64 protein-coding genes (1 of these 64 running past the window's edge) are annotated in these 56147 nt (G+C 57.6%); 38 read left to right on the top strand and 26 right to left on the bottom strand.

Going from position 1 to position 56147, the window contains the following annotated elements; translation table 11 throughout:
* The 12 genes from ABF979_RS05770 to ABF979_RS05715 form a co-directional block, all read right to left on the bottom strand.
* Nucleotides 1-469, bottom strand: partial view of a sugar porter family MFS transporter gene (locus tag ABF979_RS05770; protein WP_099210947.1) — the 5' end (the start) only. Its footprint begins 932 nt before the window's first position; only the first 469 of its 1401 coding nucleotides appear in the window; its start codon is at nt 467-469; its stop codon lies beyond the left edge, outside the window.
* Nucleotides 470-591: 122 nt separating this feature from the next.
* A complete protein-coding gene (locus ABF979_RS05765; protein WP_415558455.1) occupies nt 592-2244 on the bottom strand; it encodes a 4Fe-4S dicluster domain-containing protein in 1653 nt (550 codons plus the stop codon).
* A 34-nt stretch (nt 2245-2278) separates the two neighbouring features.
* Nucleotides 2279-3205 carry an electron transfer flavoprotein subunit alpha/FixB family protein gene (locus tag ABF979_RS05760; RefSeq protein WP_415558453.1) on the bottom strand — a complete coding sequence of 309 codons (927 nt, stop codon included), beginning with the start codon at nt 3203-3205 and terminating at the stop codon, nt 2279-2281.
* Entirely contained in the window at nt 3205-3966 is a 762-nt protein-coding gene (locus ABF979_RS05755; protein ID WP_415558452.1) for an electron transfer flavoprotein subunit beta/FixA family protein, read from the bottom strand. The genes ABF979_RS05760 and ABF979_RS05755 overlap by 1 nt, the downstream gene beginning before the upstream one ends.
* Nucleotides 3967-3982: 16 nt before the next feature.
* Entirely contained in the window at nt 3983-4840 is an 858-nt protein-coding gene (locus ABF979_RS05750; RefSeq protein ID WP_415558450.1) for a sugar phosphate isomerase/epimerase family protein, read from the bottom strand.
* A gap of 2 nt (nt 4841-4842) precedes the next feature.
* The gene (locus tag ABF979_RS05745; protein WP_415558448.1) at nt 4843-5991 is read right to left on the bottom strand and encodes a dihydrodipicolinate synthase family protein; all 1149 of its coding nucleotides are present in this window, start codon (nt 5989-5991) and stop codon (nt 4843-4845) included.
* Between the two features lie 9 nt (nt 5992-6000).
* The gene (locus tag ABF979_RS05740) at nt 6001-6768 is read right to left on the bottom strand and encodes a 3-ketoacyl-ACP reductase (RefSeq protein ID WP_415558446.1); all 768 of its coding nucleotides are present in this window, start codon (nt 6766-6768) and stop codon (nt 6001-6003) included.
* Nucleotides 6765-7907 carry an acyl-CoA dehydrogenase family protein gene (locus tag ABF979_RS05735; protein ID WP_046900154.1) on the bottom strand — a complete coding sequence of 381 codons (1143 nt, stop codon included), beginning with the start codon at nt 7905-7907 and terminating at the stop codon, nt 6765-6767. Before ABF979_RS05735 ends, ABF979_RS05740 begins: the two co-directional genes overlap by 4 nt.
* 160 nt (nt 7908-8067) lie before the next feature.
* Entirely contained in the window at nt 8068-9327 is a 1260-nt protein-coding gene (locus tag ABF979_RS05730; RefSeq protein ID WP_415558445.1) for a glycerate kinase type-2 family protein, read from the bottom strand.
* A 44-nt stretch (nt 9328-9371) separates the two neighbouring features.
* Entirely contained in the window at nt 9372-10943 is a 1572-nt protein-coding gene (locus ABF979_RS05725) for an acyl CoA:acetate/3-ketoacid CoA transferase (RefSeq protein ID WP_415558444.1), read from the bottom strand.
* Nucleotides 10944-11034: 91 nt separating this feature from the next.
* Nucleotides 11035-12630, bottom strand: coding sequence for a GMC family oxidoreductase (locus ABF979_RS05720; RefSeq protein ID WP_415558442.1), 1596 nt, complete (start codon nt 12628-12630; stop codon nt 11035-11037).
* Complete coding sequence (locus ABF979_RS05715; protein ID WP_415558440.1) at nt 12630-14126, bottom strand: aldehyde dehydrogenase family protein; 1497 nt, start codon at nt 14124-14126, stop codon at nt 12630-12632. Before ABF979_RS05715 ends, ABF979_RS05720 begins: the two co-directional genes overlap by 1 nt.
* Nucleotides 14127-14162: 36 nt before the next feature.
* Here ABF979_RS05715 and ABF979_RS05710 point away from each other — a divergent pair, with 36 nt between their 5' ends.
* The 3 genes from ABF979_RS05710 (at nt 14163) to ABF979_RS05700 (ending at nt 17042) form a co-directional block, all read left to right on the top strand.
* A complete protein-coding gene (locus tag ABF979_RS05710) occupies nt 14163-14393 on the top strand; it encodes a hypothetical protein (RefSeq protein ID WP_415558438.1) in 231 nt (76 codons plus the stop codon).
* A 210-nt stretch (nt 14394-14603) separates the two neighbouring features.
* Nucleotides 14604-15257, top strand: a complete 654-nt coding sequence (locus ABF979_RS05705; RefSeq protein ID WP_215749299.1) for a TetR/AcrR family transcriptional regulator — start codon at nt 14604-14606, stop codon at nt 15255-15257.
* Between the two features lie 333 nt (nt 15258-15590).
* A complete protein-coding gene (locus ABF979_RS05700) occupies nt 15591-17042 on the top strand; it encodes a phosphomannomutase (RefSeq protein WP_415558475.1) in 1452 nt (483 codons plus the stop codon).
* A gap of 514 nt (nt 17043-17556) precedes the next feature.
* Here the strand turns inward: ABF979_RS05700 and xerC are convergent.
* The 14 genes from xerC to ABF979_RS05630 all read right to left on the bottom strand — a co-directional run bounded on the left by xerC (nt 17557) and on the right by ABF979_RS05630 (nt 25648).
* Nucleotides 17557-18666 (bottom strand): site-specific integrase, encoded by a 1110-nt coding sequence (gene xerC / locus ABF979_RS05695; RefSeq protein ID WP_415558436.1) that lies wholly within the window; start codon nt 18664-18666, stop codon nt 17557-17559.
* Nucleotides 18667-19062: 396 nt separating this feature from the next.
* Nucleotides 19063-19875 (bottom strand): hypothetical protein, encoded by an 813-nt coding sequence (locus ABF979_RS05690; protein WP_415558434.1) that lies wholly within the window; start codon nt 19873-19875, stop codon nt 19063-19065.
* Nucleotides 19872-20099, bottom strand: a complete 228-nt coding sequence (locus ABF979_RS05685; protein ID WP_415558432.1) for a hypothetical protein — start codon at nt 20097-20099, stop codon at nt 19872-19874. Before ABF979_RS05685 ends, ABF979_RS05690 begins: the two co-directional genes overlap by 4 nt.
* Nucleotides 20099-20641, bottom strand: coding sequence for a hypothetical protein (locus ABF979_RS05680; RefSeq protein ID WP_415558431.1), 543 nt, complete (start codon nt 20639-20641; stop codon nt 20099-20101). Before ABF979_RS05680 ends, ABF979_RS05685 begins: the two co-directional genes overlap by 1 nt.
* Nucleotides 20638-20874, bottom strand: coding sequence for a hypothetical protein (locus tag ABF979_RS05675; RefSeq protein WP_415558429.1), 237 nt, complete (start codon nt 20872-20874; stop codon nt 20638-20640). The genes ABF979_RS05680 and ABF979_RS05675 overlap by 4 nt, the downstream gene beginning before the upstream one ends.
* Nucleotides 20871-21101 carry a hypothetical protein gene (locus ABF979_RS05670; RefSeq protein ID WP_415558427.1) on the bottom strand — a complete coding sequence of 77 codons (231 nt, stop codon included), beginning with the start codon at nt 21099-21101 and terminating at the stop codon, nt 20871-20873. The genes ABF979_RS05675 and ABF979_RS05670 overlap by 4 nt, the downstream gene beginning before the upstream one ends.
* Complete coding sequence (locus tag ABF979_RS05665; protein WP_086632929.1) at nt 21088-21309, bottom strand: hypothetical protein; 222 nt, start codon at nt 21307-21309, stop codon at nt 21088-21090. Before ABF979_RS05665 ends, ABF979_RS05670 begins: the two co-directional genes overlap by 14 nt.
* Nucleotides 21306-21929: a hypothetical protein gene (locus tag ABF979_RS05660; RefSeq protein WP_415558425.1), complete on the bottom strand. Its 624-nt coding sequence runs from the start codon at nt 21927-21929 to the stop codon at nt 21306-21308. The genes ABF979_RS05665 and ABF979_RS05660 overlap by 4 nt, the downstream gene beginning before the upstream one ends.
* Nucleotides 21930-22198: 269 nt before the next feature.
* Nucleotides 22199-22447, bottom strand: a complete 249-nt coding sequence (locus tag ABF979_RS05655) for a hypothetical protein (RefSeq protein WP_415558424.1) — start codon at nt 22445-22447, stop codon at nt 22199-22201.
* The gene (locus ABF979_RS05650) at nt 22437-22823 is read right to left on the bottom strand and encodes a hypothetical protein (RefSeq protein WP_415558422.1); all 387 of its coding nucleotides are present in this window, start codon (nt 22821-22823) and stop codon (nt 22437-22439) included. Before ABF979_RS05650 ends, ABF979_RS05655 begins: the two co-directional genes overlap by 11 nt.
* Before the next feature lie 205 nt (nt 22824-23028).
* A complete protein-coding gene (locus ABF979_RS05645; protein ID WP_415558420.1) occupies nt 23029-23367 on the bottom strand; it encodes a hypothetical protein in 339 nt (112 codons plus the stop codon).
* Between the two features lie 89 nt (nt 23368-23456).
* Nucleotides 23457-24188 carry a LexA family protein gene (locus ABF979_RS05640; protein ID WP_415558419.1) on the bottom strand — a complete coding sequence of 244 codons (732 nt, stop codon included), beginning with the start codon at nt 24186-24188 and terminating at the stop codon, nt 23457-23459.
* Between the two features lie 403 nt (nt 24189-24591).
* Nucleotides 24592-25056, bottom strand: a complete 465-nt coding sequence (locus ABF979_RS05635; protein WP_415558417.1) for a hypothetical protein — start codon at nt 25054-25056, stop codon at nt 24592-24594.
* 352 nt (nt 25057-25408) lie between these two features.
* Entirely contained in the window at nt 25409-25648 is a 240-nt protein-coding gene (locus ABF979_RS05630; protein WP_415558416.1) for a hypothetical protein, read from the bottom strand.
* A gap of 97 nt (nt 25649-25745) precedes the next feature.
* On the opposite strand from ABF979_RS05630, the gene ABF979_RS05625 reads away from it, so the two are divergent.
* The 35 genes from ABF979_RS05625 (at nt 25746) to ABF979_RS05455 (ending at nt 55736) form a co-directional block, all read left to right on the top strand.
* Nucleotides 25746-26195 (top strand): hypothetical protein, encoded by a 450-nt coding sequence (locus tag ABF979_RS05625; protein ID WP_415558414.1) that lies wholly within the window; start codon nt 25746-25748, stop codon nt 26193-26195.
* Entirely contained in the window at nt 26192-27418 is a 1227-nt protein-coding gene (locus ABF979_RS05620; RefSeq protein ID WP_415558413.1) for a hypothetical protein, read from the top strand. The genes ABF979_RS05625 and ABF979_RS05620 overlap by 4 nt, the downstream gene beginning before the upstream one ends.
* Complete coding sequence (locus ABF979_RS05615; protein ID WP_415558411.1) at nt 27415-27975, top strand: hypothetical protein; 561 nt, start codon at nt 27415-27417, stop codon at nt 27973-27975. The genes ABF979_RS05620 and ABF979_RS05615 overlap by 4 nt, the downstream gene beginning before the upstream one ends.
* Before the next feature lie 3 nt (nt 27976-27978).
* Nucleotides 27979-28188 carry a hypothetical protein gene (locus ABF979_RS05610; RefSeq protein WP_415558409.1) on the top strand — a complete coding sequence of 70 codons (210 nt, stop codon included), beginning with the start codon at nt 27979-27981 and terminating at the stop codon, nt 28186-28188.
* Nucleotides 28189-28201: 13 nt separating this feature from the next.
* Entirely contained in the window at nt 28202-28705 is a 504-nt protein-coding gene (locus tag ABF979_RS05605) for a hypothetical protein (RefSeq protein ID WP_415558408.1), read from the top strand.
* A 121-nt stretch (nt 28706-28826) separates the two neighbouring features.
* A complete protein-coding gene (locus ABF979_RS05600; RefSeq protein WP_244974459.1) occupies nt 28827-29240 on the top strand; it encodes a hypothetical protein in 414 nt (137 codons plus the stop codon).
* 182 nt (nt 29241-29422) lie between these two features.
* Nucleotides 29423-30274, top strand: a complete 852-nt coding sequence (locus ABF979_RS05595; RefSeq protein WP_415558406.1) for a tyrosine-type recombinase/integrase — start codon at nt 29423-29425, stop codon at nt 30272-30274.
* A gap of 42 nt (nt 30275-30316) precedes the next feature.
* On the top strand, nt 30317-30514 hold the full coding sequence (locus tag ABF979_RS05590; RefSeq protein ID WP_415558404.1) for a hypothetical protein: 198 nt from the start codon (nt 30317-30319) through the stop codon (nt 30512-30514).
* Complete coding sequence (locus ABF979_RS05585) at nt 30511-31122, top strand: DUF3164 family protein (RefSeq protein WP_215750679.1); 612 nt, start codon at nt 30511-30513, stop codon at nt 31120-31122. The genes ABF979_RS05590 and ABF979_RS05585 overlap by 4 nt, the downstream gene beginning before the upstream one ends.
* Nucleotides 31119-31433: an HNH endonuclease gene (locus ABF979_RS05580; protein ID WP_415558402.1), complete on the top strand. Its 315-nt coding sequence runs from the start codon at nt 31119-31121 to the stop codon at nt 31431-31433. Before ABF979_RS05585 ends, ABF979_RS05580 begins: the two co-directional genes overlap by 4 nt.
* A 186-nt stretch (nt 31434-31619) precedes the next feature.
* Nucleotides 31620-32207, top strand: coding sequence for a terminase (locus tag ABF979_RS05575; protein ID WP_415558400.1), 588 nt, complete (start codon nt 31620-31622; stop codon nt 32205-32207).
* On the top strand, nt 32197-33990 hold the full coding sequence (locus ABF979_RS05570) for a terminase large subunit (RefSeq protein ID WP_415558398.1): 1794 nt from the start codon (nt 32197-32199) through the stop codon (nt 33988-33990). Before ABF979_RS05575 ends, ABF979_RS05570 begins: the two co-directional genes overlap by 11 nt.
* A complete protein-coding gene (locus tag ABF979_RS05565; RefSeq protein ID WP_415558396.1) occupies nt 33987-35309 on the top strand; it encodes a phage portal protein in 1323 nt (440 codons plus the stop codon). Before ABF979_RS05570 ends, ABF979_RS05565 begins: the two co-directional genes overlap by 4 nt.
* Nucleotides 35302-36387 carry an HK97 family phage prohead protease gene (locus ABF979_RS05560; RefSeq protein ID WP_415558394.1) on the top strand — a complete coding sequence of 362 codons (1086 nt, stop codon included), beginning with the start codon at nt 35302-35304 and terminating at the stop codon, nt 36385-36387. Before ABF979_RS05565 ends, ABF979_RS05560 begins: the two co-directional genes overlap by 8 nt.
* 67 nt (nt 36388-36454) lie before the next feature.
* A complete protein-coding gene (locus ABF979_RS05555; RefSeq protein ID WP_415558392.1) occupies nt 36455-37684 on the top strand; it encodes a phage major capsid protein in 1230 nt (409 codons plus the stop codon).
* Nucleotides 37685-37704: 20 nt separating this feature from the next.
* Nucleotides 37705-38361 (top strand): head-tail connector protein, encoded by a 657-nt coding sequence (locus ABF979_RS05550; RefSeq protein WP_415558390.1) that lies wholly within the window; start codon nt 37705-37707, stop codon nt 38359-38361.
* On the top strand, nt 38361-38687 hold the full coding sequence (locus ABF979_RS05545) for a hypothetical protein (protein WP_415558389.1): 327 nt from the start codon (nt 38361-38363) through the stop codon (nt 38685-38687). The genes ABF979_RS05550 and ABF979_RS05545 overlap by 1 nt, the downstream gene beginning before the upstream one ends.
* The gene (locus ABF979_RS05540; protein WP_415558387.1) at nt 38684-39106 is read left to right on the top strand and encodes a hypothetical protein; all 423 of its coding nucleotides are present in this window, start codon (nt 38684-38686) and stop codon (nt 39104-39106) included. The genes ABF979_RS05545 and ABF979_RS05540 overlap by 4 nt, the downstream gene beginning before the upstream one ends.
* 11 nt (nt 39107-39117) lie before the next feature.
* The gene (locus tag ABF979_RS05535; RefSeq protein ID WP_415558385.1) at nt 39118-39651 is read left to right on the top strand and encodes a hypothetical protein; all 534 of its coding nucleotides are present in this window, start codon (nt 39118-39120) and stop codon (nt 39649-39651) included.
* Between the two features lie 10 nt (nt 39652-39661).
* On the top strand, nt 39662-40876 hold the full coding sequence (locus ABF979_RS05530; protein ID WP_415558384.1) for a phage tail tube protein: 1215 nt from the start codon (nt 39662-39664) through the stop codon (nt 40874-40876).
* Complete coding sequence (locus ABF979_RS05525; protein WP_415558382.1) at nt 40873-41814, top strand: phage tail tube protein; 942 nt, start codon at nt 40873-40875, stop codon at nt 41812-41814. The genes ABF979_RS05530 and ABF979_RS05525 overlap by 4 nt, the downstream gene beginning before the upstream one ends.
* A gap of 99 nt (nt 41815-41913) precedes the next feature.
* Entirely contained in the window at nt 41914-42327 is a 414-nt protein-coding gene (locus tag ABF979_RS05520; RefSeq protein ID WP_202208845.1) for a hypothetical protein, read from the top strand.
* Nucleotides 42328-42404: 77 nt separating this feature from the next.
* Nucleotides 42405-42677 (top strand): hypothetical protein, encoded by a 273-nt coding sequence (locus ABF979_RS05515; RefSeq protein ID WP_415558380.1) that lies wholly within the window; start codon nt 42405-42407, stop codon nt 42675-42677.
* The gene (locus ABF979_RS05510) at nt 42674-43414 is read left to right on the top strand and encodes a hypothetical protein (protein WP_415558378.1); all 741 of its coding nucleotides are present in this window, start codon (nt 42674-42676) and stop codon (nt 43412-43414) included. The genes ABF979_RS05515 and ABF979_RS05510 overlap by 4 nt, the downstream gene beginning before the upstream one ends.
* A gap of 2 nt (nt 43415-43416) precedes the next feature.
* Nucleotides 43417-48492, top strand: a complete 5076-nt coding sequence (locus ABF979_RS05505) for a phage tail protein (RefSeq protein ID WP_415558376.1) — start codon at nt 43417-43419, stop codon at nt 48490-48492.
* Entirely contained in the window at nt 48493-50181 is a 1689-nt protein-coding gene (locus tag ABF979_RS05500; protein WP_415558374.1) for a hypothetical protein, read from the top strand.
* Complete coding sequence (locus tag ABF979_RS05495; RefSeq protein WP_415558372.1) at nt 50178-51344, top strand: hypothetical protein; 1167 nt, start codon at nt 50178-50180, stop codon at nt 51342-51344. The genes ABF979_RS05500 and ABF979_RS05495 overlap by 4 nt, the downstream gene beginning before the upstream one ends.
* Nucleotides 51345-51351: 7 nt before the next feature.
* Entirely contained in the window at nt 51352-52110 is a 759-nt protein-coding gene (locus ABF979_RS05490; protein ID WP_415558370.1) for a hypothetical protein, read from the top strand.
* Nucleotides 52110-53291 (top strand): hypothetical protein, encoded by a 1182-nt coding sequence (locus ABF979_RS05485; RefSeq protein ID WP_415558369.1) that lies wholly within the window; start codon nt 52110-52112, stop codon nt 53289-53291. Before ABF979_RS05490 ends, ABF979_RS05485 begins: the two co-directional genes overlap by 1 nt.
* 1 nt (nt 53292) lies before the next feature.
* A complete protein-coding gene (locus tag ABF979_RS05480) occupies nt 53293-53763 on the top strand; it encodes a hypothetical protein (protein WP_415558367.1) in 471 nt (156 codons plus the stop codon).
* A gap of 70 nt (nt 53764-53833) precedes the next feature.
* On the top strand, nt 53834-54178 hold the full coding sequence (locus ABF979_RS05475) for a hypothetical protein (RefSeq protein WP_415558365.1): 345 nt from the start codon (nt 53834-53836) through the stop codon (nt 54176-54178).
* 112 nt (nt 54179-54290) lie between these two features.
* Nucleotides 54291-54794: a lysozyme gene (locus ABF979_RS05470; RefSeq protein WP_415558364.1), complete on the top strand. Its 504-nt coding sequence runs from the start codon at nt 54291-54293 to the stop codon at nt 54792-54794.
* A complete protein-coding gene (locus tag ABF979_RS05465) occupies nt 54781-55107 on the top strand; it encodes a hypothetical protein (protein WP_415558363.1) in 327 nt (108 codons plus the stop codon). The genes ABF979_RS05470 and ABF979_RS05465 overlap by 14 nt, the downstream gene beginning before the upstream one ends.
* A 132-nt stretch (nt 55108-55239) precedes the next feature.
* A complete protein-coding gene (locus ABF979_RS05460) occupies nt 55240-55509 on the top strand; it encodes a hypothetical protein (protein ID WP_415558361.1) in 270 nt (89 codons plus the stop codon).
* On the top strand, nt 55506-55736 hold the full coding sequence (locus tag ABF979_RS05455) for a hypothetical protein (protein ID WP_415558359.1): 231 nt from the start codon (nt 55506-55508) through the stop codon (nt 55734-55736). The genes ABF979_RS05460 and ABF979_RS05455 overlap by 4 nt, the downstream gene beginning before the upstream one ends.
* Nucleotides 55737-56147 lie beyond the last annotated feature (411 nt).

Genomic DNA, 56147 nt, shown 5'->3' with positions numbered 1-56147 from the left:
CGACCGTAATCATGAGCTGGTAAACCGAGATCAGAGACCCACGGTAGTGCTGATGCGCAATCTCGGAAATGTAAAGTGGAGCGGTAAAGCTTGCGATGCCAACAGACACGCCAAGCACCATACGCCCCACAATCAGCAGCGTGACGGATGTTGCCAGCGCGCACAGCAGCGACCCGAGAACAAACAGGACAGCTGAAGACAGCAGCAGGCGCTTCCGGCCGAAGAGATAGGACAAGCGCCCACCGCAGACGGCACCTACCGCCGCACCGACCATCATCGATGAGACGATGCACTCCTTGCCGAAGTCCGTGACGTTGAATTCCAGACCGATGAATTTCAGAGCCCCTGAAATCACACCCAGATCGAGACCAAACATCAGACCCGCAACAGCAGCCAGAATTGCCGTCAGGACACTTTTACCATTCAGAGACACTGGCGGCGGTGGTGCCGAAAGGTCGATGCCACTCATTGCCTTATTCCTTACTTCAGATTCCCATTATGGGAATAGTCTTTCAACGCAGCATGTTCTCAGGTTGTTTATTCAAGTAAAATCAAATAAAAGAGACAAGTTATATTTCTTTTTATTTGAATTTACATGTTTGGATAGTTCGGTCCATCACCTCCCTGCGGCGTTGTCCAAACGATATTCTGGCTTGGATCTTTGATGTCGCAGGTTTTGCAATGTACACAGTTCTGGAAGTTAATCTGGAACCGTGGCTGTTCATTCTCTGGACGCAGAACCTCGTACACGCCCGCCGGGCAGTAACGCTGGGCAGGCTCAGCGTAGAGCGGCAAGTTCACCTGGATCGGAATGGATGGATCGCGGAGGGTCAGATGGCAGGGTTGGCGCTCTTCATGATTGGTGAAGGAGAACGCCACGTTGGTTGTGCGATCAAAGCTGAGTTGCCCGTCCGGCTTGCGATATTCAATCGGCTTGAAACTGGCAGCCAACCCCGTTGCCGCGGCATCGGACTTTCCATGCCCGAGCGTTCTGAAGGGAGAATGCCCGGTCAGAGTTGTCATCCACATATCCAGACCACCGAGCGCCACACCGCCCAGGAGGCCAAACCGCTCCCATAGAGGTTTGACGTTACGGACGGCCTTTAAGTCTGTCCCGACAGGGCCGTTTCGCAGTTCTTCATCATAATCCGTCAGTTCGTCCTGAGCGCGCCCAGCCGCCAGCGCTGCGCGTGCCGCATCGGCAGCGGCAATGCCTGAGAAAATGGCATTATGGCTGCCCTTGATGCGCGGAACATTCACAAGCCCGGCGGAACACCCGAGCAGAACGCCGCCAGGGAAAGTCACTTTCGGAATGGACTGCCAGCCACCTTCGGATAGCGCACGCGCACCATAAGCCACGCGTTTTCCGCCTTTCAGCAGTTCGGCCACCATCGGATGATGCTTGAACTCCTGAAACTCGCGGTAGGGGTCCAGATACGGGTTTTCATAGCCCAGATGGACAACAAACCCGACGCAGACCTGATTGTTGTCGAGATGGTAGATGAAGGACCCGCCACCCGCCTTGCTGTTCAGCGGCCAACCCATGGTGTGTGTGACCGTGCCTTCATGATGCTTGGCGGGATCGATCTCCCAGATTTCCTTGAGGCCCAGCCCGAATTTCTGCGGGTCCTTGCCCTCGGAAAGCGCGAAACGATCCATCAACTGATGAGCCAGTGATCCCCGTGCACCTTCGGCGAAGAACACGTATTTCCCGCGCAGTTCCATACCAGGCTCGTAGGCATCTCCTGGCGTTCCATCCGGGTTTTTACCGAACTCGCCAGCCACCACACCCGCAACGCGACCCTGATCGTCATAAACGACTTCGCTTGCCGCCATACCGGGGAAGATTTCCACTTCCAGACCCTCTGCAACCTGTGCCAGCCAGCGGCAGACATTCCCCAGCGAGACAATGTAATTCCCGTGGTTGTCCATAAGCTTTGGCATCAGAACATTCGGCAGGCGGATCTGGCTCTTTTCCGTCAGCAGGAAGAAATTGTCATCCCTCACCGACACGGTGATGGGCGCATCCATGGTCCGCCATTTTGGAAGCAGCACATCCAGCGCGCACGGATCAATGACCGCGCCTGACAGGATATGCGCCCCGACTTCAGACCCTTTATCCAGTACGACCACGGAGAGGTCCGGCTCATTCTGTTTGAGCCGGATCGCCGCGGAGAGACCGGCAGGGCCAGCGCCGACGATGACAACGTCATAGTCCATGCTTTCCCGTTCGATCGTAGTCATGGTCTTTCTCCTCCCTGCAGACTGCCAGGGCCTGTCAGAGTTTTGCCGTCAGTTCGGGAAGGATGGTGAAGAGGTCTCCCACCAGCCCATAATCCGCGACCTGGAAAATCGGGGCGTCTTCGTCCTTGTTGATGGCGACGATCACCCGGGAATCCTTCATGCCAGCCAGATGCTGGATCGCCCCGGAAATACCGACCGCGATATACAGATCAGGCGCCACGATCTTGCCCGTCTGCCCGACCTGCCAGTCATTCGGCGCGTAGCCTGCATCCACAGCCGCACGGCTGGCGCCGATGGCGGCATTCAGCTTGTCCGCAAGTTTGGCGATGGTGTCGAAGTTCTCTTTCGATCCGACGCCACGGCCACCTGAAACGATATTCTTGGCTGCCGTCAGCTCCGGACGTTCAGATTCAATGGCCTTGTCTTCCACCCAGGACGAAAGACCCGGATCAGCAGGCACTGAGACATTGTCCACACTGGCTGAGCCACCTTCGCCAACAGCCGAAAAGGCCGCCGTGCGAATGGTGAAAACCTTCACCGGATCGGAGGACTGCACTGTCTGGATCGCATTGCCGGCATAGACCGGACGATCGAACGTCTCGGCATCCTTCACGGCCGTTACGTCTGACAGGATCATGACATCCAACAAAGCCGCAACGCGTGGCAGAACATTCTTAGAGAATGCCGTCGAGCCCGCAGCGATATGACTATAGCCCGAGGCCAGAGACACAATGAGAGCGGCGACAGGTTCAGCCAGTTCATGGGCCAGAGACGCATCATCCGCCAGCAGGACCCTGGAGACACCCTCAAGCTTTGCAGCTTCGGCGGCAGCTTCCGCGCCGTTTTGGGTGGCAACGAGAACCGTCACATCGCCCAGCGCTTTGACGGCAGACAGGGCCTTGGCAACGGTATCGGTTACGAGGTGGCCGTTGGCCACTTCAGCGAGCAGCAGAACAGACATCAGATCACTCCTGCTTCATTTTTGAGTTTCGAAACCAGCTCATCAACGGAACTGACCTTCACACCAGCCTGACGCTGAGGCGGTTCAGCCGTGCGGATGACCTTAAGACGCGGCGCAATATCCACACCAAGGTCAGACGCCTTGCATTCTTCGAGCGGCTTCTTCTTGGCCTTCATGATGTTGGGCAGCGCGACATAACGCGGCTCGTTCAGGCGCAGATCGGACGTGATGATGGCGGGCAGCTTCACGCGGATGGTCTGAAGACCACCATCAACCTCACGGCTGACGGTTGCACTGTCGCCCTCAATCTCGACGGATGATGCGAAGGTGGCCTGGCCCCAACCCAGCAGGGCGGCAAGCATCTGACCAGTCGCGTTCATGTCATTATCGATGGCCTGTTTGCCTGCGATGACGAGGTTTGGTTTCTCATCCTCAATCACCTTCGCCAGTAGTTTGGCGACGGCGAGAGGCTCGATATCCACATTCACATCCGTCGTGGCTTCGACGAAAATGGCGCGGTCCGCGCCCATGGCGAGCACAGTGCGTAGTGTTTCTTTCGCCTGCGGCACACCAATGGAGACAGCAACCACTTCCGTGGCAATGCCTTTTTCCTTGAGGCGGACGGCTTCTTCGATGGCGATTTCGTCAAACGGATTGACCGACATCTTGACGTTCGCAAGCTCGACCCCAGATCCGTCACCCTTTACGCGGATGCGGACGTTGTAATCGACGACACGTTTGACAGGGACGAGGATCTTCATGATGCCCTCCGATGGGTCAGCAGACAGTGCGGAAGCGTTCGACCATCGTGTCCAGCACGTCAGCCGGGTGGCGCTTCCACCAGTTGTTCGCGGAAAAGATTTCCACCTCGCAGAAGCCGGAATACCCGGCGGCTTCCACCTCCCTGCGGATCCCCCGCAGGTCCGCAACGCCGTCCCCCATCATCCCGCGGTCAAGCAGGATGTCCGTTGTGGGAACGAGCCAGTCACAGAGGTGAAAGCCCAGAATGCGGTTTCCCGCACGAGCGAGCTGGCGTGGCAGGTCCGTGTCCCACCACACATGGTAGATATCGATCGCAACACCCACACTATCCGACGCCAGAAGGTCGCAGATATCCAAGGCGTCACGGGTGGTCGTGAGGCAGGAGCGGTCTCCGGCATAGGCCGGATGCAGCGGCTCCAAGGCGAGTTTCACGCCACAGGCTTCAGCGTAGGGAATGGCCTTCGCCATCCGGTCCGCCACGATGTCCAGGCTGTGAGCCACGCCCTTCGTGCCGGTTTCCACACCACCGACAACGATGGTCAGAACATCGGTTCCGAGCGCGGCTGTCTGATCGATGGACTGACGGAAATCCGACAGGATCGCCTCTTCGCTCTGAAGGCCCAGCGGACCGACCAGAAAGGGCGTCCGGCACAGGCCGACAACCTGCACCCCGGCCTGACGCGCCCGGTCTCCAATTTCCGCAGCCCGGCCCTCGATCTCCCGCCGCCAGAACACGATCCCGCCAATGCCGCGTTCAGCACAGCCATCGATCGTCTGTTCCGGTGACCACCCGGCCCCAACACCCGGCACGTTATGGCCAAGTGTTGCGGTATTGAGGGCAAGAGCCGAATGATCGTGGCGAAAGTCCCGCATGATCAGGCCCCGTACACCGACAGAAGCGACTTCATGCGGTGCACAGCCAGATCCGGGTTCCGCAACAGGCCGCAACCATCAGCGAGACGGAAGATCTCCGTAAAATGCTGGAGGGACCGCATGGACTGCGCACCATTCAGCATAACGAAGTGATCCTGAAAGCCATTCAGCCAGGCCAGAAACACCACACCCGTCTTGTAGTACTGCGTCGGGGCCTGAAAGATCACACGAGCGAGTGGAACGGTCGGGTCGAGTGCGTCGTGAAAGCCTTTCACGTCCCCCTCGCCGAGCAGTTTCACACCACGAGCAGCAAGCGGTGCAATCGGATCGAAAATACCGAGAAGCGCGTGGCTGTAGCCCTGCTCGTCACCAGCGATCAGTTCCGGGTAATTGAAGTCATCACCCGTATACATCCGCACGCCCTTTGGCAGGCGACGGCGCATGATGATTTCCTTCTCCTTGTCGAGAAGGGAAATCTTGATGCCGTCCACCTTCGCAACGTTTTCTTCAATGATGCTCAGGACTGTTTCCAGCGCCTCATTGAAATCATCCGTGCCCCAATAGCCTGCCAGAGCCGGGTCGAAATCCTTGCCCAGCCAATGCAGAACGACAGACTCATCACAGGCAGAGAGCACCTCGCGGTAGACCCGCTTATAGTCCTCAGCACTGGACGCCACGCGAACGAGAGCACGACTGGCCATCAGAATGACGCGTGCGCCAACCTTCTGGATCGCCTCGACCTGTTCCAGATATGCTGCGCGCACATAATCGACGGACCGTGCGTCCTTGGGGTCCAGATGGTCTGTTCCCGCACCGTTCACGACCATCGCATCCGGAAGTTCGGCCTTGGTGCGACGGATCAGATCCAGCGCACCAGGCCAGTCCAGACCCATGCCGCGCTGGGCCGTATCCATGGCTTCCGCAATTCCGAGGCCCATGCCGACGAGATAGCGACGGAACTCAAGCGTCTTCTTCCAGTCGATCGTAGCGCGGCCAGACGGTGCATTATCCGTGAACGGATCAGCGACGACATGGGCCGCCGAATAGACGATCCGGGCCGGATTGGCAGGAAGGACACTGCGAGGAACAGGAGTACCGATCAGATGGTAATCCATCTTCCGGCCGGTTTCGTCGGGCAGGATGATCTTCATAACCGTTTCTCAGAAGCGCGGCACAAGCATTCCGGCATCTGCCGAAATGACCTGGCCTGTGGTGTAAGGCAGTTTCCCGGTGGCAAGGGCCGCAATGATGCGCCCTATGTCCGAGGGCTCTCCAACACGGGGAAGCAGGGTCAGCCCCTCTTCCGCGCGCTGGCGGTAGTGCTGAATGACGGCAGCCGTCATTTCTGTAGCGATCAGGCCAGGCTGAACATCATAGACCGCGATATTCTCAATCCCGAGACGCACAGCCAGAGCCTTGGACACCATGGCCGCCGCAGCCTTTGACGCGCAGTACTCTGATCGTTGCACCGCCACAGCCGTCGCATTTGACGATGTGACATTGACGATCGAATGGAACGCATCGGCTGACCGTTCCCGGCTCAGAAGGCGCTTTGCAAAAGCCTGCGAGAGGAAGAACACTGCCTTCGCATTGATCGTCAGGCACCGGTCCCAGCTTGCTTCGGACACGTCCAGCAGGTCACCCCGCTGGAGGACGCCGACGCCCGCATTGTTCACCAGCGTTGTTAGCGGGCCGAGTTCGTCTTCGATCCGCGCCAGAACACCGGCATGGGCGCTGATGTCGGACACATCGAACGGGGCGGCTACAACTTTGGCGCCCAGCCCTTCCAGACGGGCCACGGCTGCACGCAGTTCTGCATCATCAACCGGTCCGTTTACCGCTAAAGAAAAGCCTTCTTTAGCGAGCGCTTCCGCGGCGGCCAGGCCGATCCCGCGTGAAGAGCCGGTGACGAGAGCGACCTGTCTCATGTACGGGCGCCCTTCTTGAGCAGTTCACGCGCGATGATCATGCGCTGGATCTGGTTCGTGCCTTCATAGATCTGCGTGATCTTGGCATCGCGGTAAAGACGCTCAACTTCAAAGCCACGGATGTAGCCGGAGCCACCAAAGACCTGGACTGCATCCGCCGTACGGGCCACAGCCACGTCACCAGCAAAGCATTTTGCCATGGAGCAGGAGCGCGTGGCGTCTTGACCGTTATCGATCTTCACCGCAGCGGAATGAACCAGCAGACGGGCGGCTTCAATGTCCTTGGCCATATCGGCCAGAAGCCACTGAACACCCTGGAATTCAGAAATGTGCTTACCGAACTGCTTGCGCGTTCCGGCATAATCGACAGCGGCTTCAAGGCCAGCCTGTGCGATGCCAACAGCTAGCGCCGCGATGCCAACACGTCCCTTGTCCAGCACGCTCATCATCATGTGGAAGCCACGGTTCATCTCGCCCAGAAGAGCATCCGGGCCGAGGCGCACATCGGAGAAATCAAGCGCACCAACCTGGCTGGCCCGCTGACCCATCTTGTGCTCTTTCGGGCCTCGCTCAACGCCTTTGGCATGCAGGTCCACAATGAAGATGGACATTCCGCGGTTTCCGGCTTCCTTGTCCGTCCGCGCCAGAACGAACCCAAGATCCGCCACCGGGGCGTTATGGATCCAGATTTTTCCACCGTTCAAAATCCAACCATCGCCATCACGTTCAACTGTGGTGCGAATGCCGGACACGTCCGTGCCGGCTTCCGGCTCGGTGATGCAGTAGGCAACCTTGCGCTTCATGGAGAGAATGTCTGGCAGCAGCTTCTTCTGCTCATCCGTGCCGTGACGCACCAGGAGCGTGGAAATCAGTTCCACCAGGCCACACTGATCAGCGATACTGGCATAGCCGCGGGACAGTTCTTCCATCACGACGGCGTAGGTCAGGGTATCGAAGCCAGGCCCTCCGAGCTCTTCCGGAACTGCAATGCCGAACAGGCCAAGACGGCCCATCTCTTCGTAGATTTCGGCCGGAAAACGCTCTTCACGGTCGAGGGCCTCAGCAGCAGGGCGGATGACTTCATCCACGAAGGACCGTGTGGTCTCGCGAACCTGCTCCTGCATTTCATTGAGAAACATAACCCGATTCCCTTATTTAATAACTAACCAGTTAGTTATTATGGTGACTGATCTATTTTCAAGGCCATTCTGCGTTTTGAAATCAAAAGAACTTGATGTTCATAATACCCAGAATGAATTCGCTCTCGTTAAGGAACATTTTTTACTTCGCCATCTTTTTCTACCTCAGCAGAATAGCGCGAAAATCATTGACGTTTGTCCCGGTAGGACCTGGCACAAACAGGTCATCTAATGCCTCAAAGGCAGTATAGGCGTCGTTTTCCGCCAGCAGGACGGACGGGTTAATTCCACGTTCCCGCAGTCGTCCCATACTCTCCCCATCTGCAAAGGCGCCGGCATTGTCCTCAGACCCGTCAATTCCATCGGTATCCGCAGCGAGTGCGGAAACCGGGAGACCTTCAGCCGCGAGCGCAAACGACAGGAGAAACTCCGTGTTGCGACCACCCCGTCCACGTCCACGCAATGTCACCGTTGTTTCTCCCCCCGAGAGGATGACAACCGGCTTCTGGAATGGCTGATTACGAATAATCACTTCCCGCGCGATCGCTGCATGGACCTTCCCGACATCCCGGGCTTCCCCTTCAATCGCGTCTGACAGGATAACAGCAGGAATTCCAAGATTTCTGGACGCAGCTGCTGCTGCCTCAAGAGACAGATGAGCCGACGCCACGATACGAACTTCGTTCCCGGCGAATGCCGGATCTTCCGGACGCGGCGCCTGCCCCAGTTCTCCGTCGAGCCATGCCTGCACTTTAGGCGGCAGTGCGAGCTTCCAGGCCTTGGCCATATGCCGCGCGTCTTCGCGTGTTTTTGTATCAGGCACGGTTGGTCCAGAGGCCACCTGTGCCGGATCATCGAACGGCACATCCGAGACTATGAGTGAAACGACTCTCGCTGGGGAAGCCGCGGCGGCCAGACGACCGCCCTTAATCCCCGAAAACTGCTTGCGGATGCTGTTCATGACAGAGATCGGCGCGCCAGAAGACAGGAGAACCCGGCTGAGCTCTGCCTCATCTTCCAGCGTGAACCCTTCTGGCGGGCATGGCAGCAAGGCCGAGCCGCCCCCGCAGATCAGAGCAACGACCAGATCATCCGGACCTAATCCACGCACCGCCTCAAACAAAGCCGCCGTTGCAGCCAGACCGGCTTGATCCGGAACAGGATGGGAGGCCTCCAGAACGCGGATCTGTTCTGTAGGGTAGCCATAGCCATAACGGGTGACGACAACGCCTTCCAGCGGACCATCCCACACGCGCTCGAAAGCTGCGGCAAGCTGGGCTGCCCCCTTCCCGGCCCCAACCACGACCGTCTTGCCTTTCGGGCGCTCCGGCAGGTTAGCAGCCAGCACGAGGTCTGCGTCGGCCGCGGTAATGGCGGCATTGAACAGACCTGTCAGGAAACTGTGATCGTCGACTGTCATGGCTTCTTTCAGACTCCACTCACGGAAAAGACGGCCTAGGGCGTTCAGAGCGTGAGCCCCATCACGGCATCTCTAAACAGAACGGCATCCATTTCCTTCAGTTCAGGAGAAACCTTCAGAGGCGTGGATGCCTGATCGAGCACGTCTTTCTGCAAGTCGATGCCCGGCGCAATTTCCGTGACCGTCAGCTCACCGTTCAGAAGCTTGAGAACACAGCGTTCCGTCACGTAGGTGACGTCCTGTCCTGTTTCGGTGGCTCTGCGCCCTGAGAAGCTGACCTGATCCACCTCTGGCACGATCTTGGAAATCTTGCCTTCCCGATCAATCACGAGACGGCCGTTTTCGATGTGCATCTTGGCTCCGGCATTGAAATTGCCTGAGAAGATGATGCGTTTGGCCCGTGCCGTAATGTCTACGAAACCGCCCGCCCCTGCCGTCCGATGCGGCGTGGCAGCAAGGCGGCTGACGTTGACAGACCCATCAGCCCCGATCTCAAGGAAGGACAGCAGGGAGCAGTCAAAACCGCCCGCCTGGAAGTAGCTGAACTGGTGGGGAGAAGCGACGAACGCCTCGGCATTACTCGCACAGCCGAACTTGAAGTCCAGCAGCGGAACGCCGCCAACCGGTCCCTGTTCGATGACCCACGTCACGCTGCCATGCAGGCCTTCTTCCAGTAGGATGCGCGGCACATTGGCGGAAATCCCGAAGCCGATATTGACCGCCCAGCCATCCTTCAACTCCTGCGCCACACGTCGCGCAATCACCTTGCCCGGATTGAAATCCGGAATAGCGAAGGACGACAGAGGCCGGAAAATCTCGCCAGAAATTGCAGGATCATAAGGCGTGGCAGTGGTCTGAAGCTGATCCGGGGCTTCCACAACAACGTCCACCAGAATACCTGGCACTTTGACGTCATGCGGCTTCAGCGTGCCCTGTTCTGCCACGCGGCGGACCTGCGCGATGACCAGCCCACCATTGTTATGAGCTGCCAGAGCCATTTCCATGGCACCAAGGGTGGCACCTTCCTGCTCGAACGTCAGGTTGCCATTTTCGTCCGCTGTCGAGGCGCGAATGATGGCAACGTCCGGCTTGAGCGCCGGGAAATACAGCCAGTCTTCGCCCTCGAAGTCCATATGACGCACGATGGGATTGGAGCGTGCGGTTTCGTTCATCGCACCGCCTTCCCGCTTCGGGTCCACGAAGGTATCGAGACCAACCTTCGTCAACACGCCGGGACGCAGGGCCGCACCTTCGCGCAGCATGTCGAAGATAACGCCAGATGGAAGGTTATAAGCGGCGACGTCCTCGGCCAGAATGCGCTGCCAGATAAGCGGTGGCTCAGCATTGCTGGGACCGGACGGGTAAGACCCGCCGATGATCTTTTTGATCATGCCAGGCTGGGCGATATGATCCACGCCCTTGGTCCCGAACATGTCACCCGTCGCGATCGGATGGATCGTCGTCAGGTTCTTCGGGGCCGCTTCCTTTTCAAAACGCTCCCCGAGCGCCTTCAGAACGTCGTCGGGGCACAGGAGCCCGGACGATGCGTTGATCGCAATGGTGGAACCATCCTTAATAAGACTGACGGCTTCCGCTGCGGTTCTGGTCTTGGTCATTGCCTTTGATCCACTATAACTATCTTGTTAGTTACTTATGATCTTGTAAAAATCGCGATGCATGAGGCGCCGCTTGAGAAGGTTATCGTTCTCAAGCATTCCCCAGAATAAAGTCCGCCGCTCGTTCACCAATCATGACCGTTGCCGCATTGGTGTTGGACCCGAGCAACGAGGGCATGACCGAACTGTCACAGATCCGGATGCCTTCCAGACCATGCACATGCAGTCGTGGGTCAACCACTGCCATCTCGTCCCTGCCAATCTTGCACGTGCAGGTCGGATGATAGGATGTGCGCCCCTGCTGACGGGCATAATCCTCATAGGACTTAAGCGTACGGCCGCCGCCTTCTGGCAGGCAGACCTTGCTGATGTACTTTTGCAGCGAGTGGCTGCCGAACATTTCGTAGCTCAGGCGAACGCCCTCGGCCGTTGTCCGCAGATCGTCCGGGTGACCCAGAAAATTCGGATCCACAATCGGTGCTTCCCGAGGGTCAGACGAACGCAACGTGACAGACCCGCGCGCTTTTGGACGGAGCGTATAGCTGTTGAGCGTGATGCCAGACGTCCCTTTCGGAACAGACGCCACACCCGCTTCCGCACCCGCGCCCGCTAGGAAGTGGAACTGAAGATCCGGGCAGCTTGCAGCCGGATCGCCGTACCAGAAAGCTCCGCCTTCCACGACGTTCGACGCCACTGGACCACTTCTAAACAGCGAATATTGCAGGCCAGCCCACATCATCCACTTGTACTGGTTGTACTTGTCGAAACTGTCATGGCCTTTCAGCTCAGCAACAATATCGACACCAAAGTGATCCTGCAGATTCTGACCCACACCTGGCAGATCGTGTACAACGGGAATACCGTGCTCTTTGAGATGCGCAGCCGGACCAACACCAGACAGCATCATCAGCTTTGGCGTTCCAATTGCCCCGGACGTGACCAGCACTTCCTGCTCAGCACGGGCAGTGTGCATTTGCTTGTCCGCAATGTACTGCACGCCGACTGCGCGCTTCCCCTCGAAGACAACCTTCAGAACCATCGCGCCAGTAATAACCGTCAGGTTCTTCCGCTTCAGAGCGGGGCGCAGATACCCAACGGCCGTCGAGCAGCGCCGGTTATTGCGCACCGTAAGCTGGTAAATGCCAGCACCCTGCTGAACTGGACCGTTAAAGTCAGGGTTATACGGAATTCCAATTTCCTGGCAGCTCTGTACGAAGGCGCGGCTGACGGGGTTCGGGCAATCCAGGTTCGACACGCCGAGTGGACCATCCGTTCCGTGCCATGAGCCGGCAAGAATGGAATTTCCCTCAGAGCGGATGAAATACTTCTGGATGTTTTTGAAGCCCCAGCCGTCAGCTCCCTCCTGCTCCCACCGATCGAAATCAGATGGATGGCCACGTGTGAAAACTTCGGCATTGATGGATGAACCACCACCGAGAACACGCGCCTGCACATACGGAATCTGGCGGTTATTGGCGTGCTTCTGCGGTGTGGTGACAAGCCCCCATGTCAGGGGACCCGTCGTCATTTTCGCAAAGCCAACCGGCATGTGAATGAGCGGATTGGTGTCACGCTTGCCTGCTTCGATCAGGCAGACGCGCACCGCCGGGTTTCGGGAGAGACGGGCGGCAAGAACACATCCTGCCGAGCCGCCACCAACGACAACGTAATCGAAACCAGTGATCATTATGCGATCCAGTGCGTCCGTTTGCCGAGATCTACGTGAACGGATTTGATCTGGGTGTATTCTTCCACCCCATACATGCCCGCTTCACGGCCCCAGCCAGACTGCTTGAAACCACCCAGCGGCATTTCAGGGCCGCCAGCCATGATCGTATTGACCCAGAAGCGCCCGGCCTGAACCTTGCGCGTCACCTTCAGGGCTTTGCTGATGTCCTTCGTCCAGACAGACGCGGCCAGACCATAAACCGTGTCATTGGCCAGGGAGATCGCTTCCTCAAGCGTGCTGAACCGGAAGACGGACAGCACAGGGCCAAAGATCTCGTCCGTCGCAATGGACATATCCGGCTTCACATTCGTGAAGAGCGTTGGCGCGATGTACTGCCCACGACCCAGCTCAACCTTGTTACCACCGCACAGAACGCGCGCGCCTTCGGCCTTACCCTTCTCGATGTAGTCGAGAATGGTCTTGTTCTGAGCATCCGTCGTAATGGCGCCAATCTGCGTTTCCGGGTCAAACGGGTCGCCCACGCGGATCTTTTCCATCTTGGCGACAACAAGCTTCTCAAACTTTTCAGCCACGGATTCTTCAACGATCAGACGGCTGGACGAGACGCAGCATTGCCCGGTGTTGAAGCTGATCCCAAAGGCTACCGCATCGGCCGCATCTTCCAGATCGCTGTCCGCAAAGACGACAATCGGGTTCTTGCCACCAAGTTCTAGGCCAAGCTTCTTGAGGTTGCTGTCTGCGGACGCATGGATACAGGACCGGCCAACACCCGTGGAACCAGTGAAGGACAGCATATCCACATCCGGATGCTGCGTCAGAGCCTGACCGACACTCTTTCCAGTGCCTGTCACGACGTTATAGACGCCCTTTGGCAGGCCGGCTTCCGTCAGAATATCGGCAAGCATCAACGTGGTGGCGCTGGTGACTTCCGCTGGCTTCACGACGACCGTGCAGCCTGATGCCAGAATGAACGGCACGCGCTCACACAGGATCATGAACGGGAAGTTCCAAGGCGTGATGAGGCCAACGACACCCACCGGCTCGCGCAGAACCATTCCGAACAGGCTTTCGCCCAGATTGTTGAAGCTGTCGCCGTGCAGAAGGCGCGCGGCACCGGCAGCCATCTCGAAACAGGAAATACAGTTGTCGATCTCGGCCTTGGCCTGAGAAATCGGCTTGCCGTTTTCCAACACTTCCCAAAAGGCGATGTCATCGCGACGCTGCTTCAGAAGCTCAGCCGCCTTCAACAGAATCGCACTACGTTCCGAACTCGCCAGGCCAGCCCACGTGCCGTTTTCAAATGCACGCCGCGCTGCCGCTACCGCATCATTCAGATCGTCTTCCGTGCAACGTGCAATTCGCGTGACAATAACATCATGACTGGGAGACTTGCGCTCGAACATCTCACGTCCGTGGCGCCACTCACCATCGATGAAAAACCCAAAGTCACGAGCCACTCCGGATGGAGCCAGTTTCTGTGCCATCTTGTTCATTGACGGCTTCTCCCTGTCTTTTTTGACGAGCGCTCAATGACGCATCGTCGTTTCAGATTGTCCCGTGAGCAGAAGTCGAGCGCATCAGGATTGTTTAACGGTAAAGATAATATCAAACCGCCTAGGACTGGCGGTGCGCTGGAAGGAGTTTTACCTCATTTTCAAAATGTGGGCTGTGGACAGGACCCTCCACAAGAAGGCTATTTCTCCGAAAATGTTTCCGAAAAAACTACTGTACGGAATGTTTTCCTCGCTCCTGCTTCCTGATTTCACCCCTCCATCATGGAGAGATTAAATCGCTCTCCGCACCATCTGGTTACTTTGGTAGCGCATAATGAAAAATCCCATAAATCACGTTATAGTGATAGATAAATCTCTTTTATATGTTATTTTTTATGTGATGTTTTGACGTCTGCGCGTTTCCGGCCATAAAGCGGGAGCTTCAGGCCCGGCTCTAGCAAAAAGCGAGATTTCCCGTTGAGTGCACAGTCCCAAGACACACAGTCGTCCCGCCCTCGCATCCGCGACGCCGAGGCTACGAAGAGCCGGATTCTCGAGGCAGCAAAGAAAGAATTTGCGAAAAATGGCCTTGAAGGAGCCCGTGTCGATACAATCGCGCTAGAAGCCAATGCCAATAAGCGCATGATTTATCACTATTTTGAAAGCAAAGAGAAGCTCTTCCAAACTGTTCTGGAAAACGCATATTTTGATATTCGGGAATCCGAGAAGAAGCTGGACTTGGATAGTCTGGACCCAAGAGAAGCTCTGGAACGACTCGTCCGTTTTACCTGGAACTATTACATTCAGAATCCTGAATTCATTTCCCTGGTGAATAGCGAGAATCTGGCTCAGGCCCGGCATCTGAAGTCTTCCGATGCCGTCAAAATTGTCAGTCGACGCTTCGTCGGCCTTGTCGACACGATTTTGAAGCGTGGGGTGGCACAAGGCCTCTTTCGAGAGGGCGTTGACCCCGTCCAACTCAATATCACCATTGCAGCAGTCAGCTACTACTACTTCACAAACCAGTACACAGGCTCAATCATCTTCGAACGGGAACTGATGTCCGAGGCTGCTCAGGCAGAACGCATTCGCTTTAACATCGAGACGATTTTGAGAATTGTTTCTCTTTGAACACTGCACAAACTTAAAGAGGACGCAGGACGATCTCATAATAGCCAGCTCGATCCCGACGGTGAGGATGCAGTCCCTTCTGGGAACGCTGGTCGACCAAGCACGCTCCACGCACGAGCGTATCAAACGTCAGACGCCTGTTTTTGCTTCCTTCCAAATACGCTAGAATTTTGCCCAGATTTGGTTGAAATGCCTTAAAACCTACAGTCCGCGAAATGGCTTTCAAACGGGCTAGGCGCTATCAGAAAAACCTACGAGTAAATCTCTGATACTAATTATTAAATAGCTACCACTCAGACGGGATAGAATTGAGATATGAAGATTTCAGAGTGGATGGTGCAGTCTGGCGTCCCATTCGGAACGAGCGGAGCCCGCGGCCTTGTTACGGCCATGACAGATGCTGTGTGCTTTGCCTACACTGTGGGGTACCTAAAGCACCTTGAAACACTAGGGGAATTTTCTCCCGGAACATCTGTGGCTATTGCTGGTGACCTTCGCCCCAGTACACCGAGCATTCTAAGGGCGTGCGCCGCTGCAATTGCCTGGATGAAGGGTGAGCCAGTCTTCTGTGGTTTCGTACCGACACCTGCCCTGAGCCTCTACGCCTTCTCTCGCGGGATCCCGTCTCTCATGGTGACCGGCAGTCACATTCCTGATGACCGCAACGGGATCAAATTCAATCGTGCCCATGGCGAATTCCTGAAAGACGATGAAGCTGCCATGCGGACACAGGACGTTGTTCTGCCAGAGGGTTGGTTTGACGCGCAGGGTCATCTGACAACAGACTTCACACTTCCTGCCGTCACCGACGTTATTGCCGATTATATAGAGCGCTATCGTCACTTCTTTGGTGCCGCCTCCTTATCCGGTCTGACACTGGGAATTTACCAGCACTCCGCGGTCGGTCGTGACGTTCTGGTCACCATTGTCGAAGCTCTGGGCGGAAAAGCGGTTCCACTAGCACGCTCTGATGTATTCGTTTCCGTGGATACGGAAGCCGTGCGTCCGGAGGACGTGGATCTGGCGCGCGACTGGGCTAAAGAAGGGCAGTATGATGCCATCCTTACCACAGATGGTGACTCGGATCGTCCTCTTCTGGCCGATCAGAAAGGCCGCTGGATCCGGGGAGACGTTCTGGGTATTCTGGCTGCCCGGAAGCTGGGAGCTGCAGCAGTCGCAACTCCAATCAGCAGCAACACCGCGCTTGAAGCATCAGGATTTGTCCCCTCTGTCCGACGGACACGAATTGGCTCGCCATTTGTTGTCTCCGCAATGATGGATGCAGCGGCAGAAGGCTTCGTGCCTTCCATGGGCTATGAGGCCAATGGCGGCTTCCTGTTAGCCAGTAATATTGTTCAGGATGGAAAAATACTTCGGTCCCTCCCAACGCGGGATGCGGTTCTTCCCATGCTTTGTGCGCTCATTGCAGCACAGGGCCGTCAGGACGGTCTTGCAGGGCTTCTCCCCACCCTTCCACCCCGCTTTACAGTCAGTGACCGGTTGAAAGAGATCGCTACGGAACGCAGCAGAGCACAGCTTCAGATACTCCGTGACGATATTCCTGGTGTGGCCAACATGCTGGGATTCGTGACCATGTGTGGTCCTGTGACGCAGGTAGATGAGACGGACGGCATACGTATGACGTTCAAGCAGGGCGACATTATTCATTTACGTCCGTCAGGCAATGCTCCGGAATTACGCCTCTATGTGGAAGCTGAGACTCAGGAACGGGCTGAAGAATTACTCACTAAAAGCCTGCAGAATGTTGCTAAATGGCTAGCCTAACAATCTACAGCTCGCCGGTATCTCTAAGTAATTATCCAGAGAATGACTGGAAGACGGACTGCCTAATTCTGGGGGCCAAACTTTACTCACATGTTTTTAAGGCTTTATAGGCCGTAAGCGCGTATCTGTGTTTTGGATAGAATCTACAAGGATGGCCGCAGAAGCGCAGCGGTCTATTCTCATATCGTCAGCCCACCATATAGTCGACGTAGACAACGAACACCGCTGAACGAGCGGTGTTCCGTTCGAAATAATGGCGCAATTCTTAGGAAAGAGCGTGCGGCGAGATTGAAATGCTTTATGGGCATCCTACTCAAGCACGCAGTACGGCCTTGTCTGGCTCGCTCAGTTGATGCCTCTTAAACCTTGATGTAGCCTACTGTAGCAGCCAAGGCCAAGCAAAGCTTCAACGAATTTCTGGGAAAAGACTGGTGCTGCTGGACAGGATTGAACTGTCGACCTCTCCCTTACCAAGGGCGCAGGGTGGCGGGATTAATATATATAAATCAGTTATTTATCCTTCCCTCCTGTTCAGATGCACGGAAATTGCACCGTTCAGCCAATTATCCACACCCTCACGATACGCGTCCGGCATCTTTTTTGCATAACGGGTAACCATGGTCACATTCGACCATCCGCCATCTCGCTGAAGCCTCAATAAGTCACCGTGCAAACAGTACTGCCAGGTGGCCCAGGTGTGTCGAAGGTGATGAGGCGTAACATCTGACACCCACTCCTTTTTTAGAGTCCCGTGACAGTCTTTCCATTCACGCCAGTGCCCCGGTAGATCTGCATTACGACATGCGGTCGCCCACGCGCGCTTAATCTGGCCGCCACTTGTTCGACCCGTATCAAGATAACCCTCTGGATCCGGTCGGCGGCGTGTCGCAGGTGGGCGAAAGACTCGCCCGGATCGATGAGGTATTTCACGCAGGACGAGAACTGCCCGCCGGCAAAGTTCAACATCCCTTTCTGTGCCTTGCTTTTGCCAGAGGGTAACGCGCTTTCCCATAAGATCTACACTGGTCCATTCGAGTTCTAGAGCCTCCGAAAGACGCGCTCCGGTGCAGATCAAGAATGAAATTAGCGGTTGCAAATGGGTAGCAGCACCTTCGACCAGGGCCGTGGCTTCGTCTGGCCGAAGGTATGGGGTGATCGCGCGCGGCACCTTCGGGACATCGAACGCTGGCCTATCGCACCATTTGCGGATGGCGGCATGCTCCAGAATCGCCCGTAATGGGGTTAGTACCTGGCGCAGCTTTGTTGCTGCAGATGCCTTGTGCCCGTCTCGTAGGATCTTGGCGTAAGCACGGTCCACTGACACCTGGTCAATCTGGTGTAGTGGCGTCGTGTTGAAATGCTGGAGCAGCTTTTCCACTGCATCCAGCGTGTTGGAACTGCGTGCGGCGTGATTAATGTAGCTCTCTACTGCCGAAGCGAAAGTGACGACAGCCTTTTGCCCGTAGAGGCTGGCGTTCCAGAGTTCCGCCTCTCTGTGCGCCCTGTACTCTTCCGCTTTCTTTCTTTCAGTAGCGCCTGTGCTCTCAAAAACGCTTTGTCCCCTGACGGTGCCACGGACGTAGAAGAAGGCGGACCCTGGACGATTGACGAGCTTGAGGGGCATTCTAGGCTTTCGATAAGACGACGGATATCTGAGGGGTGAAAGCGGTAACGTGATCCCCAACGTCGATGCGTTGGGCCGCCTGCATGGACTGGGTGGTCCCGCAGGTGTTGGAGCAATTTCGTTCGACCAATGCGCCCATGAAGCTGTGCAAGTACTTGCTGGAACGTCAGGTAATTCGGCAATATTTCACTCACCGTCGTTCCTCCGCGTCCATGGCATTATCTATCGCTAGCCTAGCGCTCTCTCCGGTGCTTAATTTTTGACATCTGCATCCGGTACAGCTCCAGACCATCCATTTGTTAAGCCTCTGTCGTGGCTGTCTTCCAAACTGATGGAATCCAAGCAGAAGATTATTGGTTTCCAGCCAGTCCAGCCGCTCTGTATCTGTCCGCTCGTTCATGGGTTGTACTCCGGCGTAAGGGAGTTCGCGCAGTGCTTGCCGGCGTCTGTCGTGAAGAAATAGACTTCTCCTTCTCCCCAAGGTACCTCTCGATTTGACTGACGCATCAATCCTTTCTCTACCAGTGAGCAAAGAACAGGATTGGCTCGGTCCGTGTAATAGTAGTCCCTGAAGCCTGCCTTCATAACATCACCGCAAGTCGAGCCATGGGCGTGCAAGAGCACGTCGCGTTCCTTGGGTGTAAGTCCCAAGGCAATCTTGTCCGGAGCGGGAAGGCGGATGTCCTTTTCTTTGCAGCGCCGGACTGTGATGTCTGCAAATGAGACGCCGTCAACATCCCTCTGTACTTTGGCGCGAACCTTGCTGGCCGAAGGCCCATAAATAATGCTGCTATAGTCCTCATCCCACCAGGCCACGCGCACTGTCCAAGCCTTACGGATGCGCTCGGTCGGCGGTAGCCGCAGCCGGTTTGCGATCAGGTGATCCCGGTTCTTCTTGTTGTTGACCACGACAGGTCCTGCGTTCCCATCGATCTGACCAGGCGGTGGGGCGATGGCAATTGCTTCTGCGACTGATCGCAGGACAGCAAAGCGCTCCCACTTGCCAGTGTCCTTGCCGGTCGCAGCAGAATATCGGCGTCCTGTCAGGTAGTCCCCTTTTTCGATCACTGTGGCTTTGGCGTAATCGCCGGCCCATGAAAGCGGGTATGCGTACCCTGCGAAGTTGGGACGCCAGAACGAAAGAAACGGCCTGCGTGCCCATACGGCGCGCAGATCCACGATCACGTACTGATCCGTCTGCCCGCTCATGCCGGGTCTCCTGCGTATGCCAATCCGCAAAAAGGACAGAAAGTCGGCGTTACGACCTTTGCTTTTCCGCTTCGACGCTCTGCCTTGCCAGTATCGCAGCGCAGGATTTCGATAGTCGGCCGAGCCACGATTTCATTCTTGGCGATAAATAGAGAGACAGACATCCTGCCGCCTTGACGTTCCTTGAGATCAAGGTCGATTTCTTCGATACAATTGCACGTCATCACACCCCTCCCTCGCGTGTGAGGGCGGCGCGAATATTCCCTGTGATGAATTGCGCATCAAGTTGCCGCTTGGCTGCCTCTATTTTCTGGGTCTTGGTCAGGTCTGGCCGATGCAATACTGCGAGAAGATGAACGGCAGCTAACCCCTTCTCCGCAACCTCGGTTTCCAACACCTTCACCCTCGCCTCCAGCGCGGCTACGTTGGCGGGGCGGGTGAAGAGCGTCCGTGTTTCTGACGCGGGATAGCCGTTCCGTACCTGCTCAAGTTCCGTCGAATCTACAGCGGTCACCCAATTATCGTCAGGCGTTAGGCGCCATTGATATACAGGTCGGCCATGCCCCTCCGCATCCTTCCGGCGCTGTTCTTCCGCGCCTCGGACTTCGGCCTGGACGATATGACGCTTCAGGTATGCCCTGAATACATCCTCGGGATAATCGCTTCGACGTCCGCAAACGGCTTTCACCATATCCGCATGCATTTCCTGAACTTGGCCGTCCTGTTCGCGCGCAGCCCGCACGTTCTGTTCCGTGTTCTGGCTCATGCTGCATCCTCATCCGGCGTTACCAGCTCTGACGCACCTTCATGGGCTGCCCTAATGGCATTGAGCATCATGGCGTAGTTCGTCGGGTTCTTCAGAAGACCATCAATGAACTGCACAAAATCAGGAACACTGCCATCAGTGTGTCTAAATGCTTGCTGGATCGAAATAGTCCCATCGTCCTCTCCATCCTCATGGATAAAGCCGACTGTTACGCGATAGAAAATCTGGGTCATTTCGCGGCATCCTGCGTGGAAGACTTGGCGTAAATAGCCCGGTAGTCTGTCTCTAAAGTCGAAGCCCAGCTCCGTGCATGATGCTCATTGCGGGCACCGACCCAGTTCTTGAACTGGTCGAGATACTGCCAGCCAACGATGACGAACTTCTCTGGCCTCAATGTCCCAGGCAGTGGCTTGGGCTCAACATCCCTAACCGGGGGCGGGAGTGGCTTACTGCGTCGCATGAGTGTGATCTCCCTTGGGAGTTTCCCGTTTGATCCTGGCAAGAGTGTTGCGCATCGAACGGACATCGCTTGGTGTGGATGGGCTGAAGACAATTCCGCCCGTTTTATGCGTCCATCGCAGGTGGCCGCCGTTGGTGCGGGCCGCTGACCAGCCAAGGGCAGCAGCTTTCTTGCGCAGGCGGCGCATGTCTGAGTGAAGGCCGTTCATGCCGACCCTCCCATCATCCAGGAGGGGAGAGGCTTCTCGTCAGATCCGTCTGCCATAGCAACATAGATTGCTAGATCATCTCGATCATGAGGCAGTAGAAGTAGAGCGTTCCCTGGCAAGCGCCGAAAACCCCAAACACTGTTTGGGAAAATGCTTGTTGCCTCGCTAATTGCGGGAATAGTCACGTTGCCTAGGCTGATATCTATCGTCTTGGTCTGCTCACCCGTGGAATTTTTTGAATTAAGCCAAAAATCAACGGATTTCTGCCAATGATAGGGCTCAGACAGAGTGTATTCCTGATCACTCCAATCGTAGGAATAACTGAGGGAGCAGGAGAATAGCGCCCCACCATCTTCCTCATCGCAGCCTTTAGGCTGACCCTTTGGCATTACAAGAAGACAGGCCCCGTAAGCGCATACGACTTCCGGCAACGCGAAATCAGGAATGCTGTCTTCTAGATCCTGAAAGCAGCCTTCCCATGTCAGCCGGAACGGATCAGGAGGAACGCATGCGTCAAAAGCCTCGTTAGGCACGCTCATGCGCAATCCATCCGAACTGCAAGAACCTTCTTTATCGCGCGCAATCAATGCGATTTTTCCATCGGTTGCGAAGAGGGTCACGCCTCCGTCCTTACACGGAAGAACAGTCACTCCTCCGCTTCCACCAGGAAGCGTGTGTCCCCGATATTCTGACTGCACAGCAGGACGTAAAAACCGAAGATATTCTGGTCCAAATGTAGCAAAAACCCGCCGCAAGGGCCGCATCTGTGGTCGAGATTTATAAAGCTCTACGATCTGATCACGAGTGAGAGTTACAGTTTCGCTTTCACTGTCTAAAGCTGCTCTTAGAACTGACTTTGCATCAGCAAAGTGATTCTTTTGCTTGTTTGTCATGCGAAGTTGCTCCCAAGTTCAGTCAGATCGATTTTGATTTTCCCTGCGAAGGACGGTGAGCAGACCGTGGCGACCAGGCGATTACCCAGATAGATATCGTGGTCACATAGCGTCTCGCGGACGTCGTCTTTGGCCTGCTGCTCGGCGTCTTTGTAGTCGGTGTAACGCTGGCCAGCGTATGGCCGAGGGCGAACGCCAAGCATGCAAACCGTAAACATTTCCGGCGCTTTCGCTTCAGTGGACATCGCGCCCTCCTGGCAGAAGGTCGGTGCAAAAGCGCAGGAAGCCAGCAAGGCGACCGGATGCCTTTGCGGCCTCAGTGCGCATCATCAGATCTTGCATGGTCTGAGGACCGCGCATCGGCGGCTCCGGAAACGGGATGGCCTCTGCCGGCTTCGTGGCGTGCAGCAGCGCGACCAGTTCCGCCTCAACAGCTTCAGCCGTTGCGGCATACGCCTTGGCAATGCCTGGAATAGACGCATCAGCAGCTCTTGCGCGTGCGTGCACCAGGCACACGCGCCGCTCCCGTGCTTTCTGTTGAACTGCCAGCGGGCGGTCAGACAGATATTCTGCAAATGTCTGATCGGTATGCCCGCGCAGGAGAGGATGAAGCGGACGCATCAGCTCTGCCCTCCCTGCCGACGCTGGCAGGCCTGTTCCCTAGTCTCACTCTTTCGAGGGCGCCCCCCGGAATTGTTGGACCTGGTTCCGATCAGGAAATCAGCGTTATACCTCCGTATACCCAGCTTCCACTGGGCGCACTCAACAGCCTTGCCCGCCCAGAAGCCAAGAACAAATACGGTTACCGTTATGAGGATCTGGGCAATCATGCTGCAGCTCCCAGGTCATGGGTCAGCTGGCGCGAAGGCGCACGGCAGCGCCATGTGTTCGCGATGTCGCGGAAAACCGTCACGAACGCCCACCGGATCCCGTTCGGTATCATCGGGTCATGATGCTGGGTGGCGTAGTTCGCAATCATGTCCCAGTGGTCTGCTTCGCCAAGCATGACAAAGACCGGGACATAAGCGCGGGATGCAGCGAGCTTTAGACCTGAAAGGTCCTGAAAGCTGTCTGGCAGGTTGCGGCGCAGGATGATGAGCGCTCTCGCAACGTCGAAACTGATAAGGGCGTGAGACTGGCGCGCCTCACCTGCGGGCAATGACATATCGATCTCCATCGCATCGGCGCGATAGAGATATCGTTATGCGATAGTTTTATCGCCATCAAGAGGAAATGCGACAAAACTATCGCATTTTATTCAGGTCGATAACTTCCCACGACGATCGCGATAACCTCCAGATCCAACGCGCAGCCATGATCGGCATCATGTCCGTCCTGGGATATCGCTTGCGCCACATCATCTAAGATCACTGGGGTTTGGAAGGCAGGATCATAACTTTCCGGCCATAAAATGCGCCTACCGTCCGCCGCTTCTTCATATTTTTTGATCGTAGCCTCTAGACCACTTTCACCCCTCTTTAGGACAACAACTCGCTCTCCGCTTCGTGGCATTCTGCCTATGCAATCAGTGCGAACCGCAATAGCGATGCTGCCTTCTGGATACACACGGTTCATGCTGCTCCCGCGCACCAAGAGACCAAATCGCTCAACTCCGAGGTAGCGATCATCAGCAGGAACATTAATCGCTTTCCAATCCTCTGCCGACCACTCTAGCGCCTCCTGCCAAAGCCCTGCCTGGACCGCGCCTTTTACAAACACAGTACCTACTGGCACCTCTTGGGTTTCAGAGGGTTTGAAGCTTTCCATGGATGCATCGCCTGCTGCGACATCCAAGAAGTAAGAAGGGTTCACACCTAAAGCCACAGCGAGCTTCTGAAGGTTTGCCGGCTTAGGAGCATGCCCTCGTGCGCGCATATGCCTTATTGTGTTCAAACCCACACCAGCAGTTATGCACGCCTTTCGCTCGGACATACCGGTAGCGTCTAGACGCTCTTTTATACGGGCCAAAAGGAGTTCGTAGCTCATGCGATAATTCTGTCGCATCGCCTTGTCATTGTCGTGCGATATGAGTATCGTACCAGATGCGATGAAAGTATCGCATTTGGAGAGATGATGCTGGATTATCGGAAACAACTCGTTTGCCTAGCTGAAACCATGGCGACAGCTCGCGGACTTTCAGAAGCTCGCATAGCTAACCTCGCAGGGTGCGACGGAAATTTCTTTGCGCGTCTCCGCACAGGAGGGGGCTGCCGAGTTGATACCCTTAACCGTGTTGTCGAGTTCTTCTCCTCTAACTGGCCAACAAATACACGTTGGCCAGAAGAAATCATTGTGCGTCCGATGGCAGGAAAGGCGGCATGAGGATTCTTCATTCTCTCAAGCGTAAGCTTCGCTCATGCTGCCGTCAGCAAGATGCTGTCTTGGAGAGTTACTCAACCGCCTCCAAAATCTTCTTGAACTCCTCAAGTTCTTTGTGTGCTGCACGCTGCTCAAGCCCTGAATATCTACGAGCCATTGCGCCTGTATCAGCTCCGTCAACAAATTCAGCGGCTGAGCCAAGAATCTCGTTTGCGCTCTCATGGGGGTTAGCCAGCAGCAGCTTGACGATGAGAAAGCGGTTCACGTCCAAGGCCGCACGCATACGTCGGACTTCTTGGCTCGCGTTCTCAGAGAATTTTTTGGCGTCGTATATAGCGCCTTCAATGTCGCTAATCTCGTCGTCATCAACAATCGCGTCTATCGCGGTTCCTGACAGCAATGAAGAAATAGCTTCGAACTTTCTCAAGCTCATTCGCGGCACCTTGTCATTACTGACTGCATTCAGCCCTTCGACTAATAGCTGCGTCTGTCGTTCAAGTGCTGTCAGCCGCTCCGCAATAGTAAATTCACTCACGGAATCGTCTCCTGTTGGTTGTGACAAACACAGGATGGCCGATCGTAGTCGAGGGCGCGAGTCCTCGACTATGCTTATTGGAAGTCCAGCATGAGCATTTTTCATATCCTTAAGCGTAAACTCCGCTCATGCCGCCGTCAGCAAGATGCTGTCTCGGCATCTACACATGCTTCAGAAATAGAGGCGGGAGGCTTTCCCTCTTATCTTTACGATGGCTGGAAAGGCTATTCCGAGGTTGAGAATTTACCCCTCGGAATACGCCTGTGTCTTGTCAAGAACATGAGCAATTTTGAACGCGCAGACCTTGATGGGCTTCACCTGTGTAATGCCGACAGCGACCTGACCATTACTATCAGCGAGAGGCAGTTCCACTTCTTCCTGACAGCCTTACGTCTTGCAGCAACTCGTGAAGGAGCTTCTGGGCTTCAACTTCGTCAATGGTTGTGCGGTCTTCAAGCGGGAGAGAAACGTCCAACGTCAGCGTGCCGTACCGGTCGTTCCCGCCGTCTACCAGATCACATGTCGCACGAAACTTGGGACTTTGATCCCACGTCTTCGTGTCTATCGAATAATCTTTCAAATACAATTTCACGGACACCGGAATCGTCTCCTGTTGGTTGTGGTGACTACAGGATGGACGATCGTGGTCGGGGACGCGAGTCCTCGACCACTGCGAAGGGAGACTGCGCATGAGCCTGTTCTACGAGCTCAAAAGCGCTACTCGTCGGGCAGTAGCTTTTGCTCGCGGTGTCGATCCTGCTGCTGCGGCTACCCGAGTCAGTCGAGCACGAATTTCTGAGTATCAAAAGGACCATTCGCCTTCGATTATTCCTGCTGATGTTGCCGTCGCTTTGGATGTCTCTAATGGAGACCCCACGATTCTGACGGTCATGGCTCAAGCAGAAGGATATATTCTGGTCCCAATCCACGTTGGGGAAGGCCATATTCCGTCCAGCATGGAACTGGTGGCCAAGCGCGCAGGCGATACCATGACCACGACAGTTCGTATCATGGCTGACGGCGTCATCGATGATGGTGAAGCTGTCGAACTCGAAGCCGAACTCTGCAAGCTGCAAACGGCAGTAAGCCACGGCCTTCGTGCCGTTCGGTCTCGTATCAAGAAGGGGGCGCTGGCATGACGATCCAGATCCCAACTACGTTTGACCGGGACAATGTTCCGTCAATGGCCTTCCTGAAGGTTCTCCCGGCCGAACAGCGCGGCGTTTTTCATTCGCTCATGGATGCGCTCAAAGCAGCTCGTGACGTCGTGTTCCGCGTTGGCGGCCGTGCGCTGGACGATGCCCAGGTGGCGCAGATGGCGTGCGAGAATGTCGATGTGCTGCAGCGTGTTTTGCCGGAACTCGAGTTCACCCGCTTTATCCTGCGCGATGAAGACGGGGCGCTTTACAGCCCTCATCTCGTAGAACGCCATATCCGCCGCCTGGAACGCGCTGAAGCGCGCGCCGAGCGGCAACGGCACCTGGAAGAGTTCCAAGCCCGCCAGGCGGCCGGGGAATTCGCTCCTGATGCTGGTGTGAAGGCCATGACGTCCCGTGCCAATGCCGGCAAGGGCGGCCGCCCTCGCAAGGGGGAGACGCCGGAAGAGGCTCGTCTACGTCGGGAGCATGAAGCTAACCAGCAGCGTGAAATGCGTCTCCTGTCAGCTGTTTCTGGTGGGCGTAATTCAGAAACCGAAAACCTAACCCAGTTTTCAAAAACGGTTTTGGTTTCCGGGGTTTCAGTTTCGAAACCGGTTTCTGGGTTTCCCGTAGATCTAGAGTTAGAGAGAGATAATAACCTTTCTAATTCTAAATCTACGAAACCGGCAGAAACCAAAACCGAAACCGATCTGGAAACTCAAACCGAAAAGCCGGCTCTTGAAATTCCAGAAGCCCTGATCTCGCAGACTGTGGCCCGCGTTCTCAAAATTGGACGCCTCCCTGATGGTCAGGCCGGTTTTGCCAAGAGCATCTGCGGTCGCTTCCTTCGGGAAGGTGTTCCTGCGGATATTTTGGTTGAAGCTGTAAAGCAGCACGCTGAAAAAATGGCTCTAAACGGCGATACTGCCAACCGAATGGGCGCTTTCTGTAAACCGATTGAGCGTTTCTTTGCTGACTATCAGGCCGGCGTGTCAACCGAACCAGCACCACCAGCCCCCACGCTTGCGGGCTGGGAAAGCAAAGCGCTGGATGATTATGCCAGGGCACAGAAGCTCCGGACTGAAATGCTGGCTGAAAACCGCGATTTCACAGCACTGATGCGGGACTGGCCGGATGTTGCGAAGGCCAACGGGCTTCCCTCATGTGCCGTTGAGCGAGATGCGTATCTTTCCTGGTACCGTCCGCAGGAGCAAGCCGCATGAGAGCTTCCGGATATGAACGGCAAAAGCATAACTGGTACGTCGAAGAGAGCTGGGTTGTGGATGCAATGCTTCAGGCGGAACGCCCGTTTCAAGGCAGGGTTATGGATCCTTGCTGTGGTGGCGGCACAATTCCGGATACCCTGGTAAAGCACCCATCAGGGGCCAGCGTTCAAGAGTGCCTGGGGGCTGACCTGATCGACCGATCTAACGGACGGTTTCGCATTGGGGACTATGGAATCACGCTTGCTGCTCTGAAGCCGGATAGTGTGATCAGTAATCCTCCTTACGGCGGGGAAGAAAAGGAATTTATCGAGACCGCACTTGCTCACACGACCGATAGGGTTGTGGTCATTCTACGGCTGGCCTTTCTCGAAGGGCAGAAAAAAAAGGTGTGGTTTGAGGGCAAGGGTCTAGCGCGCGTCTGGGTTTCAAGCCGCCGCGTGTCGATGCCGCCAGGTGGACTTGGGGTAAAAGCCAAGAACGGCTCTACCGCCTATGCCTGGTTTGTCTTCGAGCATGGGTATACTGGTGCGTATCCTGCTCTGGGCTTGATCTGACGCATGTTTTTCAGACGCGCCATTGCCCGCCTCACCCATTCCGAATTCGATACTGTCTGCCTCGAACGCGACCAGGCGCAACAGCGCGCTGACACAATGGCAAAGACAGTAGCGAACCAAGCCCTGGAGATTGTCACCCTCCAGGCCCGTCTGGCTCGGCTCACATCGAACCGGGATGCCGACGGCCGATTTTGTAAGCGCAACCCCACATGAACGTGGAATGCAAATGACTACTGCCGCTGAGGCAACTCAAAAAGTTAGAGAAGATATCGTCCCACTTATGGGAGCATGGATCAACCGCTTTACCTTGGCAGAACTTGACCAAGGCAAGAACAAACCACCGATCGAAGTGCTACGTCGTGGTGCTGGTCTTTACGGACTTTTGCGGTCAGGAACGATTACTCAACGACACGTTGAAAGCGCACAGCGATGGGCGCGCGATTTCGAGACTGGGATCATGGGTGCTTCCAATCCAGAGATCAGGTCATCGGGACAAGGAACGCTGGAAGACTCTCTTCTGGCCAGATCGTTTGCCGTCGCACGCTGTGAAGGAGTTCGGCGGACTTTAGGGCGATATGCTGGTGATCTTCTTGTTCTGCTCGTTCTGGATGGACTTTCAGTGGCAAGAATTTCCGAGCTTTACGGGAAGAACCGCCAGGGCATGACTGGTGCGATCGAACTGCTTCTGGAGCAGCTTGCTGATTACTATGAAGGAAACAAAATTCACTAAAAACCTGTTGACCTGAAACAGATTTGGACAGTAAAACTCTAAACTCATCGATAGGCGTGTGACTGGAAACGGTCCACGTCTTTTTTATTGGCGTTTCGCCTCCCCCAAAAGTGAATCAGAAATGCGGACACTCGCACCTGCGAGCGCAGGCGACGTGTGCCGTCGCGGCGCGCAGCACTATTTTGTGCTGGCGGTCGATGGTGCGCGGGCACTTTGCGTGCCCGTCATCTTCAATCGCACCTTTATCCATCGCGCCGATGTCTCAGTCTGGGGCGGAAAGCGCGAAAAATTCCTGCGATTGGCAGGTTCTACGGTCGTTCGGTGCACAGATCATCGCTGGCACAGCAACACCTGGGACAGCCGCGTCATGCAGGCCAGTCCCGCAACCATACGAAAAATCCTCGCAAGCTTTGGTCGGGATCTCGAAGCCCAGGCGATAGAAGCTGGTGGCTCAGGATTGTATCAATCTGTCCTGGCACGCGGTCCTAAGCTGGGTGATCGTGGTCGAAAGAAAGGCGGATCGCCTTCTGACTGACCAGAGCAAAAGCCGACACGATAACCCAGAGTTATCTGACAAGCCTATCAGGACAGAGTGTCAGATAACCCTCTGGATGGGTTCATAACCCGTCAGATAATCAGCGTTATCTGACGGTTTTTCAGGGTCTCCGCAGGATCGGAAACCTTTATAATTCAATTACTTGTCGGAGAGTTGGGCCAATGGCGCCAGCGACGGACGCGAAAAGGCCCCGTATCTCTGATGACGATCGCCTCGTGAATATGTGGCTCCACAACCGGTCTGCGAACACGTCCCGCGCTTATCGTGCGGATGTGGACGCGTTCCGCCATTGGACAGGCAAGCCGCTTGCGGATGTTGTCCTGGATGACCTGCAAGGCTGGTTTGACAGCCTCACAGGATCAGACGCCACGCGCCGGCGAAAGCTGGCATCCGTCAAATCGGCTCTGGCCTTTGGGGTCCGCGTTGGTTTTCTGGATGTGGACGTTGGCGCAGCGCTTCGCCTGGAGCGTGGACGCGATTGTCTCAGTGAGCGGATCCTCACGGAAGAGGAAGTGCGGCGCATCATCGACATGGAGCCCTGCCCACGAAAGCAGGTTGCTCTGAATGTCCTTTATTACATGGGGCTGCGCATCTCAGAGATGTGCGCCCTCAAATGGCGAGACATGACACGGCGTCAACAGGGAGGCGTGGCCTCCGTGTTCGGCAAGGGGAACAAGACACGGCATGTGTCTGTTCGCGCAAAGCTGTGGAAAGAAATCGTGGCTGTGAGAGCAGACGACTGGCGTCCCGATACGCCTGTTGTCCCCGGTCACGATGGGAGCCCGCTTCACTTGAGAGCAGCACATCGCCTCGTGAAGCGGGCGGCGAAGCGTGCCGGATTGCCTGATGCCTCTGCGCACTGGTTCCGGCACGCCCATGCCTCACACGCATTGGACAACGGCGCACCCGCCCATGTTGTCCAGCAGACTTTGGGGCATTCCGACCTGAAGACCACCACACGATACGCCCACGTCCGAGAGGGCGATGGCGGCGGCAATTACCTGAAGGACTGACGCCTCACGAAGCGGCGGCGTCGGCCATTATTGGAGAGCGCTATGAGCACCCGATACCGACGACGCCCTGAGACACCAGCCGAGATCCGGGCCGAGCATGTGGACTTCTGGGCCCGCGCAGCCGAGCGCTACGAACGCACGGCGCACCATGCCCGGATGCCAGGAATGAAGATCTGGGCCGCTGCCGAGGCACGCCGCGCCCGCGCAGTTGAGGCCAAGCGCAAGCGAGAACAGGCATGAGCCATAATCCCGACGATTACATGAAGGATTCCGCTGGACGCCTTGTCCCGCGTGCGAACGTGAAGCCGGAAGACCTTCTCCAGGACGAACTGGTCAAGAAGCTCTTCGAGCGTGCCCGCGCCATTCGTGAGCTGATGCGCCAGTTTCGTGAGGATGCGGACAGCGATATCCGGGCCTTTCTGGACCTTCTGGCTGAACAGTATGGAGCCAAGAAAGGCGGCGCGAAGGGCAATCTGACGCTGTCGACCTATGACGGCTGCGAGCGCGTGACCATCGCCATCAGTGACACCATCACGTTCGGCCCTGAACTCCAGATCGCCAAGGAACTGGTGGACAGCTGCCTGACACGCTGGACGGAAGGCGGAAACGCCAACATCCGCGCTGTCGTGACCGATGCCTTTGACGTGGGCAAGGAAGGCAAGCTGAACGTCTCGAAGATCCTTGGCTTGCGCCGACTTTCGATTGACGATGAGGAATGGAAGCGTGCCATGCAGGCCATCACCGACGCGGTGAAGGTCAATGCCTCTCGCAGTTACATCCGTTTTCACGAACGCGCCTCACCTGATGGCGCATTCATTCAGGTGCCATTGGACATCGCCAAGGCATGAGCCTTCTACGATGCATCAACAACGGTCTGACAGTGCTGGACACCAGCATTGCCCGCGTTCCTCCAAAGACTGCGGATGCGTTCTACGTGTCGAAGGAATGGCGAGGCCTGATGGCCACCGTCCTCAAACAGCGTGGACGCGTCTGCGAGCGCTGTGGCCGCACGGGCTGCCGGATCTTCGGTGATCACATCGTTGAGCTGAAGGACGGCGGTGCGAAGCTGGACCCGAAGAACGTCCAGCTGCTCTGTGGTTCGTGCCACACGGCCAAGACGGCGCAGGCCAAAGCAATTCGAACCGCCAAAAACTGGTGAAAACGGCGGAAAACTACCGTTTTTTCATCTCGACACGTCAAACCATACCGAAATGGTACGGATTGAAGGGGGTGGGTCGGATCTTCAGGCCGGCCCAGGGGGCGTAACCGCGCCAGTCCCACGCGTGAAAATTTTTCCTGAAATTACGAAATGAGGTGCGCACCATCCTGCGCAGGACGGTCCAGAATGTCGAAGAAACCGCCAACAGACTGGGCGGAAATTGCCAACGCTTATTGCGCGGGAACCCTATCAAACCGCCAGATTGCCAAGAAATTCGGAATTGCCGAAAGCACCCTGCGCAAGCGCATCGCGTCTGAAGGATGGGAGAAAACAGGCGCGCAAAAGGTGCGCACTTCCACCCCAAAAGTGCGCACCACTGCGCACCAACAGCCAGTTGCGCAAAAACGCTCCTCCCCTGCCGTCGCTGAAGCCGCCCCTGAAGATCTAGAAGAGCGCTTGCTTTGCCTGGCTGGGCGTATGACCGAAGAGCTTGAACACTCGACTGCGCACCTCGATGAAATCATCGAGACGATCAGTGGTGAAACTGCCGACGACAAAAGTCCACGACGTCAGGCTGAAATGATGAAAGCCGTCAGTCACTCGATGCGAGCGAATATCCTGAAGACGATTGCGCAGACGGTCGCACTTCTGGGCGGCAAAGCTGGTGCGAAAAAAGGCAAGAAAGAGCTGCAAAAGGATGAGGCTGAAAAGGCATCCTCCGGCCGGTTTGCTCCCATGACACAGCCCAAACTGGTGGTGAACAATGGCCGATAAAACAACGCTCAAAACCACATCCCGGTCCCGAAAAACGGCCACCAAATCAAGCCAGACAGGAACGAAACGGACAGCAGCGCTTTCGGCACAACTCCCCGTTTTATCCTGGTCTACAGCTTGCCTGGACTGGGAAAAGCGCATTGTCGCCAGAGAAAGCATTATCCCCTGCCCGCCGCTTTTCCCGGCAGCGGCCAAACAGGGCATGGACGTCTTCAATGCCCTGAAGCTCGTCGACGTGATGGGTGAGCCGACGATCGGGGAATCATGCCTTCCCTGGCTAAAGGATTTCGCAGAATCTTTCTTCGGGTCCTACGATCCGGAAACTGGCCTTCGGCGCATCAGCGAGTTCTTTCTGCTGGTTAGCAAGAAGAACACCAAGTCTACTATCGCTGCTGGCGTCATGCTGACCCAGCTGGTGCTGAACTGGCGACGATCGGCTGAATTCCTGATCCTGGCACCGACCAAGGAAGCGGCCGACAACGCCTTCAAACCGGCACGCGATATGGTCTTGAACGACCCGGACCTGGACGCGATCTTCCATGTTCAGAAATACAATCGCATCATCGAGCATCGTCAGACCGGGGCCACGCTCAAGGTCGTGGCCGCTGATGGCCAGGCAGTCGTCGGCAAGAAGGCGACCGGCATTCTGGTCGACGAGCTCTGGGAGTTCGGCAAGAAGCCGACAGGCGAGAACATGCTCATGGAAGCCATGGGCGGCATCTCGTCGCGCCCTGAAGGTTTCGTGATCTATCTGACCACCCAGTCAGAGGAAGAGCCCGCAGGCGTCTTCAAGTCGAAGCTGGATTATGCCCGATCTGTTCGGGACGGGAAGATCCAGAACAAAAGGTTCTTCCCGGTCATCTATGAGTTCCCAGCCACCCTGATTGAGGCCGAGAAACACAAGGACCCGGACTACTGGTACATCACCAACCCTAATCTCGGACTATCGGTCGGGACCGAGTTCCTGACCAGCCAGTATGACCAGCAAAGGGAAGCCGGCGAAGGTCCGCTGCGGGTCTGGATGGCCAAGCACCTTAACGTCCAAGTCGGATTGTCCCTGCGGGAAAAAGCATGGGCCGGCGCAAAATACTGGGAAGTGCAAGGCCAGGATGAACTCACTCTCGACGAGGTCATTGACCGGTCGCGGGTGCTTGTCGTCGGCATTGACGGCGGTGGTCTGGATGACTTCCTGTCCATGGCCGTTCTGGGCTGTGATGCCAAAACTGATGAATGGCTGCATTGGCAACGCAGCTGGGTGTTCCGTGACGTCCTGAAGACCCGCAAGGAAGAAGCCCCCCGCTATCTCGACTTCGAGAGACAGCAGGACCTGGTGCTGGTCACGACCATGCAGGACGACATCATCGAACTGGGCGAAATCGTCGAAGACCTCAACCGATCAGGCAAACTCGCCCTGGTTGGGCTGGATCCAGCCGGGGTCGCGGAAATCGTCTTTGAGCTTCGCCGCCGAGAGGTCGAGGAAAGCCAGATCGTCGGTGTCAGTCAGGGCTGGAAGCTCACCGGGCCAATCAAGACCCTGGAGCGCAAGCTGGCGGACGGGTCTTTCCATCATGGCGGCCGTCCCATCATGGCCTGGGCCGTTGGCAACGCCAAAGCCCAGGCACGGGGCAACAATATCGAGATCACCAAGCAGCTGGCAGGCGGAAAGAAGATCGACCCCCTGATGGCCTTGTTCGATGCCGTGGCCTGCATGTCCAGAAACCCGGAGCCACCCAAAGGGGGGCATATTGATAACTTCCTGAAAGGGGGAATGCTCAGCGCATGACTCTGCGAACAGCCTTCACTGGTCTGCTGACCAAGGCAGCCAACGCCATAGCGCTGTCTGTCACAGGTGTCAGCCTGACAGATCTGCGGCTGGGCGCATTCATGGCGGGTGGTCCCAGTCACTCTGGTCAGTTGGTCACGGTCGACAGTGCCATCCAGTTGGACACGGTCTGGGCCTGTATCCGGCTTCTGTCGGAAACCATCGCATCCCTTCCGCTCAAGCTTTACGAGCGGGAGACAGAAAACACGTCCAATGCGGCCAGATCGCATCCCCTGTTCTCGATCCTGTACGACAAACCGAACGCGGACATGACGGGTGTCGAGTTCTGGGGCTGCATGGTGGCCAGCTTGCTGGCTTGGGGCAACGCCTTTGCCCAGGTGGTCAGACGGGGTGATGGAACTATCATTGCTCTCAATCCGCTCCAGCCTGATCGCATGACAGTGCGTCGAGACTCAAAGACTGGTGGCCTCGTCTACACCTATGCCTGGCAGCAACAGTATCTGACGCTAACGGAAGACGAGATCTTCCACATCAAAGGTTTCTCGTTCGATGGCCTGATGGGTCTCTCTCCTATCACCGTGGGCCGGCAAAGCCTTGGTTCCGCCATGGCAGCAGAAGAAACGGCAGGAAGAACCTTCAAGAACGGTCTCCTGACCCAGAATTACATCAAGGCTCCTACCTATCTGAATAACGAACAGCGTGGTTTGGCGAAGGCTGCCTTGGAAGACTATACTGGGGCAATCAATGCAGGGAAAACGCCACTTCTTGAAGGTGGCTGGTCTGTTGAAAGCATTGGTCTGAACCCGGAAGCCGCCCAGCTTCTTCAGACACGCGCCTTTAACGTCCAGACCATCTGCCGGTGGTTTGGCGTCCAGCCCGTCATGATCGGCAGTATGGAGAAATCAACGGCCTGGGGCTCTGGCCTGGAGCAGATGAACCTCTGGTTTCTGCAATATGGCCTGATGCCCTGGCTGGTCCGGATCGAACAGGCCATTTCCCGCTGTCTTCTCAGTCCAGCCGATCGACTGACCTACTTTGCCAAGCACAATGTCGATGCCCTCCTGCGGGCCGATACGCAGGGCAGAACGGCGTTCTACATTGCGGGACGGCAGAATGGCTGGTTTACGGCCAATGAGGTCCGAGAAAAGGAAGAAATGGCCCCGATGGCGGGCGGAGATGTGCTGACCGTTCAGGCGCAGATGATCCCGCTGACCGATGTCGGGAAAAGTGCTGTTCAGCCCACGCTGAAGCCCGTTCCGGGTGGTCAGCCGTCACCAGATCCGGCCGCGTCCGGCACAACAGGAGATCCAGATGTTTGATGGCGATTTCCTCGCTGCTCCCTTCGAGGTCAAATTTGCCTCTTCGGGTGAGCCGGGGACATTCGAGGGGTACGGCAGCGTCTTTGGGAATGTTGATTCCCATGGCGATGTCGTCATGCCGGGCGCATTCAACCAGACACTGGCCGAACGCAAGGCGCAGGGTCGCACCATTGCCATGCACGTCATGCACGGGCTTTTCGGCGGCGATGGTCTGCCTGCGGGGGTCTGGACCGATGCGTCTGAAGACAGCAAGGGGCTGCACCTCAAAGGCAAGCTCTCCGGCATGGACACCGATTACGGCAAGCGTCTGCACGGTCTGGTTAAAGATGGTGCGCTTGGTGGGCTGTCCATTGGTTTCAGTGTTCCCCAGGGCGGGGCCGTCAAGGCTGCCCAGGGCAGCGGTGCCTCTCGCCAGATCAACCGGGTCAACCTTCATGAGGTGAGTCTGGTGGATGACCCATCCAATGCCGCGTCTCGAGTCACAGACATGAAGCGCCGCTTTGAGCGGTGGGGACTGAAAACGGCCATGATCCCGGACAAGGCCACGGCATCGATCGCTGCTGCCATCGGGTTGCATCAGGCCAGCCTGAAAGGCGGTCATCCGCCAACGCAGGAAGAATGCGACGCCATGCTTCAGCATCTTCAGGAAGCGCATGAAGCGCTGACGGGAGCGGCACTGCCGATCACAAGGAAGTCTTCGTATGCAGAAGATTTCCAGCATGTTCTGGAGACGCTTTCAGGTCTGGGGCGCCCATCTTCGTTTCTGGCCGGCTTTTCTCTTCCGGATCTCAAAGGAATGTCGATGGGAGGAAGCGGGAAAACGCCGTTCGGTGATCTGATGTCGTCGGCAATGAAAGAAATGAATGCCGACATGAGCAAAGCGAAGATGACGGGAAACCCTGATCATGATTTCGCAGCAATGATGGTGCCGCATCATGTTGGCGCTGTCGCTATGGCGCAGGCAGAGTTGGATCACGGGAAAGATCCGGCCATGCGCGCACTGGCAACGTCTGTCATTTCTGGTCAGGACGCGCAGATCAAGACAATGCGTGACTGGCTGAAGGCACACATTTCCTGACGTCTGTCAGAAGCTTTTTTTCTGTTGTTCAGGCACCTCCGGGTGCCTTTTTTTATGGGCGAAACCGATGAACGAAAACGAATACAAGCAGGCCGTCTCTGATCTCACGAAGGCCACTGAACAGGTCAAATCCTTTGCTGAGACGGCCAAGACTGAACTGAAAAACCTCGGGGAAGTTACTAAGGAGACCAAGGCCAGCGCGGATAAGGCGCTGACCGAGATGAACGTTCTGGCAGCGCGCCTGACAGACCTGGAGCAAAAAGGCTCCCGGGGCCGTGGGAATGAAGGCGAGCAGGTACTTTCCATCGGACAGCGCTTCGTCCAGTCCGATGAAGTCAAAGCCGCTATGGCGCGGTCCTCGAACTGGAAGGGGACTGTCCAGATCGAAGTGAAGAATATCACGTCTGCTAGCTCGACTGGTGCTTCTGGAACCACAGGTCTGGTCGTTGCGGATCGTCAGCCCCAGATCATTCAGGTTCCCAACCGTCAGCTTGTCATTCGTGATCTTCTGATGCCGGGAAATACTTCGTCCGGCTCGATCGACTATGTTCAGGAAACCGGGTTTACGAATAATGCGGGCTTTGTGGCCGAAAACCCTTCCGCACCGAAACCTCAGTCTGACATCGCGTTTGCGTTGCAAAATCTGCCGATCCGGACAGTCGCTCACTGGGTCATGGCCTCCAAACAGATCCTGGCTGATGCTCCGATGCTTCAGAGCTACATTGATGGGCGTTTGCGATACGGTCTCGCCTTCAAGGAAGATGACGCACTTCTGAACGGTGACGGTTCGGGTGTCAGCATCAAGGGGCTAATGGCGTCTTCGACTGCCTACAAGCAGCCAGCAGGCGTCCTGGTGAAGAATGAGACGATGATTGATCGTCTGCGTCTCGCCATGCTTCAGACCACTTTGGCCGAGTATCCTGCCACGGGTCACATCCTGAACCCGACGGACTGGGCCAGCATCACGCTGACGAAGGACACGCAGCTTCGTTATGTGTTCGCCAATCCTCTCGGTCTGAACGGGGCTGTTCTCTGGGGTCTTCCGGTGGCGGAAAGCCTTGCCATGGGTCAGGGCAAGTTCATGACGGGTGCGTTCCGTCTTGCAGCGCAGATCTTTGATCGTGAAGACGCAACAGTGACGATTTCCACGGAAGACCGGGACAACTTCGTCAAGAACATGGTCACGGTTCTGGCCGAAGAGCGTCTTGCGCTGGCCATCTACCGTCCGGAAGCCCTGATCAACGGTAGTTTTTCTGATCTGGCCACGACCGCGTCCACAGGTGGCACAGGCGGCTGATCCGGCAACTGGAGACGATCATGACGACACTCCAGACGGATGGGGCAGCGGATCCGCTGCCCTTCGTAGCGCTGTCTGATTTCAAGGCAGCGTTATCCATCGCAGACAGTGACGCGTCCCAGGATACAACTCTTACAGACCTGCTTCTGGCAGCATCTGCGGCTGTTGAAAGCTACATTGGCCGACCAATTCTGGCGGCTGATTATACGGATCACATCCGCATAAAGCCGGGCGATCGATTGGCTTCATTTGCTCTGGATGTTCGACCAGCTCTTTCAGTGAGCAGCGTGCTCCGACACGGGCAACTATTGATAGACCCTCCTGATGGATGGGATTTTTCCCCCTCTACGGGGGTGTTGTACCCTCCGGATGGTGATGGTTCATGGTGGGGTCCAGGACGTTATCTAGTGTCCTATCGGGCAGGCTGGGTGGTTCCTGGAATGAAGGATCCAGACGGAAATCTTCTGCCTGTCACACTGCCAGCAGATATTCGCCAGGCAGTGCTGACGACAGCGCGGTCCTTCTATGCAGCAAAGGATCGTGACCCGCTTCTGAAGTCTGAAAGCGAGCAAGGCATAGGCTCTACGTCCTGGTCTATGCCGGACGCTACTACAGGCGGCCTGCCTGCTGATGCTGCAGCGTTTTTATCACGCTATTTGTCGGCAGGTTTTTCCTGATGGGCTACAGAGCATATCGCCGCCGACGTCAGATCCGCAGCAAGGGCCGCCCGATGCGCCTGGTGACGGCTAACAAGAGCAAATCCGTTGAGCTGGTGGGCTATGCCCCGCCGCCGACGGCCGCCACGATCGATGCGACATTGCCGGTCCAGGCCTTCATTGCCCAGATCCTGAACGATGAACTGTCAGCAGCCGGCTATGGACCTCCCCTCAAGGGAGACCGCCTGTTCGACGGCGTGCGCGAATACACGCTGACGGATGCGTCCCCTGTCTATGACGGGGCAAACCTCTGTGGCTGGACCCTTATTACAGCAGGTGGAACATGACCTCTCCCGTCGTCTGGCAAGACGCCTTTGACCGCGCCAAGGCTGCGGGGGTTGCCCTTGGGCTGACGGTTCTGGATGCCCTGGAGCAACAGCGCACAACGCCTGATGGACCTTTTGTCCTGTTTGAAGTGGCAAGCGCTTCTGCCGATCGCTTCGGCGCTGGTGAGATTGTCGATGAAGAAACCGGCCAGATCTGGCTGCACCTGATGGTCGAAAGCGGATCCGGGGCACTCTCAGCCATCACCATGCGCAAAGCGCTCTCGGTAGCCTTCCGTGTACCGGTCTCCCCGCTGCCAGAAGGCCTCTACTACGACGGCCAAGGGTTTGACCCTCCAGACGCTGATGAAAAAGGCAACTGGTTCCGGTTCTCGCTGATGGTGGACTACCGCTACCAGGACCGCGTCCTGACAACGCCCTGAAAGGGACTTTCATGAAATTCTATCCTCTTGTGGAGACCGCTGTGGGCAGCGGGCGCTTTGCGCTGTCCGGATCCCAGATTGTGGCTCTGAGTACGTCCGAGGCCATCAAGACCGTCGCTGGTACGACCGGGGCGGGCCTGCGTGCGGCCGTTTCGCCGTATCGTTCGCTCGGTGGCATGCCGGATCCGGTGAGCCCGCAGGCTTCTGAACTCGGGTCTGTTTACGATCTTCTGATCGAAAAGCCTGATGAGCCGGGCATCTTTGTGAGTGGCGGCCAGATCCTGTCCAGCCAGTTCAGTGATGCCGCACTTTTGGCGATCTCGATGCAGCTGTTTTACGGCAGCCGCGCAGGCCTCGTCGCTCATGTGGCGGAACAGGCCGTTACGCCTTCAGCTCCGACTGAGAGCGTCACAAGCGGGGCAGGATCCTCTGGATCTGCATCGGTGGTCAGCGGCGGGTCATCTCCTGTCAGCTCGGGCGGGACGGTAGTCTCCAGCGGCTCAACGACGTCTGGCGGAACCGTGACGTCAGCCGGCGCAGCATAAGGAGGGCGACATGAGTTTCACTGGTGCGACTGCCGGTTATTCGGCCGGTGCCCAGGCCAATGACGTTATCGTCGCCATTGCTGCGGAAGCCGAATATGGAACAGCGCCTGCTGGCGTCTATCAGCGGCTCCGTCTGACAGGCGAGACGTTCCGCTGCCAAAGAACCCGGCAGCGTCCAGAGGAACTGGAAAGCAGCTGGGAGGCAAATGCTGCGGTTAGTGTCCAGCAGTCTGTAAACGGGTCACTAACCGGGGCTGTCTCTTTTGGGACCTATGATGAGCTTCTGGCCTGTGTCTGCGGCTCCAGTCTGGAAGATGTAACCGTCAAGATGCCCACGGATGTCAGGCCAAATGTTGCGCCGGCTGCCTGGGCCGGTGGCAAGATGCTGATCGCGACTGCGGGACAGAATATCTGGGGTGGTCTGGCTCCCTGTGGTTTCCTGCGGCTGGTATCGGCCGTCGATAAGCTGGACGTCATTTTTCCCTACACCACCCGAGGCAACGATTTTGTTACCCCTACGGCTGATTCATTCCCGACGGCGTTGGGTCTGCTCGATGGTGGAACAGTCGGAGTCTGCAATCAGATCGTCAACGGCACGACGTTCCGCAGCCTGACCTTTTTGGAATATCTGGCGGGTAGCGTGCTGACCCGAACAGGCGGCTTTGTTTCGCAGATTCAGTTCACCATTGGCCAGGGGCAGTTTGCCACCCTGACCGCAGATGTGAATTTCCGGGACGAACGCCGTCTGGAGACGACGCCAGCCTCAGAGGTCAAGCCAGCAGCGCCGGCCTTTGTCATCGATCCTGTCTCCGGCTGGGGTAATCTGTGGATTGATGGCGTTCTGCTGGACGCGCGGGTGCGCCAGTTCCAGCTGACGCTTTCTCGTGACGGATCAGGCCAGGATTATGCCATGGGTCAACTGGCCGCAGCTGGTCAGCGTGCGGGCAGTTTCATGGCGGCTGGCCAGATCCAGCTCTTTTTCCGGGACTTCACGCAATACCAGCAGTTCGAAAGCAGCTGGCAAGGGCTGATCCAGGTGCTGCTGAGAGATAGCAGTGGCAATGCCTATGGCCTGACCTGGAGTAACGCGAGCCTGCAAAACCCCCAGATCAATGCAGGATCCAAAAACAGCACTGTTGTTGCCACCTTCGACATTGAAGGGAACCCCAATGCCGGAAATGGAACGTTCTGCCTGAACGCCTTTCCTGCGGAGATAAATCCATGAGTTTTTCCGGAGCGACCTCCGGCTATCAGGCAGGGGCGCAGTCGAATGACGTGCGACTGTCCTATAGCCTGGAGGCAAATTATGGGCAGGCCTCGACCGGGACCTATCAGCTGACCCGGTTCACGGGTGAGAATTTCCGCCCGCAGCGGACCCGGCAGCGTCCTGAAGAGATCAACGCGCAGGCTGAGGCTTCCCAGGCTGTCACGACGCAGATCTCAGTCAGCGGGACGCTCTCGGGAGCGCTCTCCAGTGGAACCTATGACGATCTGTTCGCAGGTGTCTTGTGTTCGGACTGGGTGAATGGGGTCATTACCAACGGCACAGTCGTGAAGACGTGGACGATCCGGGAAAAAATGGCGTCTGCCTGGTTCCTGCGAACGGGATCTTTCACCTCGCGGGCGCAGATCACGCTCCAGCAGGGATCGTTTGCGCAGGTGGCGTTTGATTTCGCCTGCTCGAATGAGAGCAAGTCGGACGTCGATGTCGCGGGTGTCGAAATTGCCGCACCGACGGGGCTGGTTTTTGACACGGTGAACGGCTTCCAGAGCCTGACGATTGACGCCGCGGTACCAGACGGATGCATTCGTCAGGTCCAGATCACGCTGGATCGTGATGGGGCGGGGCAGGATTACGGCATGGGTCATGCAGACGCCTGCGGCATTCGTCCTGGCAGTCTTCTGGCGAGCGGGCAGATCCAGCTGTTCTTCAAGAGCTTTGCGCAATACGACCGTTTCCAGCAGGAAAAGGGCGGCCCGATTGCCATCACGGCAGTCGATGCCTCCGGACGCGGCTACACGTTCACCTTCCTGAACGCGACCCTGCAGAACCCCCAGATCAATGCGGGATCCAAGAACAGCACCATCGTCGCCACCTTCGATATCGAGGGTAATCCGCAGACAGGCGGTGGCACCTTTACGATCACAAAAGTCGGCGGCTGATCTCGCTGCCAACTGACTGACACCCGCCGCCCTCCGAGGCGGTTTTTTTATGTCCGAGTGGCTGGAAAACAGCCCTCAGTTCTGACTGGAAAAATTAACATGGCAAAACTGTCCGACCTCAAGATTGATTCCGCTGCCGTCAACGATGGTGTCTGGGTTCCCATCGAGCAGTATCCGGGCCTGAAGATCCGCACCCGTGGTTACACGGATCAGTTTCTCGATGCGCAGACCCGTCGAGTGGCCCAGGCTGCTGAAAAGTATCGCAACGATCCGTCACGCATCCCGAATGCCGTACGTCGTCAGCTGAATGCTGACCTGCTGACAGAGTTTCTGCTGCTGGACGTCGATGGACTGTTTGCTGACGATGCCGAGACGCAGAAGGTCACGATTGACGAATTCCGCGCTCTTCTGGCGCAGCCCGATTATGCCCGTCTGGCACGGGCCTGCTGGGAAGCGGCAAGCCTCGTTGCCACAGGGGCAGTTCAGCAGGCTGAGGATGCCGAGGGAAACTGACAGCCGCGCTCGGCTGGGCCCTCGAATGGGGCGAATATCCCGAATTCTGGGATGAACTGACGGGCGATGCAGCTCGCGTGGATCCTGCTCCGGAGTGGCTCTGGATCTGGCGGGCCTGGAGGCGGTTGTCAGCCGAGCGCGGCCAAAGCACTGAAGGGTTCATGGTTCCCATGGGCGGAGGCCTTATCCAGTCCCGCCCGGGAAGCATCCCCTGGACGGCCGTTCGGGCCTGGGCGGACCATCATGGTCTGAGCCAGGAAGAGATGGCGCTCCTGGACCGCTGTCTGGTGGCGATGGACAGAGTGTATGCCAGCCACTGGGCTGAAAAGCAGAAAGCGAGCCTGAAATGAGACGCCGATCTAACGCTGTGCAATGGGCCAACGTCCTGGCAGGGCAGATCGCCGTCAACACGGCTTCGACCCTGTCCAGCCCGGCCCTTCATGCTCTTGTGGCGCAGGAGTGCCGGAATTTTCGGGACCAGGCGATTCAGCAGGGCGCGGCTCCTGATGCCTATATCACACGGGTGGATGGTTATCTCGATCGTCCGGAAGAGGAGGTCCGCCTCGATCAGGGGCTTGTCACCTATATTTTCAGTGACCTTGCTCAGGCGGCCAACTGGGCTCTGGCCGAGTGTCAGAAACGCTCGCCCGTCAAAAGTGGCGATTTCCGCAAAAGCTGGCGGATCCTCGTCGATAGCAAGGAATGGACGGATCCGGCAGCCACCATCCCGATGGGATCGGAAGTCTGGATCGTCAACACGATGCCCTATGCCCGCAAGATTGAGGTCGGCGGCATGCAGATCCGAACGGATCCGAAAATTGTGGAAGCCGTTCGGCAGACTGTCGGCCGTCGCTTCCCGCGTGTTCTGGCCGCACGCACTTTCAAGGCCCTTTCAGGTGGCCAGGATGCCCGTGGCGGGCCGGTGCCTTACGTCCTCAAGCAATCGGGGGTGGCCTCCGGTCTCAGCTGGACGAAAAAAGGCGGCTGGAGCCGCAAACACAAATCTTACACCAGCCGCCGCAAGGACAGGCAGGCTGGTCAGCAGGTGCTTTATCCCACCCTCATTCTGACAGAACGGATTTCCTAGTCATGGTCTCCATCACGCAGGTCAACACGATCCGTAATCAGATCATTAGTGAAGATCTGACGGCGGATGGTGTCGCCAGCGCCTCGCGCAACCTCGATGCGATGCAGGCCAAGGGTGACGATGTCGCTGAAGCCATGACAGGCATGGGAGACGCCGCACGATCGGCTACAGCGGCCGTCGCTGATGCTGCGGACAAGGCAGCCACCGTTCTGGATCGGACAGCCCAGAAGGGGGTCAGCAGCCTCACCAGCCTGCGTCGTGAGCTGTCCAGTCTAAGGGCCGAAGAAAAAGCCCTGCAGGAGTCTCTTGATCAGGGCCTGTCGTCGGGGACAGACACGTCTGATACGACGGCGCGTCTGTCTGAGGTGCAGGCCGCCATGAAGGCGACCCGGCAGAATATTGCCGATCTGACGCGGGAGCAGAAAACGGCCGCTGATGCCCAGGCTGCCTGGAATGGCACACTGGGGGAAGGCAATGCCGCAACGATCGGCATGCGCGATGCCCTGCTGTCATTCGATCAGACACAGAAAGGCGTTTCGTCTGGCCTTCAGGCCGGCATGACAGGATCCCTGAAGACGTTTCTTCAAATGTCGTCAGCTGCTGGCGATGAAGTCGCCAAGCTCACTTTGCAACTCCAGAAAGAGGAAGATCGCCTTCAGCAGATGCGGGCACAGGCGGCCTCTGCCGTGGCGGACGGTCTCTCCCAGACGGATGCCCAGGCCGGTGTATCCAATCAACAGGCCAAGGTGGACACGACCAGCCAGCGTCTGAGTGAAGCCCGCCGGATCCGGGACGCGCTCGATCAGGAAGCCGAGGGCCATAAGAACAACGCCAGTGCAGCCAAACTGGAATCCTATCAGCTGACCATCCTGATGGATGAGGCTCACAAGTTTCTGGACATGGTCATGTCAGGGGGAAATCCCCTGAAGGCGGCTTTTTATGAAGTCCCCAACGCTGTTGGCGTTCTGGGCGGCTTTCGCAAAGCGGTCGACCTGGCAGGCGGCGCGATGACGGTGGGCCTGGTGGGTGGCGCTCTGGCCGCTGGCGCAGCCATCTACGAAATGGGCTCCATGGCGGAGGAAGAGCAGTCCCGCCTGGCCAAGCTGTCCACGCAGCTGAAAGCCACACGGGATGATGCCCAGCACATGGCTGGCGCCATCACTTCGGCGTCCGAAAGTCTCAAGGCCATGCCGGGATGGGATGAGAGTTCCGCCCGCACGGCCGCCACAACGATTGGTAGCACCTACAACTTTTCAGGCTCCAGCACGGATATCTCCACGCTGGCCGGCATCGCACGGGATGCCGGTTCCCTCTTCGGCAGCCTGGAAGACGGGCTTAAAGCCGTGCAGACCGCCATGGTCGATCCCACGGCCGAGATCGAGGCGCTGTACAAGCAGCATCTTCCGGGTGTGGATGCGGCTCTGGTCGAGCAGGTCAAAACCCTTCAGGCCAGTGGTCAGCAGGGTGAGGCTTATGCACTTGTCATCAGCAAGATCCGGGATGCGTCCAAGGATGCCTATGATCAGGGCCTGACACCGTTCCAGCGCTCTCTGGAAAATCTGGAAAAAGCAGCGGCTCCCGTCACCCATGCGATCAGTGATCTGGTCACGGGCATGGGCGCGCGTCTTCTGGAATGGCTGACGGATCTGATCAATCTGATCCCGAAGACCGGCAAGGTCAGCACGGATGGGCTGGCCGGCAGCACGGTGCTCGATGACTACGCCGGCGGGAATCATCACTATGGCCTTGGTCAGGTCGATCCCCGTTATGCCTCCGGCTATGACATCAGTACGCCACAAGGCAATATCGATGCGGCCATCAAGATTTTCATGGAGGCCAATACCCGCGCCAAGGGCAACTGGGACAATACCCTAGCCTATTACAGCGGGAACAAGGTCGGCAGTGATGGGCAGAAATCCTACAATGCCGCTGTCTATGGCTATGACATCAATACCCTGCCGTCTGACACCTCCAGCCTGATTGATACAGAATCATCCCGGCTTGGCCTGTCTTCGCGCCTGGTCAATCTCTTCAAGGGGGTGATCGGTCATGAAAGTGGCGGCCATCAGTATGTTGACCATGCTGGTGCCACAGCTGGATCCGCGGAAGCTGTCCAACATGCGACTTCTGCCGGTGTCATTGATAATGGTCGCTCGATTGCGGCCGGGGCGTCTGACGCAGCCGGTGGATATTCCGCCAGCAGCTGGTCCGAACAGCGCGCCGGCATCCAGGCCTATATTGAAGCCCAGCAAAAGCTGCTGGCTCAACAGGACGTTGGTTCCCAGAAGTGGAAGGAAACGCAGGAAAACATCACGGCCGCCAAGGTGGCTCTGGCCAATACACTCAGCCCCCAGGAGAAAATCACCCAGGGGCTGACGGACAGTCTGGATCCACTCAGAGCCCAGACCGGCTACTGGCGCAGCATGGCTGAGGTCGTGGCCCAGTTCGATCAGACGACACGCGGAACCGGAACGGACCAGCAGGCCCTGTCCGCTGCCATGACCGCCAAACAGAAGCAGCTGGCAGCCGCTTATGATGACGGCACGGTTTCCGCTGAACGTCAGGCACGATCTCAGGCGGCGATTGCTGATGCGGCTGGCGGGTCTGCCGTCGCCCTTCAGCATGCGACGAACTACCAGCAGGCTTACACGGAAGCGCAGAACGATTTCAGTGAGACATCGCCGGAATTCGCTTCTGCGGTCGCCAAGCGAACAGCGGCGCTCGATGAAGCCTCGGCAGCCCAGATGAAGGCGCAGCAGCTCCAGCAGAATGCAGGGCGGTCGGATAATCTGGAGATGATTGAAGCCCAGACGGCCTCGATCGGACAGAATGCCCAGGCCCGTCAGGTCAATTTGGCGGTCATGCAGGCCGAGCTGGAGATGCACCGCAAATATGGGGATGTGCTGCCACAGGAAGCGCAGGACTATATCGCTCTGACGGGCCGGGTGGCCGAGGCCTCTGCGACCTACCAGCAGCAGCAGGATGTCCTGAACGAAGTCACGGGTGACATCTCTTCGATGGCGGACACGCTGTCAGGAGATTTTACGCAGGCTTTCGTCAACGCGGCCAATGGTGGGGTGACGTTGAAATCAGCGCTTCAGGGCGTTGAAAGTCAGGTGGTGTCGATGATCGCCAAACTGGCGCTGATCAATCCGCTGCTCAACGCCATTGACGGCGGCTCCCGCCAGACCCTGTCCAGCATCTCGCAGTATTTCTCCGGAGCGAGCGGATCCGGCTCGGGGTCTGAATTTGGGTCTGATGGCATGAGCGGCAACCCGTTCGAGGGTGCGGGCACATCCATTGGCTCCTTTTCCAGCGCGGATACCGGTTTCGGGACCGAGGATCTGGGTGCCAATCCCTTTGAGGGTGCAGGCACGTCTGCGTCGGCGTTCTCATCCGGGGGCTCCAGTCTCCTGTCGTCCGGATCCTCGTCCTGGCTGTCGTCTGGTCTGAAAACCAATCTGTTCGGCACAGCATCGGTCGGCAGTCTTCTGGGCGGGATTGGCGGCGGCATGGGTCTGGGCTCGGCGCTGTCGTCGATCGGTGGCGGGACTTATGGCACGCTTGGCAGTGGCCTCGGGGCTGCGGCGGGTGCCGTGGCGGGCTCTTTCATTCCGGTGATCGGCACCATGCTTGGCGGGGTGATCGGTGGCGGTCTGGGCGGTCTGCTCGGTGGCCTCTTTTCCAAGACCCACTACGTCTATGACAGCGTGGTGGGCTCGGACGGGCAACTGTCCATCGGCAGCACACGCACCAAGCACGCCAGCGATGACGTGACAGCCAAACTCCAGGACCAGCTGGATGACCTGAACGGGACCTATTCCGATCTGGGCATCTCGGTGAATGACGGCAGTTATGGCGAGGTCGGGCACTACCACAAGGGCAAGAAGAAAAGCACCAAGACGCTGGCCGAGCTGCTGGGCAACATCGATCTCAGCAGCGATGACGACACGTTCAACAAGGCGCTCCAGGGCGGCATGCCGTCCTCTTTCGACAGCGTTGAGACCTACGAGAGCACGCTGTCGTCGCTCAAGCAGACAGCGGATGCGCTCGATGATCTGGGCGTGCATGTCACGAAATTCGACAGTGCGACCAAGGTCACGGTCGGCCATATCGACGGTTACACCGGGGATCTGGCCACCATGCTGTCGGGGCTCGATGGCAAGAGCATTTCCACGGATGCCCTGACCAGTGAAATCAGCACGCTCAAAAGCCTGCTGGACATCACGGACAGCGGGTCGGAAAGCCTCATGTCGCAGGTCGATGACCTCAAGCGCAGCTACCAGAACGCCGCGCGTGAGGCCGAGGCTTACGGGATGGATGCGCAGATCCTGATCGACAAGGGCAATATCATTGCCCAGCAGATGATCGATGCCCAGACCACGAAACTGGCGCAGGCCGATCAGGTCGTTCAGGCACGTTACCTCACGGCCACCGGGGATGATCAGGGCGCGGCTCTGCTGAACCAGCAGGTGTCGGCCGCGCAGGAGGTCCAGCAGCTGAAGGACAGCTGGCAGGCTTATCTGGGCGACAGTTACGCCCAGAACGAAACCTATCAGCAGCAGATGACGGATCTGGAAAAGACCCAGCAGGCCGAACGCCTCAAGATCCAGCAGCAATACACGGATCAGGCGGCCTCTTCGGTCTCGTCGGTCATCTCCAGCCTGACCAGCTATACGCAGGGTCTGGCGTTCTCGGACGCTTCCCCCCTGTCGGCGCAGGATCAGTATGCCGCGGCCAATGACAACTTCACCACGGACCTTGCTGCGGCAAAGTCTGGTGATTTTACGGCTCTGCAGAACCTTCAGGGCTATGCCTCGACCCTTCTGTCCACCAGCCAGACCTGGAACGGATCGGGTCAGGGTTATGTCACCGATTACCAGCGGGTCATGCAGGCCCTGCAGGACATCGGCAACACCAGCAGCGCCAGCCTGATCTCTTCGGAGATGAAAGCCGCGCTGAAAAGCCAGACCGACACTCTGGCCGATCTGCTCCAGCAGCTGGTGGCTCTCAGCAGCAAGAACCTCTCAGAGCTGAAGCTCACCAACCTGAAGTCCACCACCCAGAAGGCAGCCTGAATGACGACGCCATTCCGCACGGTCGAACTCGACATCATCGATCCGATCAGTGGCGTGGCGTCCGATATCGCGGATGGTCACGGCACTCTGCCACACGGGACCCAGTCCCGTCTGACACAGGCGCTCGAAACCGTCAGCACGCTGCGATACTCGGATCTGGGCTACGTGCGGGAGGATCATGTTCCGTATCCGCCCTTTGTCAGTCAGGCTTTTGACCTGGACCGGGGCCTCTCTCTGTCCGCCACCGGCCTGGGGGCCAGTTCCTCCTATGGGTCTCTGACCTTTCTGAACCCGACCGGCATGATGGATGCGGTTCTGACGGGGCGGATCAATGACCGCCTTCCGGTGAGAATCAACCGGGGCCTGAAGACGCCCGATCCTGTCCGGGGCCTTCTGAAAGATCCGTCGTCAGACACGCTTCAGCCGCTGTTTTCAGGGCTGGGCCGGAACTGGCGTCCGGATCACCTGTCGGCCACGGTCGAACTGCTGGACGCGACCAGCTGGCTCGATCGCAGCATGACCGTCTCGACCTATGGCGGCACGGGCCGTCTGGATGGGGACAGCAACGTGGCCGGCCGCAACAGGCCGCGTCTGCGGGGAACAGCCTGCAATGTCACGCCTGTTCTGATCGATGCCACGAATTACGTTTACCAGGTCAGTGACGGCCCGGTAGACATCACCGCCCTTTACGAGGGCGGCTATGCGGATGGCATCACGTTTGCGGCGGATGTCGAGGACATTTATGCCGTCTCTCCACCGGCTGGCACCTGGAGCCGTCAGGTCCAGCCAAACGGGACATGGATCCGTCTGGGCTCGCGGCCGGTCTATCAGATCACGCTCGATGCCTTCGGGCATTTTCCATCCGGTGCAGTTCCTGTGAATGTGCTGGACATCCTGCGACAGATGCTGATCGAGGACATTCCCGTGCCACACGGCACGATCGATGCGTCCTGGCCCGTGACCTCTGATCTCGCGCCCTGGTCGGCCGGCTGGTACTGGGATGGCAGCAGCTCCGAAACGGGCACGACCATCACACAAACCCTGCTGTCCGGGCTGGGCCTCACTCTGGTGTCCACGCGGCGGGGCACAGTGCGTCCCGTTCGCTTGCAGATCCCGGATCCGGACACGGTGCCGGTTCTCAGTCTGACTCCTGATCTGGTGTCGGCGATTTCCGCCGTGGGCCTGTCCGCGCCCTTCGATGTCCCGGCCTGGCGCTGGCGGGTGGGCTGGCAGCATAATTTCACAGTCACGACTGGCACCGCTTTGCATCCCCAGTCTTCAGCCGACCGGCAGGCCCTGGTGGCCGTGGCCGATCGCAATGCGGTCTGGCTGGATATGCGGATCAAGGCGCAATGGCGCCAGCCCTCCGATCCGGACGCCGTCATCACCCCCCTGAGCCGTCAGGACGATGCCCAAACCATTGCAACCCTGCAGGGCCGTCTCTGGGCCACGTCCCGGCAGATCTGGGCGGTCACGGTTCCCGAAACCCTGGGCCTGCACTGCGACCTCGGGGACATCGTCTCTCTGTCCGCTCCGGTTCCGGGGCTTCGCAAGGCGGTCCTCGGGATTGTCATGGCTGAACATCTTCGCGCTGGCGACAGCACCATGACGCTGCAGATCCTCACGATCACGGAGGAACTGGCAGCGGTCCTGGGTTCCTTCATTCTCGATCAGGATCAACTGGCATGACACGTTTTTCGCTTCTGCTCGCCTCGGCGGCCGTGCTGGTTTGCGGGACGGCCTGGGGGCAGTCGGTCATCGTGCCGTTCCGGGCCGGTCATACGCTTCCAGCCGAGGCGCTGATTACGCTCCAGAAGGGCAAGGCCGACACGAACCTGTCGCAGACGACCATCCAGCTTGCCCCGACTGGCAGCGCTGTCAGTCTGGCGCAACGCCTGGGCGAACAGCCGAGCGTTCGGGATTTTGGCGCACAGGCCGATGGGAAGACGCCAGCCGATACGGCCATCGTCACAGCGTTTGCAACCGCACCCACGCCGCTGGTGAATTTCCCCTATGCGGCTCCGGGTTATTACCTGGCCACCGGGCTGCCGAACAACACGCTGGGAATGTACCAGCTCAACGGCAATCTGTTTTCCGGGCCGGGCGTCGGAACCCCTGAAACCGGGGCCGGCTTGTTTAATGCGACCTACACCAACCCGTGGAATGTCACGACAAACCTCAAATGGGAGTTTGATCCGGCGGCAATACCGCAGAAGAACAACGTCACCAGTCAGGCTGTCTCGCTGGAGTGCAGGCCGAACCGGGCCAACCCGCTGAATCCCAACCCTAACCGCAACTGGGTGGCGTGCATCTATCGCGGCATGGACAGTGGGACGGGCGGAGGCCCTGGCACGTCGATCAGTTCCGAGATCGACAACGACGTGCTGAACCTGAGCAGCAATTCCGCCACCGATTACGAGATCGATGTCAATTTTAACGGCAAGGTTCTGGACGGGGGCTGGTCACGCGGCATTTTCCTGACCGGTGGCGGTGCGACCGGGAACACGACCAATTCCGTAGCGCTCGACATCATGCACGTTGCCTATGACCACTCCTGGCTTCCCTGGACCACCGGGATTTCGATCCGGCAGACCACAAACATGATCCAGCTCTATCGGACGCAGGCCGTTGAGGCAGGCTTCTTTCTCCAGACCTTCGATCAGAACAAGGCTGAGACGTCTCATCTCGACAAAAACGGCTACGCCGCGTTCCAGGGGATCAGGCTGCTGGCCTCGTCCACACCAACGGCCAGCACCGGATGCACCAAGGGCAATCTGACCTGGGATGATAACGCCCTGTATCTCTGCACTTCGGCGGGAACCTACAAGAAAGTGGCGCTGAACGCGCTCTGAGGACCTCATGCAAATCTGTGCTTTTGGCTACAGGAACCTTGTGCTCCTGGGCAGCCTGACGGCTGACCAGGCGGTGGCGGGTCTGCCGGTCTCCAATCTTCAGCTTCCCCAGGGAGCAGCGTCCCTCGGCTGGCGCAGTCCCGTCCTGACAGCCACCCTGACGCTGACCCTGTCGCAGGTCGAGACCCTGCGAGCGGTATCCGTTCACCGGACCAATCTGTCGGCGCAGGCCCGCTGGACTGTCGTGGTCTCGCGGGCGGGCGTGGAGCAGGTCAGGACGTCGCAGCCGTGCCAGACGCTCAACGGTCAGGCCCTTCTGATTCTGCCGTCTGATGTTACGGGAGACACGGTCCAGGTGACGCTGGAGGATCCGGGCAATCCGGACCGGTATCTTTCGATCCCGCTGTGTTTCATCGGCGCGCTCTGGCAGCCGGTGCGCAATTACAGCACGTCCAGCACGGACAGCTGGGATTACGGGATTGATGAGACCACGTCGCTCTCGGGTGAGGAATTTCCCCAGGCCCGCTGGAGCCGACGCAAGCTGAGCATTGTTCATCAGTCTCTGGGTGATGTCGATCTGCCAGCCGTGCGGGCGATGGCGTCTGTCAGTGGCCAGGGCGGCAACATCCTGTTCCTCCCGGATACGGACCGCGTGCCTCTGGCCGACACCGCGCTGTTTGGCCGGGTTGCTCTGAGTGAGATCTCCAATCCTTTTGGTCCGGCTGACCGTCATGCCGTGACCTTTACCCTGACCGAGAGGCTGTGATGGCGTCGAGACTGAGCAACTATGTCCTGGAGAACGCCACCAATCCCGGCACCGGCCCCTTTATTCTGAACGGCGCTCCGGACAACCGGCGCAGTTTTGCATCCGCCTTTCCGAATGGCGGTCAGGTGTTCTACTTCGCAGATGACGGCACCCAGTCCGAATGGGGGGTGGCCAGCCTGACGGTCGGGGCGCCGAATACGCTGTCGCGGACAAAGATCATCGGCAATACGGCCGAGACGACAGGGCCACTGGATTTCTCTGCCACGGTGCAGGTCTATAACGAGATCCCGGCCGAGTACCTTCTGGTCCTGAACGATGACGGATCTGTTTCCCTGGGCAACAGCACGCTGGCCACGGCGGCCGACATCAAGGCGCTGAATGACAGGCTGGTCTGGAGTTCTCCCACCGGGGGCGACATCAAGGTCAATGAAGTCGTCATCTCCAAGGACACGGGCACGCTGGCCGCTCTTCTGGCGGATGGAACATGGCGCTATCTGGTCAACAGTGATCCCTATACGGCTGGGGATGTCGGCATCAAGCAACTGGTCTCGTCCAAGGACAGCAAGTCTCTGGCGGCGCTCGACCGGAATGGCAACTGGCATCACACCGTTGAGTCCAATCCGGCCGCAGACAGTCAGGACGTCGGAATCAATGAGGTTCTGTATTCCGGGACCAACGGCACCATGGCGTTCCTGGACTGGGACGGGACCTGGCGATACGTGCTCGGATCCACGTCCGCCGGCAATGGCGATCTGAACGCTCTTCAGCTGATCGTCTCGGGTTCCACGAAAGCGCCGGCTGTGCTCGATCTGGGCGGGACCTGGCACTATCTGCTGACGCAGGCGATGGTGACGGCGCAGCAGGGGGAAACCGGCTTTCTGCGGCTGCCGATCGGCAATAACCAGTTCATCCTGTTCCAGTGGGGTGGCTTCAGTGGCACCGCGACACTGACCTCGGACAGCGGCGTTTATGAAAGCGATGTGATCCGTGTGACCTGGCCACAGGCCTTCTCGCAGATCTGGCGGGCCTTTCCGGCGGTGACGTCCGATGTGGCGACACGCGGCCAGCAGGAACAGGCCACGCTGACGGCGCAGGATACAACGGGAGGCAGTTTCTTTCTGGCCTGCCGCACCAAGAACGCCGCCATGACGGGCGGATTTTTTGCCATAGGACTGGCCTGACATGACAGACACCTCACAGGACACGCCTCCGGAGGGCGGTCCCGAGATCCTGTATTCCGGATCTGCGGGCGGCTTTTACACACAGGGCATCAGCCAGAACATTCCGGCGGATGCCGTGACCGTCGCAGCCGACACCTTCCAGGCGCTTCTGAAAGCCCAGGCCAAGGGGGCGACCCTCACGGCAGGGGCTGACGGACTTCCGGTTGCCCTGGCGCCTGATGGATCCACCATCGATCTGGCGGCCGTTGAAACCGTTGCGTCGTATCTCACGGTTCCGGTGCAGACGCTGGCGCAAAAGGCGCAGGATCTGTTTGACGCCGCCTCTTCGAAGATGTGGGCGGATTACGGCTGCCTGGGCGAAACGCCGCCCGAGGCCTGGACCACCTATCTCAAGGCGCTGCGGGCCATCGCCACCGGGGCGGATACGACCAGTGTGGCGCTGCCGGTTCCACCTGACAGCGTCGCAGCCTGATCGCAGGTCCTCAACAGTTTTAGACGTTCTCTGACAGCTGCCTCCGGGCAGCTTTTTTTATGGAAAAATCATGCCTGACACTCAAACGGCTGCCGTTGTCGCAAGCCTTCCGGCCACGCTCTCGGCGGCAGAACGGATCCGTATTCTTGAAGATCGATGCCTGACACTGGAAACCCAGCTTTCCAGCGTTGGGAACAGCCAGTCTGACCTAAAGGCTGAAATGCGCCAGGAAATCGCGTCTCTGCGCAGCGAGATCGAGGCGCTGGCAAAGTCCATGGAAAGCAGTAACCGCCAGATCAACGGCAAGCTGGACCGTTTGTTCGGTGCGCGGGCCGTGGTGACGGCGGCTATCACGCTGCTGACGTCGATCCTCGGATCCGGGGTTGTCCATATGGTCGTATCAATCGGAAAGTAGTCCAGCCTTTCAGCGCTGAAAACGGCATTTTATTGCTGCTTTTTTGTCCAGGTGGACCAATTCCCGGCTTCCCACCGAAAATTGGTCCACCTGGACACTGTCAGGAAATCCCATGAATGAAACTGCCGTCGTGCTGGCCACGACGCTCCTGAAGCTGCCCGGTTTCGAAGGATTCCGGTCGAAGCCCTATGTCTGCCCTGCCGGCTGCTGGACGATTGGCTATGGCAGCCGCTGGCTGAAATCCGGAAAGCCCGTCACGGCCAGAACGCCGCCCATCAGTGAGGCGGACGCAGCCAGTCTGCTGCTCCAGTCGGTCATGACCTATGACGCGGCCCTGTCGCGCCTGGTTAAGGTTCCGCTTTCGGATGTCCAGCGGGCGGCACTCCTGTCCTGGCAATACAATGTCGGCACACCGGCCGTGGAAAGCTCCACGCTTCTGCGTAAGCTGAATGCCGGGGATTATGCTGGCGCGGCCAATGAGCTGCCACGCTGGAACAAGGCGACCGTGAAAGGCCATCTGGTCGAGCTGGCCGGCCTGACCAACCGTCGCGCCTATGAACGGGACGTGTTCCTGGGCAAGCGGACAGTCATGGGGGCGAACCATGCAATGGTCTGATCTTCTCGGACTGCTCCCCCCGCAGGTCCTGTTCTGGGGTGGTATGTTTCTTGTTCTGGCCTCGGTGCTGCTGAATGTCTGCGGCTTCCTGCGGTCCCGGATTGCCCCTCCGGCTCCCGGATCTCTCTGGGTCAGGCCGTATCAGCTTCTGAGTTTTTTGGCCTTTGAGCAGAAATATGCCGCTGCCATGTACAAGATCGGGCTCACGGCCGTCATGACGACGCGGGCTGAAGCGCCACTTCTGAAAAAGGCCGGCGCAGACAGTGGCGTGCAGATCCTCGACAGCAAGGGCAAGCCCAAAGCGCCGACCTGACTGAGCCCTTCAGCCGGTCCTGGCTCGATCATCCTCATTCCTCAGATCTCCGAAGGAGGCAGCGTTCCTGCTGTCAGACCGTCGGATCCAACGCCGCCCATCGAGGCGGCTGTTTTTATGGAAGAAACACCAATGGCTTTTAGTTCTGTTACCGCCCTTGAAGGTCTTGTGAACCAGTCTCTGGGCAAGGCTGATACACCCTCAGTCCAGCAGGGCATCAGCGTCGGCGGGCTCGTGCTCCAGGGTGTTCTGGCAGCCTCCATGTCGAAGCTGGCCGAGCATGTCGATATCACGGCCTTCGATGCCGCTCTGACAAAGACGCTGGAAGGTGCCACGGAGTTGGAGCGTGTCATCGCTACCGGTCCGGCCGTTCAACCAGCGATGGAAGCCCCTGCCCAGTGAGTACCGCCAATCTGGCGATTCTCGGCGTCATGCTCCTTGTGGGCGTGGCGTCGGCCCTCGGGCTCTATAAAGCCGGGGGTAAATCCCAGAAAGCCGATACGGCTGACCAGGACGTCAAAGATGCTCAATCTCAGGTAGCGCAGCAACAGGCGATGGAGCAGCGCGGCGCTAACGCTCCGCAGACCGTGGATGAATTTCTGGATGCTCTCGACAAGGGGGAAGGATAATGCGGGCTGTTTTATTGTGCTTGGTACTGGCCGGGTGTGCGCAGCCGCGGCTGAAGGTGGTTTGTCCTGCCTTGCATCCGTGGACGGCCGATTTCCAGAAGGGGATGGCGGCCGAGATCCGTGCGCACCGGCAAGCCTGCCCAAACACTATTGAGGCAGCTCGTCAAATGGAAGCTCTACGAAAAAGCTGTGGTTTATGACCGCATAACGACATGATTTTCCATCATGCTCATAGGCCGATTTTGCTGCACGGATTTTGCACGGATTTGTTCGCACACGTTCGCATCTATACGGACCATAGCGAACTAGAAAAAGCCCATTGAAACGGCAGAAAACGGCTTATTTCTGGGAAAAGACTGGTGCTGCTGGACAGGATTGAACTGTCGACCTCTCCCTTACCAAGGGAGTGCT

The sequence above is a fragment of the Gluconobacter sp. genome, assembly GCF_047723935.1.
In the GTDB taxonomy this organism is placed as follows: Bacteria; Pseudomonadota; Alphaproteobacteria; order Acetobacterales; family Acetobacteraceae; genus Gluconobacter.
Note: the sequence above shows the minus strand (reverse complement) of the source record. Positions and strands in the feature narration are given on the sequence as shown.

Coding starts and splice junctions, on each gene's coding strand:
- ABF979_RS05670 (WP_415558427.1), bottom strand. CDS start 21,101: ATGCGACGCAGTAAGCCACTCCCGCCCCCGGTTAGGGATGTTGAGCCC.
- ABF979_RS05720 (WP_415558442.1), bottom strand. CDS start 12,630: ATGATCACTGGTTTCGATTACGTTGTCGTTGGTGGCGGCTCGGCAGGA.
- ABF979_RS05600 (WP_244974459.1), top strand. CDS start 28,827: ATGCGGACACTCGCACCTGCGAGCGCAGGCGACGTGTGCCGTCGCGGC.
- ABF979_RS05565 (WP_415558396.1), top strand. CDS start 33,987: ATGACTCTGCGAACAGCCTTCACTGGTCTGCTGACCAAGGCAGCCAAC.
- ABF979_RS05525 (WP_415558382.1), top strand. CDS start 40,873: ATGAGTTTTTCCGGAGCGACCTCCGGCTATCAGGCAGGGGCGCAGTCG.
- ABF979_RS05680 (WP_415558431.1), bottom strand. CDS start 20,641: ATGAGCCAGAACACGGAACAGAACGTGCGGGCTGCGCGCGAACAGGAC.
- ABF979_RS05585 (WP_215750679.1), top strand. CDS start 30,511: ATGAGCCATAATCCCGACGATTACATGAAGGATTCCGCTGGACGCCTT.
- ABF979_RS05765 (WP_415558455.1), bottom strand. CDS start 2,244: ATGACTACGATCGAACGGGAAAGCATGGACTATGACGTTGTCATCGTC.
- ABF979_RS05540 (WP_415558387.1), top strand. CDS start 38,684: ATGACCTCTCCCGTCGTCTGGCAAGACGCCTTTGACCGCGCCAAGGCT.
- ABF979_RS05500 (WP_415558374.1), top strand. CDS start 48,493: ATGACGACGCCATTCCGCACGGTCGAACTCGACATCATCGATCCGATC.
- ABF979_RS05675 (WP_415558429.1), bottom strand. CDS start 20,874: ATGACCCAGATTTTCTATCGCGTAACAGTCGGCTTTATCCATGAGGAT.
- ABF979_RS05520 (WP_202208845.1), top strand. CDS start 41,914: ATGGCAAAACTGTCCGACCTCAAGATTGATTCCGCTGCCGTCAACGAT.
- ABF979_RS05725 (WP_415558444.1), bottom strand. CDS start 10,943: ATGACCAAGACCAGAACCGCAGCGGAAGCCGTCAGTCTTATTAAGGAT.
- ABF979_RS05605 (WP_415558408.1), top strand. CDS start 28,202: ATGACTACTGCCGCTGAGGCAACTCAAAAAGTTAGAGAAGATATCGTC.
- ABF979_RS05735 (WP_046900154.1), bottom strand. CDS start 7,907: ATGTTTCTCAATGAAATGCAGGAGCAGGTTCGCGAGACCACACGGTCC.
- ABF979_RS05560 (WP_415558394.1), top strand. CDS start 35,302: ATGTTTGATGGCGATTTCCTCGCTGCTCCCTTCGAGGTCAAATTTGCC.
- ABF979_RS05555 (WP_415558392.1), top strand. CDS start 36,455: ATGAACGAAAACGAATACAAGCAGGCCGTCTCTGATCTCACGAAGGCC.
- ABF979_RS05640 (WP_415558419.1), bottom strand. CDS start 24,188: ATGAGCTACGAACTCCTTTTGGCCCGTATAAAAGAGCGTCTAGACGCT.
- ABF979_RS05715 (WP_415558440.1), bottom strand. CDS start 14,126: ATGAACAAGATGGCACAGAAACTGGCTCCATCCGGAGTGGCTCGTGAC.
- ABF979_RS05490 (WP_415558370.1), top strand. CDS start 51,352: ATGCAAATCTGTGCTTTTGGCTACAGGAACCTTGTGCTCCTGGGCAGC.
- ABF979_RS05745 (WP_415558448.1), bottom strand. CDS start 5,991: ATGAAGATCATCCTGCCCGACGAAACCGGCCGGAAGATGGATTACCAT.
- ABF979_RS05655 (WP_415558424.1), bottom strand. CDS start 22,447: ATGTCCACTGAAGCGAAAGCGCCGGAAATGTTTACGGTTTGCATGCTT.
- ABF979_RS05545 (WP_415558389.1), top strand. CDS start 38,361: ATGGGCTACAGAGCATATCGCCGCCGACGTCAGATCCGCAGCAAGGGC.
- ABF979_RS05690 (WP_415558434.1), bottom strand. CDS start 19,875: ATGAGCGGGCAGACGGATCAGTACGTGATCGTGGATCTGCGCGCCGTA.
- ABF979_RS05475 (WP_415558365.1), top strand. CDS start 53,834: ATGCCTGACACTCAAACGGCTGCCGTTGTCGCAAGCCTTCCGGCCACG.
- ABF979_RS05710 (WP_415558438.1), top strand. CDS start 14,163: ATGACGCATCGTCGTTTCAGATTGTCCCGTGAGCAGAAGTCGAGCGCA.
- ABF979_RS05595 (WP_415558406.1), top strand. CDS start 29,423: ATGGCGCCAGCGACGGACGCGAAAAGGCCCCGTATCTCTGATGACGAT.
- ABF979_RS05665 (WP_086632929.1), bottom strand. CDS start 21,309: ATGAACGGCCTTCACTCAGACATGCGCCGCCTGCGCAAGAAAGCTGCT.
- ABF979_RS05485 (WP_415558369.1), top strand. CDS start 52,110: ATGGCGTCGAGACTGAGCAACTATGTCCTGGAGAACGCCACCAATCCC.
- ABF979_RS05685 (WP_415558432.1), bottom strand. CDS start 20,099: ATGACGTGCAATTGTATCGAAGAAATCGACCTTGATCTCAAGGAACGT.
- ABF979_RS05575 (WP_415558400.1), top strand. CDS start 31,620: ATGTCGAAGAAACCGCCAACAGACTGGGCGGAAATTGCCAACGCTTAT.
- ABF979_RS05615 (WP_415558411.1), top strand. CDS start 27,415: ATGAGAGCTTCCGGATATGAACGGCAAAAGCATAACTGGTACGTCGAA.
- ABF979_RS05650 (WP_415558422.1), bottom strand. CDS start 22,823: ATGCGTCCGCTTCATCCTCTCCTGCGCGGGCATACCGATCAGACATTT.
- ABF979_RS05620 (WP_415558413.1), top strand. CDS start 26,192: ATGACGATCCAGATCCCAACTACGTTTGACCGGGACAATGTTCCGTCA.
- ABF979_RS05505 (WP_415558376.1), top strand. CDS start 43,417: ATGGTCTCCATCACGCAGGTCAACACGATCCGTAATCAGATCATTAGT.
- ABF979_RS05730 (WP_415558445.1), bottom strand. CDS start 9,327: ATGACAGTCGACGATCACAGTTTCCTGACAGGTCTGTTCAATGCCGCC.
- ABF979_RS05550 (WP_415558390.1), top strand. CDS start 37,705: ATGACGACACTCCAGACGGATGGGGCAGCGGATCCGCTGCCCTTCGTA.
- ABF979_RS05470 (WP_415558364.1), top strand. CDS start 54,291: ATGAATGAAACTGCCGTCGTGCTGGCCACGACGCTCCTGAAGCTGCCC.
- ABF979_RS05570 (WP_415558398.1), top strand. CDS start 32,197: ATGGCCGATAAAACAACGCTCAAAACCACATCCCGGTCCCGAAAAACG.
- ABF979_RS05530 (WP_415558384.1), top strand. CDS start 39,662: ATGAGTTTCACTGGTGCGACTGCCGGTTATTCGGCCGGTGCCCAGGCC.
- xerC (WP_415558436.1), bottom strand. CDS start 18,666: ATGCCCCTCAAGCTCGTCAATCGTCCAGGGTCCGCCTTCTTCTACGTC.
- ABF979_RS05645 (WP_415558420.1), bottom strand. CDS start 23,367: ATGTCATTGCCCGCAGGTGAGGCGCGCCAGTCTCACGCCCTTATCAGT.
- ABF979_RS05535 (WP_415558385.1), top strand. CDS start 39,118: ATGAAATTCTATCCTCTTGTGGAGACCGCTGTGGGCAGCGGGCGCTTT.
- ABF979_RS05740 (WP_415558446.1), bottom strand. CDS start 6,768: ATGAGACAGGTCGCTCTCGTCACCGGCTCTTCACGCGGGATCGGCCTG.
- ABF979_RS05760 (WP_415558453.1), bottom strand. CDS start 3,205: ATGTCTGTTCTGCTGCTCGCTGAAGTGGCCAACGGCCACCTCGTAACC.
- ABF979_RS05590 (WP_415558404.1), top strand. CDS start 30,317: ATGAGCACCCGATACCGACGACGCCCTGAGACACCAGCCGAGATCCGG.
- ABF979_RS05460 (WP_415558361.1), top strand. CDS start 55,240: ATGGCTTTTAGTTCTGTTACCGCCCTTGAAGGTCTTGTGAACCAGTCT.
- ABF979_RS05465 (WP_415558363.1), top strand. CDS start 54,781: ATGCAATGGTCTGATCTTCTCGGACTGCTCCCCCCGCAGGTCCTGTTC.
- ABF979_RS05510 (WP_415558378.1), top strand. CDS start 42,674: ATGAGACGCCGATCTAACGCTGTGCAATGGGCCAACGTCCTGGCAGGG.
- ABF979_RS05625 (WP_415558414.1), top strand. CDS start 25,746: ATGAGCCTGTTCTACGAGCTCAAAAGCGCTACTCGTCGGGCAGTAGCT.
- ABF979_RS05610 (WP_415558409.1), top strand. CDS start 27,979: ATGTTTTTCAGACGCGCCATTGCCCGCCTCACCCATTCCGAATTCGAT.
- ABF979_RS05755 (WP_415558452.1), bottom strand. CDS start 3,966: ATGAAGATCCTCGTCCCTGTCAAACGTGTCGTCGATTACAACGTCCGC.
- ABF979_RS05480 (WP_415558367.1), top strand. CDS start 53,293: ATGACAGACACCTCACAGGACACGCCTCCGGAGGGCGGTCCCGAGATC.
- ABF979_RS05750 (WP_415558450.1), bottom strand. CDS start 4,840: ATGCGGGACTTTCGCCACGATCATTCGGCTCTTGCCCTCAATACCGCA.
- ABF979_RS05495 (WP_415558372.1), top strand. CDS start 50,178: ATGACACGTTTTTCGCTTCTGCTCGCCTCGGCGGCCGTGCTGGTTTGC.
- ABF979_RS05700 (WP_415558475.1), top strand. CDS start 15,591: ATGGTGCAGTCTGGCGTCCCATTCGGAACGAGCGGAGCCCGCGGCCTT.
- ABF979_RS05580 (WP_415558402.1), top strand. CDS start 31,119: ATGAGCCTTCTACGATGCATCAACAACGGTCTGACAGTGCTGGACACC.